Source organism: Bradyrhizobium sp. LMG 9283 (assembly GCF_045571415.1).
Classification (GTDB): Bacteria; Pseudomonadota; Alphaproteobacteria; order Rhizobiales; family Xanthobacteraceae; genus Bradyrhizobium.
This window is the reverse complement of the sequence record NZ_CP120691.1, coordinates 3528062-3585078: the sequence shown is the minus strand read 5'-3', so window position 1 is coordinate 3585078 and position 57017 is coordinate 3528062. Positions and strand designations below refer to the sequence as shown.

General features: G+C 64.5%; 53 protein-coding genes and 1 pseudogene (1 of these 54 cut by a window edge). 31 read left to right on the top strand and 23 right to left on the bottom strand.

The window, feature by feature from the left end:
• Positions 1-123: 123 nt before the first annotated feature.
• Complete coding sequence (locus P6U29_RS16675) at positions 124-294, bottom strand: hypothetical protein (protein WP_407118579.1); 171 nt, start codon at positions 292-294, stop codon at positions 124-126.
• A 273-nt stretch (positions 295-567) separates the two neighbouring features.
• Between P6U29_RS16675 and P6U29_RS16670 the strand changes: the two genes are divergently transcribed.
• From P6U29_RS16670 to P6U29_RS16650, 5 genes are all read left to right on the top strand, one after another.
• Positions 568-1485, top strand: a complete 918-nt coding sequence (locus tag P6U29_RS16670) for an ABC transporter permease subunit (protein WP_407118578.1) — start codon at positions 568-570, stop codon at positions 1483-1485.
• A gap of 12 nt (positions 1486-1497) precedes the next feature.
• Complete coding sequence (gene livM, locus P6U29_RS16665) at positions 1498-2817, top strand: high-affinity branched-chain amino acid ABC transporter permease LivM (RefSeq protein WP_407118577.1); 1320 nt, start codon at positions 1498-1500, stop codon at positions 2815-2817.
• The gene (locus P6U29_RS16660) at positions 2814-3647 is read left to right on the top strand and encodes an ABC transporter ATP-binding protein (RefSeq protein WP_407118576.1); all 834 of its coding nucleotides are present in this window, start codon (positions 2814-2816) and stop codon (positions 3645-3647) included. Before livM ends, P6U29_RS16660 begins: the two co-directional genes overlap by 4 nt.
• Positions 3644-4387 carry an ABC transporter ATP-binding protein gene (locus P6U29_RS16655; RefSeq protein ID WP_407118575.1) on the top strand — a complete coding sequence of 248 codons (744 nt, stop codon included), beginning with the start codon at positions 3644-3646 and terminating at the stop codon, positions 4385-4387. Before P6U29_RS16660 ends, P6U29_RS16655 begins: the two co-directional genes overlap by 4 nt.
• 151 nt (positions 4388-4538) lie before the next feature.
• Positions 4539-5657, top strand: coding sequence for a branched-chain amino acid ABC transporter substrate-binding protein (locus P6U29_RS16650; RefSeq protein WP_407118574.1), 1119 nt, complete (start codon positions 4539-4541; stop codon positions 5655-5657).
• A 77-nt stretch (positions 5658-5734) separates the two neighbouring features.
• On the opposite strand, the gene P6U29_RS16645 is transcribed toward P6U29_RS16650, so the two are convergent.
• A complete protein-coding gene (locus tag P6U29_RS16645; RefSeq protein WP_407118573.1) occupies positions 5735-6121 on the bottom strand; it encodes a response regulator in 387 nt (128 codons plus the stop codon).
• Positions 6122-6352: 231 nt separating this feature from the next.
• Here P6U29_RS16645 and P6U29_RS16640 point away from each other — a divergent pair, with 231 nt between their 5' ends.
• Complete coding sequence (locus tag P6U29_RS16640) at positions 6353-9175, top strand: PAS domain S-box protein (RefSeq protein ID WP_407118572.1); 2823 nt, start codon at positions 6353-6355, stop codon at positions 9173-9175.
• 58 nt (positions 9176-9233) lie between these two features.
• Positions 9234-10235, top strand: coding sequence for a P1 family peptidase (locus tag P6U29_RS16635; protein WP_407118571.1), 1002 nt, complete (start codon positions 9234-9236; stop codon positions 10233-10235).
• A 164-nt stretch (positions 10236-10399) separates the two neighbouring features.
• Here P6U29_RS16635 and P6U29_RS16630 read toward each other — a convergent pair whose 3' ends face one another.
• Positions 10400-11185, bottom strand: coding sequence for an EF-hand domain-containing protein (locus P6U29_RS16630; protein WP_407118570.1), 786 nt, complete (start codon positions 11183-11185; stop codon positions 10400-10402).
• Between the two features lie 253 nt (positions 11186-11438).
• On the opposite strand from P6U29_RS16630, the gene rpe reads away from it, so the two are divergent.
• The 4 genes from rpe (at position 11439) to P6U29_RS16610 (ending at position 12829) form a co-directional block, all read left to right on the top strand.
• On the top strand, positions 11439-12140 hold the full coding sequence (gene rpe, locus P6U29_RS16625; RefSeq protein WP_100231273.1) for a ribulose-phosphate 3-epimerase: 702 nt from the start codon (positions 11439-11441) through the stop codon (positions 12138-12140).
• 164 nt (positions 12141-12304) lie between these two features.
• On the top strand, positions 12305-12448 hold the full coding sequence (locus P6U29_RS16620; protein WP_407118569.1) for a hypothetical protein: 144 nt from the start codon (positions 12305-12307) through the stop codon (positions 12446-12448).
• A 4-nt stretch (positions 12449-12452) separates the two neighbouring features.
• Positions 12453-12632: a hypothetical protein gene (locus P6U29_RS16615; protein WP_407118568.1), complete on the top strand. Its 180-nt coding sequence runs from the start codon at positions 12453-12455 to the stop codon at positions 12630-12632.
• 23 nt (positions 12633-12655) lie between these two features.
• A complete protein-coding gene (locus P6U29_RS16610; RefSeq protein WP_407118567.1) occupies positions 12656-12829 on the top strand; it encodes a hypothetical protein in 174 nt (57 codons plus the stop codon).
• A gap of 25 nt (positions 12830-12854) precedes the next feature.
• Here the strand turns inward: P6U29_RS16610 and P6U29_RS16605 are convergent, their stop codons facing one another.
• The 5 genes from P6U29_RS16605 to P6U29_RS16585 all read right to left on the bottom strand — a co-directional run bounded on the left by P6U29_RS16605 (position 12855) and on the right by P6U29_RS16585 (position 17213).
• Positions 12855-14294, bottom strand: a complete 1440-nt coding sequence (locus P6U29_RS16605; protein ID WP_407118566.1) for a protein kinase domain-containing protein — start codon at positions 14292-14294, stop codon at positions 12855-12857.
• A gap of 6 nt (positions 14295-14300) precedes the next feature.
• The gene (locus tag P6U29_RS16600; protein ID WP_407118565.1) at positions 14301-15041 is read right to left on the bottom strand and encodes a metallophosphoesterase family protein; all 741 of its coding nucleotides are present in this window, start codon (positions 15039-15041) and stop codon (positions 14301-14303) included.
• Between the two features lie 117 nt (positions 15042-15158).
• The gene (locus P6U29_RS16595; RefSeq protein WP_407118564.1) at positions 15159-15764 is read right to left on the bottom strand and encodes a hypothetical protein; all 606 of its coding nucleotides are present in this window, start codon (positions 15762-15764) and stop codon (positions 15159-15161) included.
• A complete protein-coding gene (locus tag P6U29_RS16590; RefSeq protein WP_407118563.1) occupies positions 15757-16443 on the bottom strand; it encodes a hypothetical protein in 687 nt (228 codons plus the stop codon). Before P6U29_RS16590 ends, P6U29_RS16595 begins: the two co-directional genes overlap by 8 nt.
• Positions 16440-17213: a MotA/TolQ/ExbB proton channel family protein gene (locus P6U29_RS16585; RefSeq protein ID WP_407118562.1), complete on the bottom strand. Its 774-nt coding sequence runs from the start codon at positions 17211-17213 to the stop codon at positions 16440-16442. The genes P6U29_RS16590 and P6U29_RS16585 overlap by 4 nt, the downstream gene beginning before the upstream one ends.
• 200 nt (positions 17214-17413) lie before the next feature.
• Here P6U29_RS16585 and P6U29_RS16580 point away from each other — a divergent pair, with 200 nt between their 5' ends.
• Entirely contained in the window at positions 17414-18784 is a 1371-nt protein-coding gene (locus tag P6U29_RS16580; protein ID WP_407118561.1) for a sensor histidine kinase, read from the top strand.
• A 7-nt stretch (positions 18785-18791) separates the two neighbouring features.
• Entirely contained in the window at positions 18792-19445 is a 654-nt protein-coding gene (locus P6U29_RS16575; RefSeq protein ID WP_407118560.1) for a response regulator, read from the top strand.
• A 448-nt stretch (positions 19446-19893) separates the two neighbouring features.
• Here P6U29_RS16575 and P6U29_RS16570 read toward each other — a convergent pair whose 3' ends face one another.
• Positions 19894-20481, bottom strand: coding sequence for a TetR family transcriptional regulator (locus P6U29_RS16570; RefSeq protein WP_407118559.1), 588 nt, complete (start codon positions 20479-20481; stop codon positions 19894-19896).
• A gap of 594 nt (positions 20482-21075) precedes the next feature.
• Between P6U29_RS16570 and purB the strand changes: the two genes are divergently transcribed.
• Both purB and P6U29_RS16560 read left to right on the top strand, forming a co-directional pair.
• Entirely contained in the window at positions 21076-22383 is a 1308-nt protein-coding gene (gene purB / locus P6U29_RS16565) for an adenylosuccinate lyase (RefSeq protein ID WP_407118558.1), read from the top strand.
• Between the two features lie 124 nt (positions 22384-22507).
• Positions 22508-23680 carry a M20 aminoacylase family protein gene (locus P6U29_RS16560; RefSeq protein WP_407118557.1) on the top strand — a complete coding sequence of 391 codons (1173 nt, stop codon included), beginning with the start codon at positions 22508-22510 and terminating at the stop codon, positions 23678-23680.
• Between the two features lie 24 nt (positions 23681-23704).
• On the opposite strand, the gene P6U29_RS16555 is transcribed toward P6U29_RS16560, so the two are convergent.
• The 3 genes from P6U29_RS16555 to P6U29_RS16545 all read right to left on the bottom strand — a co-directional run bounded on the left by P6U29_RS16555 (position 23705) and on the right by P6U29_RS16545 (position 29469).
• Positions 23705-25525 carry a caspase family protein gene (locus P6U29_RS16555; protein ID WP_407118556.1) on the bottom strand — a complete coding sequence of 607 codons (1821 nt, stop codon included), beginning with the start codon at positions 25523-25525 and terminating at the stop codon, positions 23705-23707.
• Positions 25526-25548: 23 nt separating this feature from the next.
• Positions 25549-27357 (bottom strand): caspase domain-containing protein, encoded by a 1809-nt coding sequence (locus tag P6U29_RS16550; RefSeq protein WP_407118555.1) that lies wholly within the window; start codon positions 27355-27357, stop codon positions 25549-25551.
• Positions 27358-27561: 204 nt separating this feature from the next.
• Positions 27562-29469 (bottom strand): acyl-CoA synthetase, encoded by a 1908-nt coding sequence (locus tag P6U29_RS16545; RefSeq protein WP_407118554.1) that lies wholly within the window; start codon positions 29467-29469, stop codon positions 27562-27564.
• A gap of 228 nt (positions 29470-29697) precedes the next feature.
• Here P6U29_RS16545 and P6U29_RS16540 point away from each other — a divergent pair, with 228 nt between their 5' ends.
• The 8 genes from P6U29_RS16540 (at position 29698) to P6U29_RS16505 (ending at position 37057) form a co-directional block, all read left to right on the top strand.
• On the top strand, positions 29698-30780 hold the full coding sequence (locus P6U29_RS16540; protein WP_407118553.1) for a SecDF P1 head subdomain-containing protein: 1083 nt from the start codon (positions 29698-29700) through the stop codon (positions 30778-30780).
• Between the two features lie 252 nt (positions 30781-31032).
• Positions 31033-31839, top strand: a complete 807-nt coding sequence (locus P6U29_RS16535; protein WP_407118552.1) for a Crp/Fnr family transcriptional regulator — start codon at positions 31033-31035, stop codon at positions 31837-31839.
• 189 nt (positions 31840-32028) lie between these two features.
• Complete coding sequence (gene murI / locus P6U29_RS16530; RefSeq protein ID WP_407118551.1) at positions 32029-32826, top strand: glutamate racemase; 798 nt, start codon at positions 32029-32031, stop codon at positions 32824-32826.
• 61 nt (positions 32827-32887) lie between these two features.
• The gene (locus P6U29_RS16525) at positions 32888-33661 is read left to right on the top strand and encodes an HpcH/HpaI aldolase family protein (RefSeq protein ID WP_407118550.1); all 774 of its coding nucleotides are present in this window, start codon (positions 32888-32890) and stop codon (positions 33659-33661) included.
• 68 nt (positions 33662-33729) lie between these two features.
• Positions 33730-34113: a cupin domain-containing protein gene (locus P6U29_RS16520; RefSeq protein WP_407118549.1), complete on the top strand. Its 384-nt coding sequence runs from the start codon at positions 33730-33732 to the stop codon at positions 34111-34113.
• 109 nt (positions 34114-34222) lie between these two features.
• Positions 34223-34990 carry an acyltransferase gene (locus P6U29_RS16515; RefSeq protein ID WP_407118548.1) on the top strand — a complete coding sequence of 256 codons (768 nt, stop codon included), beginning with the start codon at positions 34223-34225 and terminating at the stop codon, positions 34988-34990.
• Positions 34991-35282: 292 nt separating this feature from the next.
• The gene (gene rpsD / locus P6U29_RS16510) at positions 35283-35900 is read left to right on the top strand and encodes a 30S ribosomal protein S4 (protein WP_027576344.1); all 618 of its coding nucleotides are present in this window, start codon (positions 35283-35285) and stop codon (positions 35898-35900) included.
• Between the two features lie 89 nt (positions 35901-35989).
• Complete coding sequence (locus P6U29_RS16505; protein ID WP_407118547.1) at positions 35990-37057, top strand: threonine aldolase family protein; 1068 nt, start codon at positions 35990-35992, stop codon at positions 37055-37057.
• Here P6U29_RS16505 and P6U29_RS16500 read toward each other — a convergent pair whose 3' ends face one another.
• From P6U29_RS16500 to grxD, 4 genes are read right to left on the bottom strand one after another with little or no spacing between them, the layout of a single operon-like run.
• Positions 37058-38338: a serine hydrolase domain-containing protein gene (locus P6U29_RS16500; RefSeq protein WP_407118546.1), complete on the bottom strand. Its 1281-nt coding sequence runs from the start codon at positions 38336-38338 to the stop codon at positions 37058-37060.
• A complete protein-coding gene (locus tag P6U29_RS16495) occupies positions 38319-39605 on the bottom strand; it encodes a serine hydrolase domain-containing protein (protein ID WP_407118545.1) in 1287 nt (428 codons plus the stop codon). The genes P6U29_RS16500 and P6U29_RS16495 overlap by 20 nt, the downstream gene beginning before the upstream one ends.
• A gap of 43 nt (positions 39606-39648) precedes the next feature.
• Positions 39649-40203 (bottom strand): O-acetyl-ADP-ribose deacetylase, encoded by a 555-nt coding sequence (locus P6U29_RS16490; protein WP_407118544.1) that lies wholly within the window; start codon positions 40201-40203, stop codon positions 39649-39651.
• Between the two features lie 3 nt (positions 40204-40206).
• Complete coding sequence (grxD, locus tag P6U29_RS16485) at positions 40207-40533, bottom strand: Grx4 family monothiol glutaredoxin (RefSeq protein WP_122402493.1); 327 nt, start codon at positions 40531-40533, stop codon at positions 40207-40209.
• Between the two features lie 238 nt (positions 40534-40771).
• Between grxD and egtB the strand changes: the two genes are divergently transcribed.
• Entirely contained in the window at positions 40772-42070 is a 1299-nt protein-coding gene (gene egtB / locus P6U29_RS16480; protein WP_407119344.1) for an ergothioneine biosynthesis protein EgtB, read from the top strand.
• A gap of 48 nt (positions 42071-42118) precedes the next feature.
• Positions 42119-43090, top strand: a complete 972-nt coding sequence (gene egtD, locus P6U29_RS16475; RefSeq protein WP_407118543.1) for an L-histidine N(alpha)-methyltransferase — start codon at positions 42119-42121, stop codon at positions 43088-43090.
• 13 nt (positions 43091-43103) lie between these two features.
• Here egtD and P6U29_RS16470 read toward each other — a convergent pair whose 3' ends face one another.
• Positions 43104-44297 carry a low temperature requirement protein A gene (locus P6U29_RS16470; RefSeq protein ID WP_407118542.1) on the bottom strand — a complete coding sequence of 398 codons (1194 nt, stop codon included), beginning with the start codon at positions 44295-44297 and terminating at the stop codon, positions 43104-43106.
• A 24-nt stretch (positions 44298-44321) separates the two neighbouring features.
• Positions 44322-44558 carry a BolA family protein gene (locus P6U29_RS16465; RefSeq protein WP_027525381.1) on the bottom strand — a complete coding sequence of 79 codons (237 nt, stop codon included), beginning with the start codon at positions 44556-44558 and terminating at the stop codon, positions 44322-44324.
• 183 nt (positions 44559-44741) lie between these two features.
• Between P6U29_RS16465 and P6U29_RS16460 the strand changes: the two genes are divergently transcribed.
• Positions 44742-45101, top strand: coding sequence for a DUF427 domain-containing protein (locus P6U29_RS16460; RefSeq protein WP_407118541.1), 360 nt, complete (start codon positions 44742-44744; stop codon positions 45099-45101).
• Between the two features lie 123 nt (positions 45102-45224).
• On the opposite strand, the gene P6U29_RS16455 is transcribed toward P6U29_RS16460, so the two are convergent.
• On the bottom strand, positions 45225-45398 hold the full coding sequence (locus tag P6U29_RS16455; protein ID WP_007612121.1) for a DUF1328 domain-containing protein: 174 nt from the start codon (positions 45396-45398) through the stop codon (positions 45225-45227).
• A 185-nt stretch (positions 45399-45583) separates the two neighbouring features.
• Here P6U29_RS16455 and P6U29_RS16450 point away from each other — a divergent pair, with 185 nt between their 5' ends.
• Positions 45584-46771: an acyltransferase family protein gene (locus P6U29_RS16450; RefSeq protein WP_407118540.1), complete on the top strand. Its 1188-nt coding sequence runs from the start codon at positions 45584-45586 to the stop codon at positions 46769-46771.
• Between the two features lie 113 nt (positions 46772-46884).
• Here P6U29_RS16450 and purL read toward each other — a convergent pair whose 3' ends face one another.
• Entirely contained in the window at positions 46885-49095 is a 2211-nt protein-coding gene (purL, locus tag P6U29_RS16445; protein WP_407118539.1) for a phosphoribosylformylglycinamidine synthase subunit PurL, read from the bottom strand.
• 184 nt (positions 49096-49279) lie between these two features.
• Between purL and P6U29_RS16440 the strand changes: the two genes are divergently transcribed.
• Together P6U29_RS16440 and P6U29_RS16435 are read left to right on the top strand one after the other, a co-directional pair.
• Positions 49280-49759: a PaaI family thioesterase gene (locus tag P6U29_RS16440; RefSeq protein ID WP_407118538.1), complete on the top strand. Its 480-nt coding sequence runs from the start codon at positions 49280-49282 to the stop codon at positions 49757-49759.
• A 75-nt stretch (positions 49760-49834) separates the two neighbouring features.
• Complete coding sequence (locus P6U29_RS16435; RefSeq protein WP_407118537.1) at positions 49835-50800, top strand: DMT family transporter; 966 nt, start codon at positions 49835-49837, stop codon at positions 50798-50800.
• A 26-nt stretch (positions 50801-50826) separates the two neighbouring features.
• Here the strand turns inward: P6U29_RS16435 and P6U29_RS16430 are convergent, their stop codons facing one another.
• Together P6U29_RS16430 and P6U29_RS16425 are read right to left on the bottom strand one after the other, a co-directional pair.
• Positions 50827-52182: an NAD(P)H-dependent oxidoreductase gene (locus P6U29_RS16430; protein WP_407118536.1), complete on the bottom strand. Its 1356-nt coding sequence runs from the start codon at positions 52180-52182 to the stop codon at positions 50827-50829.
• Between the two features lie 250 nt (positions 52183-52432).
• Positions 52433-53319, bottom strand: a pseudogene (locus tag P6U29_RS16425) (LysR substrate-binding domain-containing protein).
• A 277-nt stretch (positions 53320-53596) separates the two neighbouring features.
• Between P6U29_RS16425 and P6U29_RS16420 the strand changes: the two are divergent.
• Positions 53597-54619 carry a TRAP transporter substrate-binding protein gene (locus P6U29_RS16420; protein ID WP_407118535.1) on the top strand — a complete coding sequence of 341 codons (1023 nt, stop codon included), beginning with the start codon at positions 53597-53599 and terminating at the stop codon, positions 54617-54619.
• The gene (locus P6U29_RS16415; protein WP_407118534.1) at positions 54616-56469 is read left to right on the top strand and encodes a TRAP transporter large permease subunit; all 1854 of its coding nucleotides are present in this window, start codon (positions 54616-54618) and stop codon (positions 56467-56469) included. The genes P6U29_RS16420 and P6U29_RS16415 overlap by 4 nt, the downstream gene beginning before the upstream one ends.
• Before the next feature lie 59 nt (positions 56470-56528).
• Here P6U29_RS16415 and P6U29_RS16410 read toward each other — a convergent pair whose 3' ends face one another.
• Positions 56529-57017, bottom strand: the 3' portion of a protein-coding gene (locus P6U29_RS16410) for a TetR/AcrR family transcriptional regulator (RefSeq protein ID WP_407118533.1). Its footprint extends 105 nt past the window's final position; 489 of the gene's 594 nt are visible here — the last part of the coding sequence; its start codon lies off the right edge, out of view — the gene reads right to left on this strand; the stop codon is at positions 56529-56531.

Genomic DNA, 57017 nt, shown 5'->3' with positions numbered 1-57017 from the left:
CGGACACCACTCCAATCAAATCGCGCCAGTCACGGCGCTCCGCGCCGTGCCTGGCGCACAAGAAAAAGGCCCCGCTGTCGGCGGGGCCTTTGCGCCCTTTGGTTCTTCGGGCGCCCAAGATCGTTATTCCTGGCTGCGCTGGCCGCCCTGCTGCTGGCCGGGCCGGTCGCCCTGACGCATCGGGTCCTGCTGCTGCTGTCCGGGTTTCTGGCCGCCACCCTGCTGCTGTTGCGGGTTGCGCTGGCCGGGGTTCTGACTCTGCTGACCCGGATTCTGGTTCTGCTGCTTCGTCATTCGGGGAAACTCCCTTGTTGGACGTCAGAGAATGGTGATAACCGCCGATCGCGACTTTGGTTGCCCTGGGAACCCGGTTCCTCGCAGGTGCGGAACCCGGAAACGAAAAATGACCTCTGTACAAGACCTTCTGCCGAGACGTGAGCTGTTGCGGCGGCCAGTTCCCTCCTGTTACAAAACCAGCAGAACGCTCAAGGGCTTGCCGGGGCCCAAGAACTCTCTCTCTCTCGAAGAGCTCCCTTTGAGCCGCGTCAGGTTTGGTAACGGCAGCCTATGGATTATTTCGCCCAGCAGCTCATCAACGGCCTCGTGCTCGGCTCCATCTACGGCCTGATCGCGATCGGCTACACGATGGTCTACGGCATCGTCGGCATGATCAATTTCGCCCATGGCGACATCTTCATGATCGGCGGCTTCATTGCCCTGATCACCTTTCTGATCCTGGTTTCGCTCGGCCTCACCGCGATTCCCGTGATCCTGCTCGTCGTCCTGCTGGTGTCGATGGCGATCACGGCGCTCTATGGCTGGACCATCGAGCGCATCGCCTACCGGCCGCTGCGCCATTCCTTCCGCCTCGCCCCGATGCTGTCGGCGATCGGCATGTCCTTCGTGCTCACCAATTATTCGCAGGTGGCGCAAGGCGCCCGAGTCAAGCCGATCCCGCCCTTCATCACTGGCGGCTACACATTACATGAGAGCCCGGATGGCTTCGTGATCCAGCTCTCCAACATCCAGATCATGGTGGTCATCACCACCATCGTGCTGTTGGCGATCTTCACCTGGCTGGTGTCGCGCACCCGGCTCGGGCGCGACATGCGCGCCTGCGAGCAGGACCAGACCATGGCAGCGCTGCTCGGCGTCGACGTCGACCGCACCATCTCCATGACCTTCGTGATCGGCGCCGCCCTGGCTGCGGTCGCGGGCCTGATGTACCTGCTCTATTACGGCCTGGTCGACTTCTTCATGGGCTTCGTCGCCGGCATCAAGGCCTTCACCGCGGCCGTGCTCGGCGGCATCGGCTCGCTGCCGGGGGCCATGCTCGGCGGGCTCGCGATTGGTTTGATCGAGACGTTCTGGTCGGCCTATTTCTCGGTCGAATACAAGGACGTCGCGGCGTTCTCGATTCTGATCGTCGTGCTGATCTTCATGCCCACCGGCCTGCTCGGCCGTCCCGAAGTCGAAAAAGTCTGACGGACCGGCCGCGTGACAGCTCCCTCGACCAATACGGCCAAACCTGCAACCGGCATCGCCGCCCTTCTCAAAACCGCCTTCATCAACGCCCTCGTCGCGCTGGTGCTGTTCTCGCTGATGGTCGGCATCCGCACCGAGGCAGGTTCCTCCGCCCAGCTCACCTACTGGACGCGCTTCGGCGAACTCGCCTCTCTCGTCGCCGTGGTGTTCGGCGGCTCGGTCGTGATCGAGCTGCTGCGGCAATGGATCGGTCCGACCGGCGCCGAGAAGCTGGTGCCGCCAGCACTGCAGAGGGGCATGTCCTTGATCGGCCGCTATCTAACGCCGGCGCTCCTGATCTTCACGCTACTGGTGCCCGTGATCTTCTACGACCAGCGTTACATCCTCGATCTCGCGATCCTCGTGCTCACCTATGTGATGCTGGGCTGGGGCTTGAACGTCGTGGTCGGGCTCGCCGGCCTGCTCGATCTCGGCTATGTCGCCTTCTATGCGGTCGGCGCCTATTCCTACGGATTGCTCGCCACCAATTTCGGCTGGTCGTTCTGGATCTGCCTGCCGCTCGCCGGCATCCTCGCCGCGTTCTGGGGCGTGCTGCTCGGCTTCCCCGTGCTCCGCCTGCGCGGCGACTATCTCGCCATCGTGACGCTCGCCTTCGGCGAGATCATCCGCCTCGTCATCATCAACTGGCAGGAGCTGACCGGGGGCCCGAACGGCGTCTCCGGCATTCCCCGCCCCTCTTTCTTTGGCATCCCGCTCGACAACAGCGATGATGGGTTCGCCGCCAGGCTCGGCATCGAGTACTCGCCGACCCATCGCATCGTCTTCCTGTTCTATCTGATCCTGGCACTTGCGCTCCTCACCAACTGGGTGACGATCCGCCTGCGCCGCCTGCCGATCGGGCGGGCATGGGAGGCCTTGCGCGAGGACGAGGTCGCCTGCCGCGCGCTCGGCATCAACACCACGACCACGAAACTCACCGCGTTCGCGACCGGCGCCATGTTCGGCGGCTTCGCCGGTGCGTTCTTCGCCACCCGCCAGGGCTTCATCAGCCCGGAATCCTTCACCTTCCAGGAATCGGCGCTGGTGCTCGCGATCGTCGTGCTCGGCGGCATGGGCTCGCAGCTCGGCGTCGCGCTCGCCGCCCTCGCGATGATCGGCGGCTTCGAGCTGTTCCGCGGCCTCGAGACCTACCGCATGCTGGTGTTCGGCATGGCGATGGTGCTGATCATGATCTGGCGGCCGCGCGGCCTGATTGGCCACCGCGCGCCGACCGTGTATCTGACCAAGGCGAAGGCAATCTCCTCCGACCTCGTCAAGGAAGGGCACGGATGAGCGGCGACAAGATTCTCAGCGTCGACCGGCTGACCATGCGCTTCGGCGGCATCGTCGCCGTGCAGGACCTCTCCTTCGCCGCCGAGCGGAAGAAGATCACCGCCCTGATCGGGCCGAATGGCGCCGGCAAGACCACCGTCTTCAACTGCATCACCGGCTTCTATAGGCCGACCGGCGGCGCCATCCGCCTCACCCATGACGACGGCCGAGTCATCGCGCTGGAGCGCCTGAACGATTTCCGCATCGCCAAGCAGGCCAAGGTCGCGCGCACCTTCCAAAACATCCGCCTGTTTCCCGGCATGACCGCGCTGGAGAACCTGATGGTGGCGCAGCATAACGCCTTGATGCGCGCCTCCGGCTTCACCTTGCTCGGCCTCGTCGGCGCGCCCGCCTACCGCGACGCCGAAAAGCGCGCGATCGATCTCGCCACCGACTGGCTCAGGCGGGTCAACCTGCTCGACCGCGCCGACGACGCCGCCGGCAATTTCGCCTATGGCGACCAGCGCCGGCTGGAAATCGCGCGCGCAATGTGCACCGAGCCCGCCCTGCTGTGCCTGGACGAACCCGCGGCCGGGCTCAATGCGCGCGAGAGCGCGGCCCTGAGCGAGCTCCTGCTATCGATCCGGGACGAGCTCGGCACCTCGATCCTGCTGATCGAGCACGACATGTCGGTGGTGATGGAGATCTCCGACCACATCGTGGTGATGGACCATGGCGAGAAGATCGCGGAAGGCACGCCGCGCGAGGTCCGCGACGATCCCAAGGTGATCGCCGCCTATCTCGGCGCCGACGAGGACGAGGCCGTGGCCGTGATGGAGAGCGGGACGTGACACCGGCGCCCACTCCCCTGCTCGCGATCCGCGGTCTTCGCGCCGCCTACGGCAAGATCGAGGCGCTGAAGGGCGTCGACGTCGAGATCAACGCCGGCGAGATCGTAGCCCTGATCGGCGCCAACGGTGCCGGCAAGTCGACGCTGATGATGACGATCTTCGGCAAGCCGCGCGCCCGCGCCGGCCAGATCTTCTACGAAGGCCGCGACATCACCGACGTTCCCACCCACGAGATTGCGCATTTGCGCATCGCGCAATCGCCGGAAGGCCGCCGCATCTTCCCGCGCATGAGCGTTGCGGAGAACCTTCAGATGGGAGCGGACTCCACCGGATGCAGCGATGCCGAACGCGAGGCGATGCTGCAACGCGTGTTCACGCTGTTTCCGCGGCTGAAGGAACGCTATGCCCAGCGCGGTGGAACCCTGTCCGGCGGCGAGCAGCAGATGCTGGCAATCGGCCGCGCGCTGATGGGCCGCCCCCGCCTGCTCCTGCTCGACGAGCCCTCGCTCGGTCTGGCACCGCTGATCGCACGCCAAATTTTCGATGCGATCCGCACCCTGAACCGGCAGGACGGCCTGACGGTCCTGATCGTCGAGCAGAACGCCAACCATGCGCTCAAGCTCGCCCATCGCGGCTACGTGATGGTCAACGGCCTGATCACGCTGGCCGGTACCGGAGCCGAGTTGCTGCAGCGCCCCGAGATTCGCGCCGCCTATCTGGAAGGCGGCCGGCACGGCTGAGCCCGGCCATCTGCAACGCAATGTGGCGAGATATCTCGGCCAATGCTCGTATTTTGCCGGTGACTTCTCCCCGGATTCATTCAAGAATGGCGGCGGTTTGAACCGGGGCATTCCCGGCAACTTCCACAGGCGACCACCCGCGAGGTATCTCATGAAATCACTGAAGCTCATCGGTCTGGCATTCGGCGCATCGATCGCGCTGTCGAGCGCGGCATTCGCGCAGGATGTCACCGTCGCAGTCGCAGGCCCGATGACCGGCGGCGAGTCCGCCTTCGGCCGCCAGATGAAGAACGGCGCCGAGATGGCCGTGACCGATATCAATGCCGCCGGCGGCGTCAACGGCAAGAAGCTCGCGCTCTCCATCGAAGACGACGCTTGCGACCCGAAACAGGCGCGCTCGATCGCCGAAAAGATCGCCGGCGCGAAAATCCCGTTCGTGGCCGGGCACTATTGCTCGTCATCGTCGATCCCGGCCTCGGAAGCCTATGCCGACGGCAACGTGCTCCAGATCACGCCGGCCTCGACCAACCCGCTGTTCACCGAGCGCAAGCTCTGGAACGTGGCTCGCGTCTGCGGCCGTGACGATCAGCAGGGCCTGATCGCCGCGCAGTACATCGCCAAGAACTTCAAGGGCAAGAACATCGCCATCCTCAACGACAAGACCACCTACGGCAAGGGTCTTGCCGACGAGACCAAGAAGGCACTCAACAAGGCCGGCATCACCGAGAAGATGTACGAGTCCTACAACAAGGGCGACAAGGACTTCAACGCGATCGTCTCGCGCCTGAAGCGCGACAACATCGATCTCGTCTATGTCGGCGGCTATCATCAGGAGAGCGGCCTGATCCTCCGCCAGATGCGGGACCAGGGCCTCAAGACCGTGCTGATGGCCGGCGACGCACTCGCCGACAAGGAGTACGCCTCCATCACCGGCCCTGCCGGCGAGGGCACGCTGTTCACCTTCGGCCCCGACCCGCGCAACAAGCCGACCGCGAAGAAGATCGTCGAGGCTTTCAAGGCCAAGGGCATCGATCCCGAGGGCTACACGCTCTACACCTATGCAGCGATGCAGGTGTGGTCGCAGGCGGCCAAGAAGGCGGGCACCACCGACGCCAAGAAGGTCATGGCGGCGATGAAGGCCGGCAAGTGGGACACCGTGATCGGCCCGATCGAGTATGACGCCAAGGGCGACATCAAGCAGATCGACTACGTCGTCTACAAGTGGGATTCGAAGGGCGGCTACGCCGAGATCGCGGGCGGCGGCACCTAGCCGCTGGCCTTGACCTCAATCCCTCAATGATCAGCGCGCCCCGGCTTACCCCGGGGCGTTTCTTCTTGCGGCAGCAATCAGACCGCTGCGGGCAGCTCGCCGCCGGCCGCGGCCTGGGCCTTCCGCAATGCTTGCAGGAGATCGTTCGGCCGAAACGGCTTTTGCAGGCAGACCACGTTGGCGAGGAGGGGCGATTGGTCCATGAAATCGAGCGCCGTCATCCCGGACACCGCAATGACGGGGAGCGCCGGCGCGCGTTCGCGCAGGGTCGCAATGACGTCGACGCCGCTGGCGTCGCCGAGGAAGATGTCGACGATCACAGCGTCGAAGGAGCTTTCCGCGAAGGCCTTCAGTCCGGCTGCAGCGCTCTCAGCCTCCTCGACCTCGAAATGATTGACCCGAAGCACCATCGCGATCATCGTGCGGACGCCCTTCTGGTCGTCGATGATGAGGACGCGAGGCATTGGGAACAACTCCCGATATCGATCAAATCGCCCGATCCAGCCTGGAACCCGCCGCGGCGGAGGGGCATTATGGCACCGTCCAGTAAAGCGCGTCTTACCTGCTCTAATTCCGTGTTCCCACCGAAATTAAGTAAGCTGTAACCTTCGGTTGAGTCGTAACCGGTTCCTTCACGAGGCGCGCCCAGAACCCGCTATCATGAATGGACTGCCGGCCGAATGAGACTAGCGGAGATGCTCAAGACCCTGCTCAACACGGACGCGCGAGAGATGGACGTGCCTGCGACGATCGACCGAAGCACATTTCTTTCGACCCTGCCGGCCACTTCGGCCGACCGCACCGCAGCATTGACGATTGTCGGCGTCTCGTCCCTCTTGTTCGCAGCGGCCGCGCCCTTCGCCGGTACCCCGCTCCTGCCGGTCCCGGCCTTCGTCGCGAGTTATCAATCGGCGCTCGCGGTAAGCGACATCGTCACGGCGGTGCTGCTGCTGTCGCAATTTGCGGTCATGCGGACCCGCGCGCTGCTGTGGCTCGCGACTGGCTATCTCTTCACCGCCGCGGCGGCGCTGGTTCATGCTCTCACCTTCCCCGGACTGTTCGCACCGGCCGGACTCTTTGGCGCGGGCCGGCAGACCACGGTCTGGCTCTATATGATCTGGCACGCCGGCTTTCCGCTGTGCGTGATCGGTTATGCCTGGCTGAAGGACAAGGACGGTGGCCCGCGGATCCGCGGCGCGACAAGCAGTGCGATTTGCGCCAGCGCGCTCGTCGTCATCGCCGCGTTCGCCGTCTTCGCCTGGATCGTCACCGCACAGCACGATCTGCTGCCGGTCCTGCTGCGCGACGGTCACTACACCGCGACCATGATCGGGGTCGTGTCCTTCGTGTGGTCGCTGAGCTTCGCCGCGCTGGTCTCGCTCTGGTTCCGCAGGCCGCATACGGTCATCGACGTCTGGCTCATGGTGGTCATGTGCGCCTGGTTGTTCGATATCGCGCTGTCGGCGATCATCAACGTTGCCCGCTTCGATCTCGGCTTCTATGCCGGACGGCTCTACGGCCTCGCTGCAGCGACCTTCGTGCTCGCAGTGCTGCTTATCGAGAACGTCCGCCTTCAGGCGCATACAGCGGGCCTTGTCGGCAAGTTGCGCCAGCAATCGGCCTCGGATCGCGACTATTACGGCAAGCGCCTCGCGCTGTACGGCGCAGTGGTCGAGTCGTCCAACGACGCAATCATCACGAAGACGCTCGACGGCATCATCACCGGCTGGAACAACGCCGCCGAACGGCTGTTCGGTTATTCCGCGGCAGAAGCGCTTGGCCAGCCGATCGACATCATCGTGCCGCCGGATCGCAAGGACGAAGTCAGGAGCATCCTCAACCGGATCGCCGAGAACGAGTCGATCGCCCAGCACGAGACGATCCGCATCCGAAAGGACGGACGCCCGCTCGACGTGGTCCTGAATATCTCCCCGCTGCGCACAGATCAGGGCGAGATCATCGGCGCCTCCAAGATCGCCCATGACATCACCGAAGAGAAGCAGTCGAGAGAGAAGCTGCGTCGCGAGACCGAGGAACGCCACCGCATCTTCGAGACATCGCAGGACCTGATCCTGGTCACCGACGGCTACGGCAACTTCGTCCAGGTCAGCCCAAGCGTGAAGAACATCCTTGGCTACAACCCCGAGGACATGGTCGGACACGTCGCGACCGAATTCATCCATCCCGACGATCTCGAGAAGGCGCGGAACGAGATGCGCGCGGCCCGTCGTGGCGCGGTCAAGCGCAGTTTCGAGGCGCGCTACTACCACTACGATGGTCACGAGGTCACGCTGAACTGGATGGGCACCTGGTCGGAGCCGGTGAAGCGCCACTACTTCATCGGCCGTGATCTCACCGACAAGCAGGCCGCCGAGGCCCAGCTCCGGCAGGTCCAGAAGATGGATTCCATCGGCCAGTTGACCGGCGGCGTCGCCCACGACTTCAACAACGTGCTGACCGTCATCACGGGTACCATCGGCATTCTCAGCGACGCGGTCGCCGACCGGCCCGAGCTTGCCGCCATCACCAAGCTGATCGACGACGCGGCCGAGCGGGGCGCGCAACTGACCAGGCACCTGCTTGCCTTCGCGCGCAAGCAGCCGCTGCAGCCACGCGAGATCGACGTCAACGCACTGGTGCTCGAAGCCGCCAAGCTGCTGCATCCCACTCTCGGCGAGCAGATCACGATCATGCCCCAGCTCACTGAGGACGCCTGGCCGGCGCTGGTCGACCCGGGCCAGCTCTCCACCGCGATCCTCAATCTCGCATTGAACGCGCGCGATGCTATGCCCGACGGCGGCACCTTGGTGCTGGAGACGCGCAACATCTTCCTCGACGATGGCTATGCGAGCATGAATCCCGACGTGGTCGCCGGCAATTACGTGATGATCGCCGTCAGCGATACCGGCAGCGGAATTCCGCCGGACCTGATCGATCGGGTCTTCGATCCGTTCTTCACCACCAAGGAGGTCGGCAAGGGCACCGGCCTCGGCCTCAGCATGGTGTTCGGCTTCGTCAAGCAGTCGGGCGGCCACATCAAGATCTACAGCGAGGAAGGCCACGGTACGAGCGTGAAGATCTACCTGCCGCGCTCGACCGGAGTGCAGGAGACCGAGTTCGAAGCGCTCCAGAACGCACCGGTCACTGGGGGCAACGAAAAGATCCTGATCGTCGAGGATGACGCGCTGGTGCGGCAATACGTTGTGACGCAGGTCAAGAGCCTCGGCTATACCGCGCTCGAGGCCGCCAACGGCGCCGAGGCCTTGGCCATCATCGACAGCGACGAGACCATCGACCTGCTGTTCACCGACATCATTATGCCCGGCAACATGAACGGCCGGCAGCTTGCCGACGAAGCGGCCCGGCGCCGCCCCGACCTGAAGACGTTATTCACCTCGGGCTACACGGAAAACGCTATCGTCCATCACGGCCGGCTGGACTCCGGCGTGCTGCTATTGGCAAAGCCCTACCGCAAATCCGAGCTCGCCAAGATGCTGAGGACCGCGCTCGCCAGTTGAGCCTGGGGTATCGCTGCGCTATCGCAGATCGCGAATTGCTCTCAACGACGAGGTCGTCTTGAAGAACCTTCTCATCGATATCGCCGGCGTCCGGGTCGGCCATGCCGAAGACGCGAAAGTCGCTTCCGGCGCGACCGCAATCATCTTCGATTCTCCCGCGATCGCAGCGATCGACGTTCGCGGCGGCGGCCCCGGCACACGCGAGGATGCGCTGCTCGATCTCGCCAACACGGTCGACCGCGTCGACGCGATCGCGCTGTCGGGCGGCTCCGCCTTTGGCCTCGATACCGGCGGCGGCGTGCAGGCCTGGCTCGCCGAGCAGGGCCGCGGCTTTAGGGTTCGCGAAGCGTTGATCCCGATCGTGCCGGGGGCGATCCTGTTCGACCTGCTCAATGGGGGCGACAAGGCCTGGGGACGCTTCTCGCCCTATCGCGACCTCGGCTATGCCGCAGCGGCGGCCGCCACCAACGCGGACTTCGCGCTCGGCAGCGTCGGCGCCGGCTTCGGCGCCACCACCGCGACGTTCAAGGGCGGCCTCGGCTCGGCCTCGGCGGTGACGCCTGACGGCGTGAACGTCGCGGCGATCGTCGCCGTCAACGCGGTCGGCACCGTCACCGTCGGCGACGGGCCGTGGTTCTGGGCGGCGCCGTTCGAGGTGGACGGCGAATTCGGCGGACGCGGCCTGCCGGACAAGTTCACCGACGACATGCTGCGCATGCGCATCAAGGCCGGTCCCGCGGCGACCGCGCGCGAAAACACCACCATCGGCGCCGTCGTCACCGACGCGGTACTGACCAAGCCCCAGGCGAAGCGGCTGGCGATGATCGCGCATACCGGCTTCGCCCGCGCGATCTATCCTGTGCATGCGCCGACCGACGGTGACGTGCTGTTTGCCGCCGCCACGTGCGAAAAGCCGATCGAGCCGCTGGTTGGTCTCACCGAGCTCGGCACGATCGCCGCCAACGTGGTCGCACGCGCCATCGCGCGCGGCGTGTACAGCGCGACGGCCTTGCCGTTCGCGGGCGCTCAGGCGGCTTGGAAGGACCGGTTCGGGGCGTAAGAGGCGCGCTCTCTCGCAACACGTCGTGTGTCATCGCCCGGCGAAGACCGGGCGATCCAGTATTCCAGAGACAGGATTGATTGGACCGAGAGGCCGCGGCGTACTGGATGCCCCGGTCAAGCCGGGGGCATGACAGCGTTAGTTGTGGAGAGCGCGCGTGGTGCTTAGACGCTCATCGACATGGACGAACCGGCAGCTGCTGACGCGCCTTGCCCCTGCCCGCCTTGCCGCTGCATCAATTGCGCGAACAGATCGTAGGCCGAGTTACCGGAACTGCTGGAGGCGCCCGGCACCGTGGTCGACATCTTGAAACCGTCGGCATAGGTGACGGTGGTGGTCGTTGAGCCGTCGGCATTGGTCGTCGTGGTCGAGGTCGATCCGCCGCCGGATTGCGACGAGGACTCTGAACCATCGCCCGCTCCGCCGGCGCCTTGTGCGTGCTGATGGCCGTGACCGCCCCTCAGCGCCTTCGTCATCTCTCCGAGATTGATGCTGCCATCCGCATTCGCATCCATCTTCGAGAACACGTCGTCGGCCTGGGCGAGGTTGGTGCCGCCGGCCCCGAGTGCGTTCTCGAACTCGGACTTGGTGATCTTGCCGTCGCCGTCTGCGTCGACCTGCGAGAACAGATCCCTCAAAGCATCTTCGCGACTCTTCGGTGCCGCCGACGCTGCCCCCGTCGAGGCCGGGCTGGTCGCGCCGCTCGTGTCCGCCGACTGGCTCTGCGCAGCAAACAACGCGTTCATCGTCTCCGGCGATATCTGCGGATATTTGCCCGCATTGACCGACGAGGTCGACCCGCCCGTCGTGCTGCTACCGCTGTCAACCGCGAACGGATTGGGCGGCGCGCTCTGCGAAGATCCCGTCTTCTGCGTCGCCGACGATTTCGAGTTCGTCAGCGACTGGATCGCATCGAGCGCGCTCGATACCGCACCAAGGGCGAACAACATTGCACAACTCCAACCAGGCGGCATGCCGCGGCCAATGTTCTGTCAGGTCAGGTCAGCAAGCGACGTGCCATCGCGAAAAGCTCAATGAAATCCGCATTCACCACGCTCTGCAGGCCGCGGGAACATCGGCAATTCATGCCGCCGGCGGCAGAAATTTCCGCCCACAGGAAGCCCGCCCCTGCTGCATTGCCCGCCACGGAGGCCCATGTTAGGCGAGGCCATTCGTCGTCCGTCCGCCACGGGAAAACGCGCCATGACCCAAGCCTTCGCCCCCCGCCCCCTGGCCATCGCGCCCTCGATCCTGGCCTCGGACTTTTCGAAGCTCGGCGAGGAGGTCCGCGCGGTCGACGCCGCCGGCGCCGACTGGATCCATCTCGACGTGATGGACGGACATTTCGTTCCCAACATCTCCTATGGCCCTGATGTCATCAAGGCAATGCGCCCGCACACGAAGAAGATCTTCGACGCGCATCTGATGATCTCGCCCTGCGATCCCTATCTCGAGGCCTTCGCGAAAGCCGGCTGCGACCACATCACCGTGCATGCGGAGGCAGGTCCCCACCTGCACCGTTCGCTCCAGGCCATCCGCGCGCTCGGCAAGAAGGCCGGCGTCTCGCTCAATCCGGCAACGCCGATCAGCGCGCTCGAATATGTCCTCGACCTCGTCGACCTCGTGCTGGTGATGTCGGTCAATCCCGGCTTCGGCGGCCAGGCCTTCATCCCCTCCGCGATCGGCAAGATCCGCGACATCCGCGCGATGACGGCGGGCCGTCCGATCGACATCGAGGTCGACGGCGGCGTCGGCCCCGATGTTGCGGGCGCGCTCGCCGCGGCCGGCGCCAACGCCTTCGTCGCCGGCACTTCGGTATTCAGGGGCGGCACGCTGGAATCTTACAAGACCAACATCGCCGCGATCCGCAACGCAGCGCTGGGGGCCCGCGGCGAAGCGATTTGATCCGGATCAAGCGACACAGCGGATGCGGATGAATCCCGTGGCGTTTACGGGTGCTGCAGCGCGCAAAGCTTAAAATTGCAATCCTGATCCGTACTCATCCGGACTTCACTGATTCGCGCAAATCATCGCAAGTGACTCCTGCCTGCTTTTGACGGGAGCACATCATGACGACGACCCTGATTTGGACTGGCGTAGCGTTGTGGTTCGGATTCAATGCAGCGATTGCAGCTCGCAGCCTCTACGTGGCGCGACCGGTGAAGGCCGCATCCTCTGCCCGCATCATCCACCTTCATCGTCGCCGGAGGTGATGCCATGCAGCTCGCATTCGTGAAGCGTCAGTCGAAGCGCAGGTGCCGTATTCCACGGCGCCCGCATCCGAGCCTCGACTATTTCTTCGGCCGCCTCGAGCGCGCCGATGGCACACGGAACGATGATGTCGGGCTCGACAATTCGGATCTCGACCGTTCGTTTGCCTTGCAGCGCCGAAGCTGAGACTTCCTTTCCCGGATCGCTCCATGAAACCGCATTGCCCGAACTGTCTGAAGGAAATGACCAAGGCGTCCGCGTCGCACAACCTGTTCAATTGCGAGCCCTGCCGCGAGATCATCCAGTATTTTGGCAGCAGCGCGGATCACGGCGACCCCGGGCCGCAATTCTCCTGGCCGATCCGCCGCAAGCAAGCGGCCTGATCCAACCCGCAGGACGCCAGGCGGCCTAACCCGCCATTTCGCCGCCATCTGACCCGCCGGCGTCCCCAGCCATCCGCGGCGGCCGCACCACGGTGACGGTGCAGGTCGCCTCCGAGGCTATCTTGGCCGAGACGCTGCCGAGCAGCGTGCGCCTGAACGAGCTCTGCCGCGCGCCGATGATGACATGGTCGACCTGGTTCGCCTCGGCGAACTCCAGAATCGCGGTGGCGGGATCGGTGGCTTCCAGCACATGAACCGACAGCCGGCTCTCGTCCAGCTTGAGCGGCGTCGCCCAATGCCGGAGCGCGACCAGGCGGTCGATATGCTTGTTGGAGCCCTGCTCGTCGAGCGTCCGATCGATCGCGATGCGGTTCAGCTTGAGCACGTTGAGGCAGGCAAGCCGCGCCGAGGGCAGCGTGGCGAGAATGCGCTCGGTCGTCACGCGAAGTGCCTCGTTCAGCTCCGGTGTGCCTTCCACCGTATCGAGCGCCACGGCGAGGATCGGGCTCGACGCGATCTGCGCCGCGACATCCGATTTCGCACGCGGCTGCATGACGCCCTGATTAAAGCGGCGCCGCCACACGACGCCTAAGGGATCACGCTTCAGCCGCTCCGCGCGCGCGGTGAGCTTGACCTGGTCCGGATGGGCGAGGTCGAAGGCGAGTTGGGACGCCGTCGGGTAGCGCCACACCGGCTCGATCTCGAGACACCGCAGCACCACCTCCTGAAGCCAGGGCGGGTAATCCGCGCGAAACTTCCGCGGCGGATGCGGGTCGCGCCAGAGCCGGCGCCGCATCGCGCGCAACGTCTCCCCCTCACCGAACGGACGCTCGCCCGTGGTGAAGAAATAGAGCAGCACACCGAGCGAGAACAGGTCGCTGCGTGGATCGTCGCGCACCCCGAGCAGCCGCTCGGGCGCCATATAGGGCGCGGTGCCGTAAGGCAGGCGGAACTCCTCCTGCAACAGATCAGGCAGATGGTTATGATGCGAGAGGCCGTAGTCGATCAGCACAGCCTCGCCGCTGTCGCGGAACATGATGCTGCTCGGCTTGATGTCGTGATGGATCACGTTCTGCCGGTGCAGGTCCGCGAGCGCGGTCGCGATCTTCGCAACGAGCTGCCGCGCCTCGTCATACGGCAGCGGCAGGTCGGGCAGCCGCTTGTAGAGCGTGGTCCCGGAGATGCGCTCGATCACGACATAGGCCTGGTGGGCGAAATCGCCGGTGCCGAAACAGGTGGGCACATGCGGCCCTGCGAGCCGCGGCAGGATCATCATCTCCATCTCGAAAGAGACGATCGCGGCGGGGTCCTCGCCCTCCGACACCCGCGGGATTTTCATCAGCAAGGGCACGTCGATGCCGGGATGTGTAACGGTCCACAGCGTCGCCATGCCGCCGGCATGCACGCATTCGCCGATCGTGTAGCCGTCGATCACCGCGCCTGACCTGACCAGGGGTTTCGGCATCGACCTCTAGCGCCCCTGCGACAACCGATCGGCCAGCCAGTGCGGCAGGCCGTTCTGGCGGATCCGGTTCGCGGCCGTCTCGATATCATAGGGCGCGCGGCAATAGGTGATCTGGCACGACACCGTATCGAACAGCACGAAAGCCGCGGACGGATCGCCGTCGCGCGGCTGGCCGACCGAGCCGAGCACGGCCAGCCATTGCCGTCCGCGCAGCAGCGGCACCGAGACATCGGTCTTGGGCACGAGGCTGGTCATCTTCGCCGTCACCGACATCGAATATAGCGCCGGACGGTGGATGTGGCCGCAGAAGGTGACATGGGCGGGCGTCGATATCAGGCTCTTGGCCGCATCCGCCGTCGAGCGCACGTAATGCCAGCGCTGCGGGCTGGAGGCCTCCGAATGCACGAACAGGCGGTCGCCATCCTCTACCTGCATCGGCAATTCGGCCAGGAATCGCCGCTGCGCGGCGTCGAGCCGGCCGCGGGTCCATTCGATCGCGATCTGCGCCTCGGCGTTCATGGTCTCGGCCGAGGAATTGACCGCCTGGTCGTGATTGCCGCGCACAGCGACGGCGCCCTGCGCAACCAGCTCCATCGCGGTGTCCACCACCCATTCCGGATCGGCGCCATAGCCGACGAAATCGCCGAGCAGCACGAAGCGCTCTGCGCCCCTGGCGCGGGCAAGCTTCAGGCAGGCCTCGAACGCCTGCCTGTTGCCGTGGATATCCGAGAAGACAGCGAGAAGCACGCACCCTCCACCCTCAAATTCTTATTGGAGGCCGATGAGGCCAAATTGAGGGAGGTCAACAAGATGCGCCAGCACTGGGCCGTTTACCAGCGCCGCCCTGCGGTGATGGTGAAAGGCCTATTGCTCGTCCTTCGGCGGCATCCGGGGCGGCGGTAGTGGGGTGAACACCGCACCTTGCGCGCCGGCCGGCGGCGCATTGAACTCGCCGGTCGAGGAATCGCCGCCACTGGTCTCCAGGATGGTCTTGGGCGTCACATATTCCCGGACCATGTCGATCAGGCTGCCGTCGCCACCACCGAAATCCGCGGCCCGTCCGCCCTGGGGATGACCGGCTGCGATCTCGTTCTGCGCCGCATGGGTCTTATCGGCCAGCCTGTCGTCGTAGGGCACGCGGAAGGACCGCGGGATGCCGCTCGGGCGATTGTCCTCATCCAGCGCCTCCACCCATAGATAGATCGAGCCGGGATCGCCCTCCAGCGAATGCGGCTCGACGATGCGGGCCTGGAGCAGCTTGAACGCGGTGGGCATCCGGTCGGCGCTGGCCCAGCCGAGCAGCCCGCGCATCTCGGTGAAGCTGACGACATAGAAGGCGCTGGTCACGACCACCGCGACCGCCTTCAGCGACCAGTGCAGCCGCGCATAGACCAGCACGACCAGCAGCAGCGCGCCGATGACGGCGTAGGCGACCGACAGCGAAAGGATGACCGTCTGCAGGCTAGTCACGACGTACCCTCGCAGCGTTCCTGCTCACACCGGTCTTGGGATCGAGATCGCCGCCGTTGCGCCAGCTGCTGCGGAACGTCTCCAGCAGCGATTTCGGCCGCTGATCCACATTGATCACCTTGCCCTCCGCATCGATCCGGAACCGCACCGCGGTCTTCTCGTCGCCGGTGTGGTCGAGCGTGAACTTGTTGTCGAAGACCACCTGCGCGGTCGGATTGAGCTTCTGCACCTTCACATTGGCCGTGACGGGTTCGCCCGTGGTTGCCTGGAAATGCGAAACGTTGACGGTGTATTCGCCGGCGACGATGCCGCGCACGGTGACGATCTCCTCGCGAATCGGCGAGGCGATCTTCTTGCCGGCGACCATGATGAAGTCGTTGGCCCCGCCGCGGTCGTCGCGGTCGAGGGTGAGGAAGCCCGCCTCGCGGTGGCGATACCAGGCGATGTTGCCGGCGGGATCCTGCACGAACAGGTCGAGATCGTCGGGGTGATTGTCCGGCCAATCCAGCGTGATCATGAACTCCGCCTTGGAGTCGATCTTGCCGTCCTTGGCATCCGGGGAGACCGCGAGCAACGCGAGGAAGAACAGGAACGCGATCACCTGGAGCGCCTTGAACAGCATCACGCCCAGCGGATCGAACGATTCCTCTCGCGGATAGAGACCGAAATCATCCATCATGACCGCGCACCAGAACCCTTGCGCTCCAGCACCGGCGTCACATAGGTTTCGGTCAGCACCACCGCGTCCGAGAACACCCGCTGGGTCGCGGCGTCCAGCATATAGTACTGGATGCGGACCAGGATCGAGCCGACGAGGCCGGCGAGCGTCGTGTACATCGCGACCGCCATGCCGTCGCTCATCAAGCCCATCGAGGAACGCATCGCGACCTTGTCGGCGGCATCGAGCCCGGCGATCGGCGCCAGCATGATGATGAAGCCGATGATGGTGCCGAGCAGGCCGAGCTTCATCAGCGTATCCGAGACGAAGGCCCCGAACCCGTTGGAACCGCGCAGGCGGTCAGCCAGCGTCCGCAGCAGCAGGGTCTGATCGACCGGGCGATAGTCCTGGGCGGCGGCCTTGGTCACTAGGCTCTCGATGTGGTCGCGCACCATCCCGCGCGGCAGCCCCGCCGCGTTCGCATCGAGTGCCTTGCTGCCACCGGTCGCCGACAGCACCGCGCGGCAGCGCCGCGCGGCCGCCCCTTCCCGCGCGATCGCCCGCGTCCGCAGGAAACAGTGGCCGCAGGTGACGACATAGAGGCCCGCGATGACGCTTGAGATGTAGGTCCGGTCCGAGCTCAGCATCAGATGGATCAAGCCGAAGCGCCACAGCAGCACGACGGCGAAGATCGAGAGCCCGGTGAAAATCATCCAGAACAGCAGCGCGCTGCGCTCGGATGGGTCGGCGGCGGGCTGGCTCGGGATTGGTCCAATCGTCATCGAACTCATGCTGCACCGCTCCTCGCTCGCAACGATTGGCCTGTAACGATTCCTGCCCGATTAGATCAAAGATGCCGCGCCCGGTCCAAAGACCCATGCCCAATCCAGCTTGGGAAATTTGCCCGAACTGCAATCCCTGGCGTTCCCTGCAATTGGCAAGGCGCGGCGGCGTTGTTAGGCTGACCTTACCAAACGTCGGGGATGATCGCATGCGCCTCGTGCTTCAGCTTGTCGCCCGTCTGCTGCTCATCGTCCTGCTCTGCCTTGGAGCCGCAACCGTGTGGGCCACGTTCGATGCCTATCGCAGCGTCGATCGGGCGACTGCGGCCTCGGCGCAGCGCGTCGCGCAGGCGCTCCAGGCACTGTATTGGCGTGAGCTTTTGTTGCGTAGCAGCAGAGCGCGCGAGCATCTTCTGCCGGTTCCAGACTGGCGCACGCTGGAGACGATGAAGCTGATTTCGCCCGGCGTCTGCGTCGAGTTCCAGCCGGCCGCCGCATTCGAGAAGCCGCTCTGCGGCCAGAGCGAGGGGCTGGGCAAGGCACCGCCGCGCTGGTTCGCTGCCATTGTGCCCACCTTCCTCGGCAGCCACGCCGAGGTGGTACGGCCCGTCAGCCCCCGCGCCGCAGCCGCCGGGACGGTGGTGGCGACGCCGGACGGCGCGGCGGCCGTCTCGCTGGCCTGGGAGTACATCCTCAACGTGATCGACGTCGCGCTGTTGATGGCAGCGGCAATTGCGCTGCTGGCCTCGCTCGCGATCGCGCACGCACTTGCGCCGGCGCGTGCGATCGTCACCGCCTTGCAGCGCATGGCGCGCGGTCAATATCACACCAAGCTGCCGCGCTTCCGCTCGATGGAGCTGGCGATGATCGGCAGCGCCGTCGGCGAGCTCGGCGGCCGGCTGGAGGAAGCCACCGAACAGCGCGCCGCGCTGACGCGCCGCCTGATCGAGATCCGCGAGGACGAACGCCGCGCACTCGCCCGCGAGCTGCATGACGAGTTCGGGCAGAATCTCTCCGCCATCCTCGCCTTCGCCAACACAATCGAAACAGCGAGCACGAAGGACAACAACGACACCGGGATCGCGCAGGATGCGCGCATGATCTCGCAGGCCACCCATCATCTGATGGCATCGTTACGCGATGCACTGAAGCGGCTGCGCAATCCGCTGCCCGAAGAGCTCGGGCTCGAGGCCAGCCTCGTCAATCTCGTCGACAGCTGGCGCTCGCACAGCGCGGCGCGGCCGACGATCCAGCTCGATCTCAGGGGCGACCTCACTGACATCAGCGGTCCGGCTGCCACCACGGCCTATCGTGTCGCGCAGGAATGCCTGACCAACGCGCTGCGTCACAGTGCAGCGCGCGAGATCAGTCTGCGCATCGAACGGCGTGCCGGCGAGGACGGTGCGCTGCTGATCCGCGTCGAGGACGACGGCGGCGGCGATGCGGAGCGCGTCGCGCAATCGGCCGGCTTCGGCCTGACTGGCATCCGCGAGCGCGTCACGGCCGCCGGCGGATCGCTGTCGATCCTGCCCGCCCGCGGCGGCCTCAGCGTCGCCGCCACCATCCCGCTCGCTGCGTGAGGCGGGAATGAGCGAAGTTGCAGCAACAGGCATCTCCGTGCTGCTGGTCGACGACCACCCGATCGTGCGGCAAGGTTATCGGCGCGTGTTGGAGAGCCAGGGCGATCTACACGTCGTGGCGGAAGCCGACAACGCCGCCGAGGCCTACGGCGCGTTCAAGGCGCATGATCCTGATGTCGTCGTGCTCGATATCTCGATGCCCGGGGCGAGCGGGCTGGAGGCGATCCGCAACATCCGCGCGCGCAGCCCGCGAGCGCGGATTCTGGTCTTCACCATGCACAACGAGGCTGTACTGGTCAAGGCAGCCTTCGGCGCGGGCGCTAGCGGCTTCGTCACCAAGAGCAGCGAACCGTCGGCCGTGGTGCACGCCATCCGCAGCGTAGCGCGCGGCGAGCGCGCCATGAGCGACGATATCGCGCACATCCTCGCCGAGGACAGCCTGTCGCCGACTGGCTCGGCGCTGGACCAGTTGGGTGAGCGCGAGATCGAGATCCTGCGCCAGTTCGCCGGCGGCGCCACCACCGAGCAGATCGCGACGCATCTCAATCTCAGCGTCAAGACCGTGCAGAACTATCACTACCTGATCAAGTCGAAGACCGGCGCGCGCACGGATGCGCAGCTCGTGCGGCTCGCCGCGACCTGTGGGCTGACGAGGATCTAGCAGCAACGCTGCCGCACTGCCTTGTCGAAACCTCTCAATCTGCTGAACGACATTGGAACGGAGCCCATCCGGCTCCGGTTAGTACGGCAGTGAAGGAGTAAAGGGTCATGAGTAAGGGTCACCCCAAAGCCGTCGACCATCCCCCGATCATCACAGTAGGCGAGCTCATCGACGAACTTTGCCGCCTGCCGGACACAGCCGTCGTCCACTTCCGCTGCCCCATGCTCGATCAGGAGCTGACATTCTACCGCCTTCGAAAGCGGTCAAGGGACGCCGTCGAAATCGCAGTCAATGCATATCCGGATAGTGCGCCGGTCGTGCCATCGTCCGATCCTGCCTTCCACATGCGAAGACATTCGGTTTCCTCGCCCCCGCTTCGCGACGGCGCCGCTCTCCACAAGACGAGAGGTTGATTGGCCGCACCCGCGACTGAATGGGTCCTGCGGCCTTAGGCCGCCTTCAGCCCGCGAAGCAAAAGCGCCAGCGTCGCATCGACGCGCGCGGAGAGATCGGCATCCTTCCACTCATCGGCATGGGCCGGATGGTGGAAGCGGACGGTGGCATCGAAGATGGCTCGCGCGGTGGTCTTGACGTCCTCCACATCGAACACGCCCTGCTTGACGCCGTCGGTCAGGATCGCCGCGATCTGGTCGATCATGGTGTCCTTGTGGCACTTGACGGCCGCACAGGCCTCGCGCGCCAGCGTCAGATAGGTCTGGAACATCTCGGGGTCATCGAGCACGCGCGAACGCTTGGCGGCGAACAGCGTGCGCAGCCAGCGGTCGAGCCTGCCGGGCGCCGCGCCTTGCTCCTCGGCGATCGCGCGTAGCGGCGCGTCGATGCGGTCGAGCCAACGCTTGGCAACGGCCTCGCGCAGCGAGGCCTTGCTGGGGAAATGGCGATAGACGCTGCCGTGGCTCACATCGAGCGCACGGGCAACGTCGACCACGGTGGCCTTGGCAAGTCCGTAACGCCTGAGCACGTCCTCGGTGACCTCGAGGATCCGCTCCGGCGTCAAGATAACGGCTTCATTCATGCCAGCACCATGTTCCCGTTTGGGGCTCAGTTACCCGGCAGTAGGGCTGCTTCCGAAGCGCCCTGGCCGGTCGTTCGGAAAGCCTATGCCTTAATGAGGCAGTTTTGCAGCCTGCGCCGCGATCTGGCGCGCCACCAGCAAATTGAGCCAATGCCCAATCACGCCGGTGAAATTGAGGATTTCGGTCGTCATTGTCTTAAGTCTCCATTCGTCCACGGTCCCCGTTCTTCAATCCGCCCTCCGATCCGAGCTTGGTTCGGATGTCGGGCTCCCCGGGGCTATCGCGGGACGCCCAATCAGAGCGTCCGGGAACGGATATACACGTCTCGCTGACAGATTTCAATATCTGTCAGTCAATGATCCGTGATTGACCGCTGATTTCTGCGGTCCGGCCGGCCAAGCCGCGGGGGGCAACCGCCCCCAGCCGGCTTGGGCACTACTTGGGCATTAGCTGCCTGCTCGGTCCAATCATCCCCCGCTACCTTGCCTCCGCCGTTTGTTTCGCCCTCCCCGCTCTGCTAAATCACGGCGTAAAAAACATTTTGGCCGGCAAAGCCCCCTTGGGCCGCCTGCCTACCTTGCTGGAGCCGTCAGATGATCCCCCGCTACACCCGCCCGGAAATGGCCTCGATCTGGGAGCCGCAGACCCGGTTCAAGATCTGGTTCGAGATCGAGGCGCATGCGGCGGACGCGCTCGCCGAGCTCGGGACCATCCCCAAGGAGGCCGCCAAAACGGTCTGGGTCAAGGCCAAGGACGCCGTCTTCGACGTCGCCCGCATCGACGAGATCGAGCGCGAGACCAAGCACGACGTCATCGCCTTCCTGACCCACCTCGCCGAGATCGTCGGCCCCGAGGCGCGCTTCGTGCACCAGGGCATGACCTCCTCCGACGTGCTCGACACCTGCCTCAACGTCCAGCTCACCCGCGCCGCCGACCTGCTGCTTGCCGACCTCGACAAGGTGCTGGCCGCGCTGAAGAAGCGTGCCTTCGAGCACAAGATGACGCCGACCATCGGCCGCAGCCACGGCATCCATGCCGAGCCGGTGACCTTCGGCCTCAAGCTCGCTTATGCCTATGCCGAATTCACGCGCGCCAAGGAACGTCTGATTGCGGCGCGGAAAGAGGTCGCCACCTGCGCCATCTCCGGCGCGGTCGGCACGTTCGCGCAGATCGATCCCCGCGTCGAAGAGCATGTCGCCAAGTCCATGGGTCTCGTGCCCGAGCCGATCTCGACCCAGGTGATCCCGCGCGACCGTCACGCGATGTATTTCTCGACGCTCGGCGTGATCGCCTCCTCGATCGAGCGCATCGCGGTGGAGATTCGCCACATGCAGCGCACCGAGGTGCTGGAGGCCGAGGAGTTCTTCTCCGAGGGCCAGAAGGGCTCGTCCGCGATGCCGCACAAGCGCAACCCGGTGCTCTCCGAAAACCTCACCGGCCTCTCCCGCATGGTCCGCGCCTATGTGACGCCGGCGCTGGAGAACGTCGTGCTCTGGCACGAGCGCGACATTTCGCACTCCTCGGCCGAGCGCATGATGGGCCCGGACGCGACCGTGACGCTCGACTTCGCGCTGGTGCGCCTCGCCGGACTGATCGACAAGCTCTTGGTGTATCCCGCCAACATGCAGAAGAACCTCGACCGTCTCGGCGGCCTCGTGCATTCGCAGCGCGTGCTGCTGGCACTGACGCAGAAGGGCGCCAGCCGCGAGGACGCCTACAAGCTCGTGCAGCGCAACGCGATGCCGGTCTGGCGCGGCGAAGGCGACTTCCTCCAGCTCCTCAAGAAGGACACCGAGGTGAAGAAATATCTCACCGACGCCGAGATCGAGGAGCAGTTCGACCTCGGCTATCACCTCAAGCACGTCGATACGATCTTCAAGCGCGTGTTCGGCGAGAGCTGATATTTTTGTCATTCCGGGCACGCGAAGCGTGAACCCGGAATCTCGCGCTACAATCTCCGGATTCCGGGTCCGATGCTGCGCATCGTCCCGGAATGACAAAAGAACCCACAAAAGCGGATTCCCCATGCCTATCGTCAATCGCGTCGCCGCCCTCTCCGACGAAATGGCCGCCTGGCGCCATGACTTCCACGAGAACCCCGAGCTGCTCTACGAAGTCCACCGCACCGCCGGCATCGTCGCCGACAAGCTTCGCGAGTTCGGCTGCGACGAGGTGGTGACGGGCATCGGCCGCACCGGCGTGGTCGGCGTGATCCGCGGCCGCAAGTCCGCCTCCGGCAAGACGATCGGTTTGCGCGCCGACATGGACGCGCTGCCGATCATGGAGACCTCGGGAGTCCCCTACGCCTCGAAAGTCCCCGGCAAGATGCACGCCTGCGGCCATGACGGCCACACCGCCATGCTGCTCGGCGCTGCAAAGTACCTGACCGAGACGCGCAACTTCGATGGCACGGCCGTGATGATCTTCCAGCCCGCCGAGGAAGGCGGCGGCGGCGGCAAGGCCATGGTCGAGGACGGCCTGATGACGCGCTGGAACATCCAGGAGGTCTACGGCATGCACAACATGCCTAACCTGCCTGAGGGACATTTCGCCACCACGCCCGGCCCAATGCTCGCTTCCTCCGACAACATCCAGATCACCGTCCGCGGCAAGGGCGGACACGCCGGCGCCGGCCCGCACAAATCCGTCGACAGCGTGCTGATCGGCTCGCAGATCGTGGGTGCGCTGCAATCGATCGTCGCGCGCAATGTCGATCCACTGAAATCGGCCGTTATCTCGATCACCCAATTCCACTCCGGCACTGCCTTCAACATTATCCCAGAGGTCGCCGAGCTCGCCGGCACCGTGCGCACGCTCGACCCCGAGGTGCGCGATCTCGTCGAGCGCCGCATTGGCGAAGTCGCCGACAGCATCGCCCGCGCCTATGGCGGCTCGGCCGAAACGAAATACACGCGGATGTATCCGGTGACGATGAACCATGCGCGCGAGGCCGGCATCGCCGCCGATGTCGCCCGCGACATCGTCGGCACCGAGCGCGTCAATGACAAGCTCATTCCCATGATGGGCGCCGAGGATTTTTCGTTCATGCTGGAAGCCCGCCCCGGCGCGATGGTGCTGGTCGGCATGGGCGATGGCAACGAGTGCCACCACCCGGCCTACGTCTTCAACGACAACATCCTCGGCCACGGCGCCTCGTTCTGGGTGCGCATGATCGAGACACGGATGCCGGCGGGATAGCATCCCGCCCTGACGGCGCCCGCTTCAATTGCAGACCTCGGTCAAACCGCCGCCGTTTATGGCGACACTTGGCGACCGGCCAATCTTACAGCCGGGGCGAAGGGGCCGGCAGCCGGTCTGCGTGCAGACGATCTGACCGGACGAATTGGCTTGCGGAGCAGCCGGCGACGCCTCGCTCTTTTTCCGTTCCGAGTCTCGCCTTGCCGGTTCATCGCGCGTCGCGACGGGTTTCTTCTCCGGAATCCGTTCGCATTCGTTGTCGTCGCCGACACGGTAACCCGCACGGCACGTGATCTTCACGCATTGATCGCCATCGGCCTTGAAGCCGAAATTGCACACGAGCGGGCAGACCCGTCCGGGTTTTCCCTTCAGCGCATCGAGCGCATCGACACTCGCGAGCTTTGCGTCGAACTGGGTGCCAGCATATTTGTTGAACAGCGTCAGCGAGCGCTGCGCGGCGGAAGTCCAATCGCTCTCCGCAGACGATGTCAGGCAGCCGACGCGGCGCAATTCGCTCTGTACCGATTTGGAAAGCTCGGCCGTCGACAATGTGGATGTGGGCCCCGGCGAGAGCGCGGCCACTTTCTGGTTCTCGGCTTCGGGCAGCTGGCGATCGGCGGCCGGCTTTGCAGCCTGCTCCGCTTTCTCCGCCGCCTGCCTTGCAGCGAACTCGGCTTTGGCTTTCTCCGCCGCCTGCTTCTCGGCCAAGGCTTTCGCTGCGGCCGCCTCGGCCACCTTGCGCTGCTGCTCGGCGGCCTCGGCCCTCGCCTGCTCGATCTGCTTCTGCTTCTCCGCGATGATCCGCGCCTCTTCAGCGGCCTTGGCTGCCGCAGCCGCTCTGTCCTGCTCGGCCTTCTGGGCGCGCTCGGCAATCAACCTCGCCTTTTCCTGCTCGGCCGCCTTGGCTTTCTGCTCGGCTGAGGCACGCGTCTCTTCGGCGGAGATCTTATTCAACTGGCCTCTGGCGAGATTGGCGTAGAAACCATCAGGATATTGCGCCAGGAACGCTTCCCAACCGTCCCGGGTGCCGAGTTGGAGCGCAAGTTCATAGTCTCGCCTGAGCTCGGACTGTGGATTGGCTTGCGGGCCCGTCGCAACAGGTTTGGCAGGAACGAGCGGCACGTCATCGCCGCCCAGCGAGCCATACACGAAGGGTTCCTGCTTGTTGGCCGTGCTCTTCAGCACGTCATCGCGCACGAAGCCGAAGGCTTTGCGCAGGTCCAGCCCGGGCTTTGGCAAATGCTCTGCGAGAGCCGTGGCGAACGGGCTGTTTCGGGAGTCCCCGTCGGATGCGGTCGAGCCGGCCTTGGCCGCGAACGCGATCATCGTGTTCGGAGTGGTCGGCTCGACCTTGGCGAGGCCACGCCCGATCGCGCGCGAGGCCACCGTGCGCTTCATCGTCTTGGCGAACGGGTTGTCACGGCACGCGTCGAGGATGACGAGCCGAAGCTGCTTGGCAGGCTCGATGCTCACCAGCACGCGATCGATCGGCAATGCCTCGTCGTAAACGTCGGTGTCGGTCTCCAGGGCGGCGTCTGTCGGGATCAGATAGTTGGTGCCGTCCAGCTCCATGCCGTGGCCGGCGTAGTAGATGACCGCGACATCGGCATCCCGCGTCCTGGTGCCGAATTCGCGCAGCGCCTTGCGCATGTCGGGCGCGCTCAGGTCCTGCCTGATGTCGACCGTGTCGAAACCGGCTTTCTTCAGCATGCCACCGATCAAGCCGGCATCGTTCGCCGGATTGCCAAGCTTCGGCACGCTCTTGTAGGCGGAATTGCCGATCACGAGCGCGACCCGCCTCTCGGCCTGCGCCGGCGCGCAAGCGAACCAGATCGCAAAAAACATGGCAACAATGAGCCGATACCCACTCAATCGCAGACCTCTCTCATTCGACCTGCCATCACTGAGCTTGCATCAGCCATACCGGCGCGCTCTATTCTGCATCCCTTGCCCACCGGGCGGCAGCCAGCAGAATTGCAAAATATCTGCCCAGATGCCTGCGGCTTGGACGGCGTAGCCTCGGTTTGCTTCCGTTCCGTATCCCGCTTCCTCGAATCCTCGCGCGTCGCGACCGGCTTCTTTTCCTGGATCTTCTCGCACTCGTTGTCGTCGCCGACGCGATAGCCGGCACGGCAAGTGATCTTGACGCATTGATCGCCGTCGGCCTTGAAGCCGAAATTGCACACCAGCGGGCAGACCCGCCCCGGCTTCGCCTTGAGCGCATCGAGCGCGTCGACGCTGGCGAGCTTCACGTCGAACCGGGTGCCGGCATATTTGTTGAAGAGCGTCAGCGAACGCTGCGCGGCCGACGTCCACTCGCCTTCCGCAGCCGACGTGAGGCAGCCGACACGGCGCAATTCGCTCTGCACGGATTTCGTGAGGTCGGCCGCGGACAATGGCGATGTTGGCCCGGGCGACAGCGCCGCGACTTTTTGCTCGACTTCTGGGAGCTGCCGGTCGACCGCCGGCTTTGCAGTCTGTTCGGCCCTTTCCGCCGCCTGCTTTGCAGCGAGCTCGGCCTTTGCCTTCTCCATCGCCTGCTTCTCCGCGAGCGCCTTCGCAGCCGCCGCTTCTGCCGCCTTGCGCTCGCGTTCGGCCGCTTCAGCCTTCACCTGCTCGATCTCCTTTTTCTTCTCCGCCGCGATCCGTGCCTCTTCGGCCGCCTTGGCAGCCGCGGCCGCCTTCTCCTGCTCGGCCTTCTGGGCGCGCTCGGCGATCAGCCTCGCCTTTTCCTGCTCGGCTGCTTTGGCTTTTTGCTCGGCCGCAGCGCGCGTCTCTTCCGCGCCGATCTTGTTCAACTGACCCTTGGCAAGGTTGGCGTAGAAGCCGTCCGGATAGGCTGCCAGAAAGGCTTCCCAGCCGTCGCGCGTGGCGAGCTGGAGCGCGAGTTCATAGTCCCTGCGAATGGCGTCCTGCGGGTTTGCCTGCGGACCGGTCGCGGCCGGCTTGACCGCGACCAGGGGCACGTCATCGCCGCCGAGCGAACCATAGACATAGGGCTCCTGCTTGTAGCCCGTGCTCTTGAGCACGTCGTCGCGGACGAAGCCGAAGGCCTTGCGCAGGTCGAGGCCGGGCTTCGGCAGATGCTCGACCAGCGCGGCGGCGAACGGGCTGTTCCGGGAATCCCCGTCGGACGCTGTCGATCCGGCCTTGGCCGCAAAAGCGATCATGGTGTTAGGGCTGGTCGGTTCGACCTTGGCAAGGCCGCGCCCGATCGCGCGCGAGGCCAGCGTGCGCTTCATCGTCTTCGCGAACGGGTTGTCGCGGCAGGCATCCAGGATGATCAGGCGCAGCTGCTTGGCCGGCTCGACCGCGAACAGCGCACGCTCGACCGGGATGGTCTCGTCGAGCACGTCGCCGTCCGTCTCCAGCGTAGCGTCGATCGGAATGAGATAGTTGTTGCCGTCGAGCTCGATGCCGTGGCCGGCGTAATAGATCACCGCCATCTCTGCGCCGCGCGACCTGCCGGCAAATTCGCGCAGCATGCGTCGCATTTCGCTGGCGCTGAGATCCTGTCTGACGTCCACGGAATCGAAGCCGGCCTTCTTGAACATGCCGCCGACCAGGGTGGCATCGTTGACGGGATTGCCGAGCTTCGGCGCGCTCTTGTAGGCGGAATTGCCGATCACGAGGGCCACCCGCCGGTCGGCATGCGCCGATCCGCAGGTAAGGCCCATCGCAAATATCAACAAAGCAAATAGCCGAAACGGAATCACTTGCGTCCCCCCGGATGCAATTTCCTGAGACTATTCGCTAACGTCGCCGATTGCTATTTCTTCATATGTGATACTTGTCACATAAGCCGGTCTAACGGGGGTAAGGATAATGCGGCGAAGCGTCACCCTGCTTTTTCCAGGTGACGCCGCCGTCCGTCGAGGTCGCTACACCTGCACCACCTCGTGGCGCATCACGAACGGTGCAAGCAGCGCATGCACCTCGTTCGCGACCACGTCGCGCTGATCCGGTGGAAGGCCCGCAAGCGTCACGGTGGCGATCGAGCCGTGGCTGCCGTGCGGACCGACCTTCACCTTGCAATCGATGCCGCGCTCGACCAGCGGCGCCAGGACCTTGGTGAACACGCGCTCGGCCGCGTCCCAGCGCAGCTGCGGCTTGAACACCTTGCCGACGCCGGTCACCGGCATCGGATTGATCGGAATCACCTGCACTGGCACGGCGGCGCGCTCCGGCGTGCGCTCGCGCACCCACGCTTCGAGCTCGCCCGGCTCGACGCTCGCACCCGGCTTCAACTGCACGTAGCCCACCGGCAGCTCGCCGGCATAGGCGTCGGGCTGGCCGACCACGGCGGCGAAGCCGACGGCGGGATGTCTGAACATGATCTCCTCGATCGGCGCCGGATCGATGTTGTGACCGCCGCGGATCACGAGATCCTTGGCGCGGCCGGTGATCCAGAGATAGCCGTCGGCATCCAGGCGGCCGAGATCGCCGGAGTTGACCCAGACCTCGTCGACGAAGGCGCCTTTGTTGTGCTCGTCGTTGAGATAGCCGCCGAACACGCCGGGCCCGGCCATAACGACGACCCCGATCTCGTTCGGCTTGCAGTCGCGGATCAGGCGTCCCTCGGCGTCGAGCTGCACGATCCGCACGCGCGCGTACGGCATGGGAAGGCCGACCGAGCCGAGCCTGATCGGGCGGCCAGGATAAGCGAGCGTATGCACGCTCGAGGTCTCGGTCATGCCGTAGACTTCGATCACCGGCAGCTTCAATTTTTCCTGAATCGCCGAGCCCACGGCGACCGGAATCGCCGAGCCACCCCCTGCCGCATATTTCAGGCTTGAGATATCCGCATTGCCCGGCGGCACCGCGAGAGTCGCGGCAAGCACCGTCGGCACGCTCGACAGCGCTTCGGGCCTGAAGCGCTCGACGAGCTGCCAGATGTTCTTCACTGCATTCGGGTTGCGCCAGCCGCTCGGCGACAGCACAACCAGCGAGCCGCCGCTCGACAGCGTCAGCAGCACTTGCGTCAGCGAGCCTCCGACGTGGAACAGCGGCATGCCGAACAGCAGGTTTGCACCTGGCTTCGCCTTCAGCAGCAGATTGAGCGCCCAGGCCTGATAGACCTGATTGGCATGGGTGTGCCGCACCAGCTTCGGCGTGCCGGTGGTGCCGCCGGTGTGGAAATAGGCGGCGATGTCGCTGCCGTGGATCTGGCGTCCGCTGACGAGCCGGTCCGACGGCTGCTGCTTGATCAGATCACTGAAGGCAAAGATGCCTTTCGCCGGATCGCCGCCGCCGAATACTTGCACGACTGCTTTCAGATGCCTCAGCTGCGGACGGATCTGCTCGACCTTCTGCCAGATGTCGGTGCCCGGCATCGGTCCGAGCGCCACCAGGATTTTGGTGTTCGCGGCCTCCAGGATCTCGGCGATCTGGTGCGGCTCGAGCAGCGGATTGACGGGGTTGGCGATGCCGGCAGCCTCCGCGCCGAACAGAGTGACGAAGGCATCCGGCACCAGCGGCAGCATGAAGCTGATGACGTCGCCCTTCTCCGCACCGAGCGCGTGAAACATATTGGCCGCCTGCGTGACGCGCGCGATGAAATCGCGATACGTGACCACGACCGGCGTGTCGGCGGGATCAGCATTTTGCAAGAACTGGATCGCCGCGCCGTCGGGATTGCGCTCAGCACCAAGCCTGATGGCGTCATAGGTGCTCTCGGCCGCGACGCGGTCGGCATAGGGAACCTGCTCGAACGCCCGGACCTCCTCGTCCGTCAAAAGATCCGGATAGTCGTTGCCGATCAACCGATCGAGCGCGTGGATACCCGCCATGAAATTCCGTCCTCCCTCAGATGCATGTCCTCGCCACGTATCTTTTGACATTTTGGTTTGGCGAGGCCTCGGCCGATGACCGGCCGAGGCGGACCAGAATGATGGATGATTTGGCGTTCGTCCATTGCCTACCGGCTGTGGCGTTTGAACCTGTGCGACCAATCCAGGGACCAAGAACTAGGCACTGAATTCGTTCGCCAGCGCCCTGCCGCAAGACTTGAGGTCATGATGACGACGCCCCTGCGGAACCGCATCACTCGGCTGATCGCCGCGTTCGCGATGGTATCCGCAATCGCTCTGCCCTCTGCCACTCTCGGCGCCGACACCCAGCTCGATAAGGTACGCGTCAAGGTCGCGGCCTTCATCGCCGACAAGATGGAGAAGCTGGGTGGATCGCGCATCGTCTACAAAGTGGACGCCGACTCCTTGCGGGAGGCGGTCACGACGGACCTGCGCGACGACGTCTACAAGATCCTGCGCGAGGGCCGGATCGCGTTCTCCGGACTCGCGATCCACGACGGCGGCGTCGACGTGAAGATCGCGGGCGCCAAAGGCCGCGAACAGCTCACGCGCAAGCTCGCCTCGGCGGCGGAGGGGTTGCCCACGCACGCGCTCACTGTGACCGACGCCGGAGACGGGATGCTCAGGCTCGCACCCACCGATGCCGCATCCGCCGCGCGGCTCAGCGATCTCGTCGAAGATTCCATCGCCATGATTGAGCAGCGTCTCAAGGACGCCGGCGTCAAGCTTGCCAGCGTCCAGCCTGAGGGGACGGACCGCATCCGCATCTTCCTGCCCGGCGTGATGGAGCCCGAGCATGTCACCGCGATCTTCGCCAAAAAGGTCAAGATCGGCTTCCGCCTGATCGATCTCTCGATGTCCGCGGAGCAGGCGCAATCGGGCACGCCGCCGGCGGGCACGGAAGTCCTGCTCGGCTTCAAGGACAAGCTTCCTTATCTCGTCGCCAAGAACACCACGCTCGAGGGCGGCGACATCAGCTATGCCGGCCCGGGATTTACGAGCGACACAAAGGAGCCGATCGCCTCGTTCCGCTTCAACGGCCATGGCACGCGGCGCTTCGCCCATATCACTGCAGAGAACGTCGGAAAGCCCTTTGCCATCGTGCTCGACGACAAGGTGATCTCCGCTCCCGTGATCCGCGAGCCCATCACCGGCGGCTCCGGCCAGATCGCCGACAACTTCGCCCTGGAAGAGGCCAACAGCGTCGCCATACTGCTGCGGGCCGGCTCGCTGCCAGGACGCCTCGGCCTGGTCGAGCAGCAGGTCGTGCAACCCGCCACCAAGCCGTAAGCGACGCTCCCCCCGCCCCCGCCGCGTCGGTCGTCCGGGCCGGGTCTGCGACGCCGAAGCCCGCACGGCTGCCCGAATCACCGCCGCGCCGCGGCCGGACGCGCAACCAACGGGCAATTGCCGAAACGCCCGATCAGGCTAGAATCTGCCTCTTGCGGCATGACGGCCGGAAGCGTCATTCAAGCGGTCGTCATTCGATTTCGGCTATACGAGTGCCGACCAGGACTAAAAGCCTTATGTGGGGTTAGTACCATGCCGTCCGGCAGCGCAGACGTTTCGTCGATCCTCGACCGCATTCTCGACGCGGCCACGGATAACCTCAGGATCGCGAAAATCCTGGTCCAGATGGGCCTCGATCCCGACAACGTCACCTATGATGCGATCTTCAACCGCCTGCTGGAGATCTTCGTCCACAACATTACGCTGGCCAATCTGTTCGCCGCGGTCGGTGCCGGGTTCTTCGTCGCCACGCTCTTGATGCGGACGATGGTGCCGCTGCGCGTCGCCAACATGATCGGCTGCGCGTTGTTCGCCGTTTTCGGCGCGCTCTCCGCCAACGTCGCCACGTTCCTGCTCTATCTCTTGCTGCTTCCGATCAACGCCCTGCGCCTGCGCCAGATGCTGAAGCTGGTCAAGAAGGCGCGCCATGCGACCGAAGGCGACATGTCGATCGAATGGCTCAAGCCGTTCATGACCGAGCGCAAATATCGCCGCGGTGACATCCTCTTCAAGCTACGCGATCCCGCGCAGGAGATGTTCCTCACGGTCACCGGCAAGTTCCTGGTCAAGGAAATCAACGTCGAGATTGGGCCCGGAGCGCTGATGGGCGAGCTCGGCTTCCTCACGCCGGACAACCGGCGCACCGGAACGGTCGAATGCATCGAAGACGGTCAGGTGCTGACGATCACCTACGACAGGCTGCTCGAGATCTACTTCCAGGATCCGCAGTTCGGCTACTATTTCCTGGTGCTGACCAGCCAGCGCCTGCTGCAAAACATCGATCGCTTGCAGAAGCAGCTGGCAACGGAGCGCGCGGCCGCTGCGAATAAGATCGCGTGATCGCTGCGGCCCATGTGACGCCGTGTAGAAGACGGCGCGCGCTCATATCTTGCTCTCGTGCCCCGGACGCAGCGCAGCGCTTTTCGCGGTGCGCTGCGTCCGGGACACCAGACTTCGGCCCTCCTGCGGGGCTCGCCGCAAAATCGCCCTAAAAACCGAATGGTAACCATGGCGGGCTAGGGTAATGACGTGACCAATTCTCCGACCATCCTGGTGTTCGATTCCGGCCTTGGCGGGCTCACGGTACTGCGTGAGGTCGTGGCCGCGCGCCCGGATGCGCATTACGTCTACGTCGCCGACGATGCCTTCTTTCCCTATGGCCACCACGGCGAGGACGAGATCATCGCCCGCGTGGTGCCGCTGATGGGGGAATTGATCGGCACCCATGATCCAGACCTCATCGTCGTCGCCTGCAACACGGCGTCCACCCTGGTCTTGTCTCACTTGCGCACAGCCTATTCTCTGCCCTTCGTCGGCACGGTGCCGGCGATCAAGCCCGCCTGCGCGCGGTCCAAGACCCGCCGCGTCTCGGTGCTCGGCACCAAGGGCACAGTGAAGCGTGAATACACCAAGGCGCTGATCCGCGATTTCGCGCAAGGATGCGAAGTAACGCTGGTCGGCTCGCCCGAGCTCGCTTCGCTCGCCGAGGCCGCGCTTGGCGGCACCCCGATCAGCGACGGCGCCATCCTCGCCGAGCTCGCCCCCTGCTTCGTCGGCGATGCCGCAGACGCCGACGCGCGCACCGACACCGTGGTGCTCGCCTGCACGCATTACCCGCTGCTGCTCGACCGGCTGAAGAAGCTCGCACCCTGGCCGGTCGACTGGATCGATCCGGCGCCGGCCATCGCCCGCCGCGTCTCGGATCTGCTTGGCGCGGTAACCTGCGGCATCGCGCAGTCCGGCGCCGAGATGATTTTTACATCGAACCGCGTGCATGGCCTCAGCGCGACACTGACGCCGTTCTTCGGCGGGCGCGCGGTGGCCTGACCTTGCGCACCGGCGGCGCGCTGCTAGGCTCCGCCGTCGTCATCTCTGCGCAGGTCATCACATGTCGGTCCCCGCAAAGCCGCTCAATCGCCTTCGCCAGATGTGGAGCGAGGGCCGCCCCGCCTTCGGCGCGATCGCGACCATCCCGAGCGTGCAGATGGTGCAGATCATGGCGCGCTCGCTCGACTGGATCATCGTCGATCTCGAACATGGCCCGATCGGGTTGACCGAAGCACATGCGATGATCGCCGCGACCACGGGCACGCCATGCACGCCCTTGGTGCGGATCGCCGCGAACGAGCCATGGCTCGCGAAAGCCCCGATGGACATCGGCGCCTTCGGCATTAACTTCCCGATGATCACCAACCGCGTCGACGCCGAGAAGGCGGTACGCAGCGTGCGCTACCCGCCACGCGGCGACCGGCTCTGGGGCCCCTTCCACGCGCCGTTCCGCTGGGGCCAGTCGATGCCGGATTACATGGCCAGCGCCGACGACGAGATGATCTGCATGATCACCATCGAGCATGTTGACGCGGTCAACCGCATCGACGAGATCATGGCGACATCAGGCATCGACGTCGCCGTGATCGGCCCCGGCGATCTCGCCACCTCCATCAACAAGCGCGGCCAGATGGATGATCCGGAATTGCTGGAGCTGGTCGCGCGCGCCGAGGCCGGCATCCTCCGAAGCGGCGTGCCGATCGGTGGCGTGGCGCGCACCGCCGATCAGGCCAATGCCCTGATCGACCGCGGCTACCGCGCGATCGCGCTCGGCTTCGACTGGTCGCTGGTCCAGCGCGGCATCATGGCGTCGTTCGAGGGCATCAAGCGCTAAACGGCCGAGCACCGGCCTTGCCGGGAATCGCGGTGCTGCTAGGGTCCGCGGTTCAGGGAGGAGAAACCATGCTCAAAAAGACTTTGCTCGCGCTCGCTTTCACCGGTGTCGCCGTCGCGGCCTTCGCCCAGCAATCCGGCATCAAGCGCACCCCGCTTCAGAAAATCGACTTTCCGGACGGCTACACGACCGTGACCGCTATCGCCGAAGTGCCGGCCGGCGGCGCCGCCGGCCGCCATACTCATCCTGGGATCGAGACGGGTTATGTGCTGGAAGGTGAGCTCGACCTCCTCATTGACGGCCAGCCGGACAAGCGCCTGAAAGCCGGCGATTCCTATCAAATCCCGGCAGGCGCCGTGCACGACGCCAAGACTCATGGCGACAAGCCTTTGAAAGTACTTGGAGTTTACGTTGTCGACAAGACCAAGCCGCTGGCCTCGCCGGCGCCCTGATGCGGCGAACCGACCGGCCCCAAGCGGGTTGGTTCGTGCTAGAGCGAGCGAGCGGGCACCCCGCTCGCTGCACATATTTTGATCTTTTAATCCCTGGAACCGGAGACCAATGCGCGGGACGCCCAAGACCATTTCGCTGCGGCGCCGTCTGATCTGCGACCTCATGCATGCCTCGATGGGCGTGCCCTTCGTTTCGCTATCCCGTTCGCTCAATATCCGCCCTGTGCTGGAGGCCCGCGCGGGCGCAACGGCGCCCGCCGGGTGGGCCGCGATCTTCGTCAAGGCCTTCGCCCTGGTTGCACGGGACGAGCCGATCCTGCGCACCGTCTACGTCAAATGGCCCTGGCCGGCCCTTTACGAGCTACCGAAGAGCGTGGCGACGGTCGCGATCGCCAGGGCGGAGGATGGCGAGGAATGCGTGCTGCCTCAGCGAATAGCCGCTCCTGAGGCCCTTGCGCTGGCAGCAGTCGATGCGGAAATCCGGCGCGGCAAAACGGCCCCGGTTGAGGACGTCCCGATGTTCCGCAAGATCATGCGGGCTACCCGCCTGCCGCTGCCGCTACGGCGCCTGTCCTGGGCCATCGGCCTGAATTTCGGCCGCCAACGGGGCAACTGGTTCGGCAGCTTCGCGGTGAGCTCGGTGGCTGCCTATGGCGGTGGCGAGCTCCAACCCATCACGCCGGGCCCCTTTATCGTCAGCTATGGGCTCGTCGAGCCGGATCAGACGATCCATGTCGTGATCCGCTGGGACCACCGAGTCACCGACGCCGCCCCGATCGCGAGAGTCCTGACCCGGCTGGAACAGGTCCTGAACACTGAAATTGCTGCCGAATTGCGGGCAGCCGTCCCCAAGCCCGTCCGGGCGGTGAGGACGTAAGCACCGTCGTTCCGGGATGGTCCGAAGGACCAGACCCGGAACCTCGAGATTCTCAGGTGCGCAACTGCGCACCATAGTGTTCGGACCGCCCCGGAATGACGGTGTAAGAATTGACAGCCAGCCCCAAACTCCCCTAAAAGCCGCCTGCTCGCGGGCCGATTTCGGCCCGCGAAGCGTTTCGCGACCCGTGGTCAAATCCCTTAAGCTTTGGGGATCGGACCTGTCGGTGCCGGGATCATCCCGTCACACAGGAGGGCGCGTTTCCTCAAACCATGCAACCGAAGAGGACGCGATGACTAAGCGCAGTGAGGCGAAGTACAAGATCGATCGCCGTATGGGCCAGAACATCTGGGGCCGCCCGAAGAGCCCCGTGAACCGCCGCGAGTACGGCCCCGGCCAGCACGGCCAGCGCCGCAAGGGCAAGCTCTCCGACTTCGGTGTGCAGCTCCGCGCCAAGCAGAAGCTGAAGGGCTATTACGCCAACATCTCCGAGCGCCAGTTCCATGGCATCTATGTCGAGGCGAGCCGGCTCAAGGGTGACACCGGCGAGAACCTGATCGGCCTGCTCGAGCGCCGTCTCGACGCGGTCGTGTACCGCGCCAAGTTCGTCTCCACGATCTTCGCCGCCCGCCAATTCATCAACCACGGCCACGTCAAGGTGAACGGCCGCAAGGTCAACATCTCAAGCTATCAGCTCAAGGTCGGCGACGTGGTCGAGGTCAAGGAAGCCTCCAAGCAGCTCGCTCACGTGCTCGAAGCCAGCCAGCTCCCCGAGCGCGAGGTCCCCGACTATCTCGAAGTCGACCATGGCAAGATGACCGCGAAGTACACCCGCATCCCCGGCCTCTCCGACGTGCCGTTCCCGGTGCAGATGGAGCCCCATCTGGTCGTCGAATTCTATTCGCGCTAAGATCTGAATATCGAAAGGCCCCGGTTCGCCGGGGCCTTTTTGCTTAAGAGCCACACTTCAGTGGCCGCAATGCGCTTAGGAGCCGTCGCATGCTCTACACCCCTCCCCCGATCGATCCCAAGGCGCCGCCGGTGCGCATCAACCTGCTCTCGGACACGCAGACCAAGCCGACGGCGGGGATGCGCGAGGCGATGGCGCGTGCCGAGGTCGGTGACGAGCAGGTCGGCGACGATCCGACCGTGAACGCGCTGTGCGAGCGCGTGGCTGATCTGCTCGGCAAGGAAGCCGCGGTCTACATGCCCTCGGGCACCATGTGCAACGTCACCGCGACGCTGGTGCATTGCCGTCCTGGCGACGAGATCCTCGCCCATGAGACCGCGCACATCATCGCGCGCGAAGGCGGTGCCCATGCAGCGATCGGCGGCTTCCAGGTCACCCAGCTCAAGGGCCCCGATGGCCAGTTCACGCCGGAGACGCTTCGCAAGGCGCTGCACCCGCGCACGCGCTACCAGCCGCCACAGACGGTCGTCAGCGTCGAGCAGACCGCCAATATCGGCGGCGGCACGATCTGGAAGAAGGCGGTGCTGGACGAGATCGTCGCGATCGCGAAGCAGCACGGCCTCGTCACCCATATGGACGGTGCGCGCCTGCTCAACGCCACCGTGGCGAGCGGAATCTCGCCGCGCGACATGACCGCGGGATGGGATTCGGCCTGGATCGACTTCTCGAAGGGCCTCGGTGCGCCGATCGGCGGCGTGCTTGCGGGTTCGCGCGCCTTCATCGATGCGGTGTGGCAGTGGAAGCAACGCCTCGGCGGCTCGATGCGGCAGGCCGGCATCTGCGCGGCAGCCTGCCTCTACGCGCTCGATCATCACGTCGAGCGCCTGGCCGACGACCACGCCAATGCGCGGGCGCTCGCTCGCGGACTGTCGCAGATCGCAGGCATCGAGGTGCAGGAGCCCGAGACCAATCTCGTGTTCTTCAAGCCCGACGGCGCCGGCATTCCCGGCGACAAGATGGTCTCAGCTCTCCGCCAGCGCGGCGTGACGCTCGCGATGATGGACGGCCGCATCCGCGCCTGCACACATCTCGACGTCAGTGCGAGCCAGATCGAGGAGACGATCGGATACGTGCGCGAGATCGTGCGCGGGGCTTAATCACCGCCCCATCGCCCGATAGATCAGCGTCTTCAGCTCGAGTTGAATCCGCCCGCGCTGCGAGGGCGTCTGCACCATGAAGATCCCGAACAGATCGTCTTCGGGATCGATGAAGAAGAACGTGCCGCCGACGCCGTCCCAGCGATATTCGCCGAGCGGCCATGACGTACCCGGCGGCACCGAGGTGCGCACCGCAAAGCCGAGGCCGAAGCCGGAACTAGCACCCGGATAGTAATTGTGGTCGCGCGCGATCTTCGTCTCCGGACCGACGTGATCGGACGCCATCAGTGCGATGGTCTCGGGCTTGAGATAGCGCCGCCCCTCGTAGCTGCCGCCATTCAGCAGCATCTGGGCGAAGCGGACATAGTCGCCGACCGTGCCGACCATGCCGGCCCCGCCGGATTCCCATGTCACGGGCTTGCTGATGTCACGGACCTCAGTCGTCGCGCTGATCTTGCGGTCCTCCGGCATCGGCTCGGCGATACGTGCAAACTTGGCGGGATCGGCGACGTAGAATGCGGTCTCAGTCATGCCGAGCGGATCCAGCAGCCGCTCCTTCTCGAACTCGAGCAGCGTCTTGCCCGAGATCACCTCGACGACACGGCCGAGCACGTCGGTGGCAAATCCGTAATTCCACAGCGTGCCTGGCTGCTCGGCCAGCGGCAGCGTCGTGATCTTCGCGACGAAGTCGGCGTTGGAAAAATCGCCGTTGAAGAGATTGGCCGCAGCATAGAGCTCGCGCACCGGCCCACCGCCGGAGAAGCCGTAAGGCAGCCCCGCGGTATGACGCAAGAGATCCTTGATCGTGACCGGACGTTCCTGCGGCTCCAGCGTCAGCGAAACCTTGCCGTCCCCCGCTTTCTTCTCAATGCCCACCTTCATGCTGGCAAAGGTCGGAATGTATTTGGACACGGGATCGTCGAGTGCAAGCCTGCCCTCTTCGACCAGCATCATCGCCACGACTGATGTGATCGGCTTCGACATCGAATAGAGACGGAAGATCGTATCCGCGCTCATCGAGAATTCGGTCGCGATATCGCGAACGCCGAAATTCTCGTAGTAGACCGGCTTGCCGTGCTGTTGGAGCAGCAGGATGGCACCGGGAATCTTTCCGGTAGCGATCTCGTTCCGGATGTAATCGGAGACCTTTGCCAGGCCTTCAGGTGAGAATTTGCGCGCGGCGCCCTCGGAGCCCGCACGCGCACCGACCAGGCTGAGCAGAAGAACGAGCGCCGCGATGAACGCGCGGCGCCCGCGTATGTCAATTCTCCATGGCTTCATAAACCAACTGCTTCAATGTTCGCTGCACGCGCTGGCGCTCGGTCGGGGTCTGCTCCAGGAGGACGAAGAACATGTCCTGCTTGGGGTCGATCACGAAATAGCAGCCCGAGGCACCGTCCCACTTCAGCTCGCCGAGATTCCCGGGCGGCGGCGGTTTGGCGTTGCCCGGATCGGTTCGGACCGCGAGCCCGAGGCCGAAGCCAAAACCGTCGCCGGGGAAGTAGAAATAATCACGATCGACACCCGAGCCGGGGCCGACCTGATCGGTCACCATCAGCTTGAACGTCTCGGGCTTGAGAATGGTCTTGCCGTCGAGACTGCCGCCATTGAGCAGCATCTGCGCAAAGCGCTGATAATCCGCCATGGTTGTGACCATCCCGCCGCTGGCGAACTGGATCTTCTTGCTCACCGTCGGATCGTTGATCCGGCCGACCCGGAAATCGGCATCGTTCGGCAATGGCTGTGCCAGAAGCTTCTGCTTCTCTGGGTCCGCGACGAAAAAGCCGGTATCGACCATGCCGAGAGGATCGAGCAGCTTCTCGCGCATGATATCCATCAGCGGCTTGCCGGCGGCGACCTCCATCACACGCGCCAGCACGTCGGTGGAGTGGCCATATTGCCACAGCGCGCCCGGCTGGTTGTGCAACGGCAGCTTGGCGATGCGTTCGGCAAACTCGGCAAGATCGAAATCGCCTGCGTAGATGTTGGCCTCGCGATAGGCCTTGCGAACCAGGCTGTCACCGTAGAAGCCGTAGGTGATGCCCGAAGTGTGCGTCATCAGATCGCGCACGGTCATCGACCGCTTCGGCGGCACCAGCTCCAGCGACTTGGTGCCGTCCTCGGCCTTCTTCTCGACGCCGACCTTCACATTGGCGAAGGATGGGATGTATTTCGAGACGGGATCATCCAACTTGATCTTGCCGTCCTCGATCAATTGCATCGCGACCACTGCAGTGATCGCCTTGGTCATCGAGAACAGACGGAAGATCGTCTTGTCGGTGATCGGGGCCTCGCTGACCGCGTCCTGCACGCCGAAGACTTCGTGATAGACCGGCTTGCCATGCTGCTGGATCAGCACGTTTGCACCGGCGATCTTGCCGGTCACGACCTCGTTCTTGAAGAACTCGCTGATCCTCGCGAGCTTGTCCTGATTGAAATGCGCGCCGGCCGGAATCTCGTAGGTGCCCTCCGCCCGCGCCAGCGAGATCGCGGCAAGCGACATCAGCGCGCCGCAGGCGAGCGCACCCAGCCCAGACTGTGAAATCATACCCCCTCCCCCGAACATGGTCCGGCGGAGTGTACCGGCCAGTTCAATCGGCACAAGGGCCGCTGTGTCGCGCAAGCGCCTCGGCATGGAGCTTGGCGCTCGGTTCGGAGAAGCAGCAGAACACCACGCGAGCGACGGTTGGCGCCGAAGCGAGCCCTTCGATCGTCGTGCGCACGGCGATATCGGCCGCTCGGTCGGCAGGGAAGCGATAAATGCCAGTCGAAATCGCGGGGAATGCCACCGAGGTCAGCTTGTGCTTGCCGCACAGCTCCATCGATCGGCGATAACAGGAGGCGAGCAGATCGTCCTCGCCGAGCGTGCCGTCATTCCAGACCGGCCCAACGGTGTGGATCACATGTGCGGCCTTGAGTTGATAGCCCCTGGTGATCTTCGCATCACCCGTCTTGCAGCCGTGGAGCGTGCGACATTCGGCGACGAGCTCGGGCCCGGCCGCCCGATGGATTGCACCATCGACGCCGCCCCCGCCAAGGAGCGACGTGTTGGCGGCGTTGACGATAGCGTCAACGCCGAGTGTCGTGATGTCGGCAACGATGACCTCGAGCTCCGCACCGCCAATCCGGCGCGTCAGCAGGGTCACGTGTCAGGCCGCGACGGCGACGCCCTTCTCGGAGAAGAGTTGCTGCAACTCGCCGGCCTGGAACATCTCGCGGACGATGTCGCAACCGCCGATGAATTCGCCCTTCACGTAGAGCTGCGGGATGGTCGGCCAGTTCGAGTATTCCTTAATGCCATTGCGCAGCTCAGCGGATTCGAGGACGTTGAGGCCCTTATAGCCGACGCCGATATGGTCCAGGATCTGGACGACCTGGCCGGAGAAACCGCACTGCGGAAATTGCGGCGTACCCTTCATGAACAGAACCACGTCGTTCGACTTCACTTCATTGTCGATGAATTCCGCGATGCTCATTTCCGTGTCCTTCTGGGGCAGAGCCCTCACCAATTGCTTCGGGCCGGCTCAGCCGTTTTAACCCGATACCTGCCTATATATGTAGCCCAAACCGTTGTGCATCCAAAGTAAAATGGCGGCGACAGGCCCCTGGCGGCCATGCCGAGCCCAACAGGTCCATAGGCTGATGACATCAATATCATCGCCGAGGAGGACTTTCATAGCGTAACGGAGCCCCTATCTAGGACGAACCTTGGTTTTGGAACCGGGCAACGCCAACGACGTTCTCTTGTCCTGTCTGGAAAAAAACGTGACGAAACCAGCCTCCGCTACGGCCGTCCCCTCGCTTTCGTCACCGTCCTCCGACCCGGGCAACCTCGCCCAGCGGCTTAGGGACGCCTTTCTCGCCGTCCGCAACGAGACCGAGCGCCGGACCGCCCCGCTGTCCGCCGAGGACCAGCAGATCCAGTCCATGCCCGATGCCAGCCCGGCGAAATGGCACCGGGCCCATACCACCTGGTTCTGGGAGCAATTCCTGCTCGGCGAGCATGCTGTGGGGTACCGGCCCTTCCACCCCGATTTCGCGTTCCTGTTCAATTCCTATTACGTCAGCGCCGGCCCGCGACATGCCCGCAATCATCGCGGCGACATCACCCGTCCCAGCGCGGACGAGGTCGGCGCCTACCGGAGATATGTCGATGCTGCCGTCGTCAAGTTCTTCCGCGAAGCGAGCGCGGACAAGCTCCGGGCCTTGGCGCCTCTGGTCGAGGTCGGGCTCAACCACGAGCAGCAGCATCAAGAATTGATGTTCACCGACATCCTGCATGCCTTTTCGCAGAACCCGATCTACCCGTCCTATGACTCGGACTGGCGCTTCCCGGCCGCAACGCGCGGCGGCGATGACTGGCTGACACTCAACGAAGGCATCCACACCGTTGGCCATGTCGATGACGGCTTTCATTTCGACAACGAGAAGCCGGCGCACCGCGCTCTCGTCGGTCCGGTCAAGATCGCCCGCAATTTGGTCACCAATGCCGAGTGGCTCGCCTTCATGCAGGATGGTGGCTATCGGACCGCAACCCTCTGGCTGATGGACGGCTTTGCCGCGGCCAGCAAGGAAGACTGGCAGGCCCCGGGCTACTGGCGCGAGGTCGATGGTGCATGGCAGGTGATGACGCTCGCGGGCCTCAAGCCGGTCGATCCCGACGCGCCGGTCTGCCATGTCAGCTACTATGAGGCCGACGCGTTCGCGCGCTGGTCCGGCAAACATCTCCCGACCGAGATGGAATGGGAGGTCGCGGCCCGCGCTGGCCAGCTCAACGACGCCTTCGGCATCGTATGGCAATGGACCCGCAGTTCTTACTCACCCTACCCCGGCTACCGCGCCGTCGAAGGCGCGCTCGGCGAGTACAACGGCAAGTTCATGGTCAACCAGCTGGTGCTGCGCGGCTCCTCGCTTGCAACTCCGCAAGGCCACAGCCGTATCACCTATCGCAACTTCTTCTATCCGCACCACCGCTGGCAGTTCACCGGACTGCGGCTCGCCGATTACGACTAGAAATTCCGACGACAAATGCGCGCCGGACAGCGCGTTCAGGAGAGTATCATGAATGTGCACGCCAGCGCTTTGGCCGAAGCCCATCTTCCCGACGAGCAGACCACTGCCTTTGCGCGCGAGGCCATCGAGGACCTCTCGCAGCAGCCGAAAAAGCTGTCGCCGAAATATTTCTACGACGCGACGGGATCGGAATTGTTCGAGGCGATCACGCGCCTGCCGGAATACTATCCGACCCGCACCGAGCTTGCGATCCTGAAGGAGCGCGGGGGCGAACTCGCAAAGATCATTCCGGAGCACGCGGCACTGGTCGAGTTCGGCGCTGGCGCGACCACGAAGGTCCGCCTGCTGCTGGGTCAGTGCAAATTCGCAGCCTATGTGCCCGTCGACATCTCGGGCGACTTCCTGGCGGCGCAGGCGAACGGGCTGAAGCGGGATTTTCCCTCACTCGGCATCTATCCGGTGGCGGCCGACTTCACCGCGCCATTCGAGCTGCCCAAGCAGGTCGCGTCCATGCCGAAGGTCGGCTTCTTCCCCGGCTCCACCATCGGCAATTTCGAGCCGCAGGAAGCGCAGGCCTTCCTGAAGAGCGCCCGCGCAATTCTAGGCCGGGGCGCGCAGATGATCATCGGCGCCGATCTCGAGAAGGACGAGCGCGTGCTGCACGACGCCTACAACGATTCCGCCGGCGTCACCGCGCGCTTCAACCTCAATGTGCTGGTGCGCATCAACCGCGAGCTCGGCGGCAATTTCGACCTGTCCGCCTTCACCCATCGCGCGATCTACAACCGCGAGCGGCACCGCATCGAGATGCACCTGATCAGCAGGAAGAGCCAGACCGTGCGCCTGCTCGGCACCAGCTTCTCGTTCCGCCCCGGCGAGAGCATTCATACCGAGAACAGCTACAAATACAGCCTGGACCGCTTTGCGGCGCTGGCCCAAGGCGCGGGCTGGCGCGTTCGCGAAAGCTGGACGGATGCGGCGAAGATGTTCTCGGTGCACGCGCTGGAGGCGGCGGAGTAGCCGGCGCGGCGGCTCAATGCCCGTCCGCTTCCTCCGACGCCGACCCCAGCGACACCGACTCCCAGACTGCGACGACGATCATGATCACGGTCGTTGCGATCGACAGCCAGAGCGGCGACAGATCGGCGGCGAACCACCACAGCGCCAGCAGCAGGATGATGCCGATGCCGTGCGAGAGCTGCAGGAAGCCGCGGATCGCATGCTTGAACAGGATGGTGCCGACCAGGAACACCAGTGGGCCGCCTATCGTGCTTACGATGGTACGGATGTCGGAATGGCCGGTCGGATGCTTCAGCACCAGTTCGTCCGAGACCGCGGTCAGAATGATGCCGGCGACGATCGGCATGTGCAGATAGGTGTAGGCGAGCCGCGCCAGGCGGCCGGATTCGGCTGACTTGGATATCCGCTCAGAGCCGGCCTCCGCGCCCTTGTGGAAATAGATCCACCACATCGCGATGGCGCCGACCAGCGCCGAGACGAAGGCCAGGACGTTGCCCGCGGTCCACTCCAGTTCAGCGAAGGTCGCGCCGTTGACGACGATGGCTTCACCGAGCGCGATGATGACGAACAGCGCGCAGCGCTCGGCCATATGGCCGCCTTCGACGGCCCACGCCTCGACCGAGGAGAATCCAAGCCTCGGGACCCAGAAGCGTGCCGCCGGCGAGATGTATTCCCAGGTCACCGCCGCGATCCACAGCCATAGCCGGGTGTCGCCCTCGGACAGACCGCCTGCGATCCACAGCACCGCGGAGATCGACAGCCAGGTCAGGATGCGGATCGCGTTGTGCCGCACGGCCGTTCGATGCTGCGGCGTTGCGAACAGCCAGAACGCGGTACGTCCGACCTGCATGGTCGCATAGGCAATGGCAAACCATAGGCCACGCCCCTCGAACGCGGTCGGGATCGTGGTCGACAGCACGAGACCACCCAGCATCATCGCAAAGAGCAGGAGGCGGACCGGCGTCAGCTCGGGATTGAGCCAGTTGGTGACCCAGGCGGTGTAGACCCACACCCACCACACCGCGAGAAACAGCACCACGACATGCACCGCGCCAAGCGGCGTGAAATGGTGCAGCAACGTGTGCGAGATTTGCGTGACGGCAAAGACGAAGACGAGGTCGAAGAACAGCTCGACAAAGGTGACGCGGCTGTGCTGGTTCGGCACGATGACGCGAAACATCGCGCCGCGCGGGTTGTCCGCAGCCATCATCGTCCCCGTGGCGCGATCAGGTCAGCTGCCGGGTACGCCGGTTTGCAGCGCCAGCGCGTGCAGGACGCCGCCCATCTGGCCGCGCAGGGACTGGTAGACGATCTGATGCTGCTGGACGCGCGACTTGCCGCGGAAGGATTCCGAGATCACGGTCGCGGCATAGTGATCGCCGTCGCCGGCGAGGTCACGGATGGTCACCTCGGCATCGGGGATCGCTGCCTTGATCATCGCCTCGATATCGTGGGCGTCCATGGGCATTCGGGTCTTGCTCCTTCTGGTCTAAGTGTTCGAATCGCGGCCGGGGTCCCCTCGCCGGCAGGTTCAAACTTAGCGTGAACGGCCTTCTAGGTCACGCCTTCCGGCACTATATCCGTGATCCCATCAGGAAATAGGCACGACAAAGTGCCGCGCGTGGCAGATTGATCGAAAAGGCGTGAAATCATGAAGCTTCCAGGGCCCGACCACCCCATCACCATCACCCCGAACCCCCGGCGCGTCCGCGTGACGGCGGGCGACATCGTGATTGCCGAGACCAGCAAGGCGCTGACCCTGAAGGAGGCCAAATATCCGGCGGTGCAATATGTGCCGCGAGAGGACACCAACATGGCCCTGCTGGAGCGCACCGGCCGTGTCACCCACTGCCCGTACAAGGGCGACGCGAACTATTACAGCGTCAAGGCCGACGGCAAGACGCTGGACAACGCGATCTGGACCTACGAGACGCCCTTCCCCGCCATGACCGAGATTTCCGGCCATCTCGCCTTCTATCCGGACAAGGTGAAGATCGAGGAAGTGGGATAATTTCTGGGAGTTCGTCATGCCCGGGCTTGTCCTGGGCGTCCACATTCTTGATCATGCGCGGCGATGCGCGGATGGCCGGGACGAGCCCGGCCATGACAACGGAAAGACTTGGAGCAGCTCCGGCTACGCCCTGAAGATCGTGAGCCCCAATATCAGCAGCACCAGGAAGATCACGACGAAGACATAGAACAGGAAGCGGGCGATGTCGGCTGAGGCGGCCGAAATGCCGGTGAAGCCGAGCACGCCGGCCACGATCGAGACAAGTAGGAAGATCAGCGCCCATTTCAGGATGGTCATCGCCAGCTCCGAACTGCCGCTTTCCTGCGGCTCTCGCCTTTTTGGCGAACGCTAACTTCGCTGCGCGGAACTGGTTCCTGAAGTGGCGGGACCAAATCAGCCTTCAAAAGCACGGCTCAAACGGGCCTTGCTGAATCCGGTTCCCGGCGGCACAGTCCGGCCGGGACAGGGAGCGCGGGGCGGCCATGGTCACGATGTCACATTCAGCGACGATCGGCGCGGAGACGCACGCCGCGCCCACGAGCAAGGCGCGCAATCTGTCGCTCGACCGCGCCCGCACCTTCCTCACGCTCGTGGTGCTGCTGCATCATGCGGTGATCCCCTATACCCATTTCGGTCACACCGATCCGGCCTCCTGGGCCGGCTTCGACGTGATCGTGCTCGCCACCGACAGCTTCTTCATGGCGACGTTCTTCTTCCTGTCGGGCCTGTTCACCTGGCCCGGAATCGCGCGCAAGGCGCCATCGGTCTTTCTGCGCGACCGCCTGCTGCGCCTGGGACTGCCGTTCGCGATCGCGGCCTTCACCATTATCCCGCTCGCCTATTACGCGATCGCGCTACGGCACGAGCCCGGGCTGACCTTCCCTTCGTTCTGGTGGAAGACGGTGACGTCGGGCCCGTGGCCCAGCGGTCCGATCTGGTTCGTGTGGGTCCTGCTCGCGTTCGACCTGACCGCAAGCCTGCTCTACCGGGTCTCGGCGCATCTGATCGATCCGGTCAACCGCGTCTCGCTTCGCGGATTTGAACAGCCGGCCGCCTTCTGGCTGCTGCTGGCCACCGTCAGCTTCCTCGTCTACGTCCCGGCGCTGGTCTATTTCGGGCCTAACAAATGGTTCGAGTTTGGGCCGTTCTCGGTGCAAGCGAGCCGCGTCCTGCTCTACTTCGCCTATTTCTTCATCGGCGCCAGCGTCGGTGCCGCGAATTTCGATAGCGGCATCCTCGGTGCCGAGGGCCGGTTGCCGAAGAACCGCTGGCAGTGGGTGATCGTCACGCTGATCCCCTACTGCCTGCTGTGGGGCATGATCTACATCAAGCGCCAGATTCTCGGCAATCCAGATCCGCTGCCGCACTGGTACCATGTGTTCTACGGCACGTTCTTCGTCCTGTTCTCGGCCTCGATCCTGCTCGCGATCCTCGCCTTCTTCCTGCATGAGAAATCGCCGGGGCCGAACCTGCTCGACCGCATGCAGGCGGATGCCTATGGCATGTTCCTGGTGCATTACCCGATCGCACTGTGGATCCAGTACGCGCTGTACGACTATGCGCTGTCGGCCATCGTGAAGGCCGCGATCGGCTTCGTGCTCACGGTGATCTTGAGCTGGGGCCTGACGGCGGCCTTGCGGAAGATTCCCGGAGCGTCACACGTATTGTGAGGCGCGAGTCTGTAGCCCGGATGAGCGAAGCGATATCCGGGAAACAGTGCCAGCAAAGACCCGGATGTCGCTTCGCTCATCCGGGCTACGGGTCTGAGCTTGCGGAAGCCGCCTCAGGCCGCCTTCCCGCCCATATACTCCGGCAGCCAACGCTCGAATGATTTGCGCAACGCGTCGATCGCAACCGGCGCCTCACCGGCGATCGCAATCGCATCGCCGCCGGTGGTGCCGATCCGCACGCAGGGCACCTCGCAGCCGCGCATTTTTGCGAGCACGCGGCCGGCTTCGGTTTCCGGCACGGTGACAAGATAGCGCGCCTGGTCCTCGCCGAACCAATAGGCCTGCGAGACCAGCGCCGTGGGCGCCGCCAAGAGCTTTGCACCGATGCCGCTCGCCATCGCCATCTCGGCGAGCGCGATCAGGAGACCGCCGTCGGAGAGGTCGTGCACGGCGGTCGCGGTGCCCGCATGGATCATGCCACGCACGCAATCGCCGTTGCGCTTTTCGGCGGCGAGATCGACCGGCGGCGGCGCGCCCTCCTCGCGGCCGCAGATGTCGCGCAGGTAAACCGACTGGCCGAGCCAGCCATGGGTCTCGCCGACCAGCAGGATCGCCTCGCCCTCGGCCTTGAAGGCCAGCGAAGCGGATTTGGTGAAATCGTCGAGCAGACCGACGCCGCCGATCGAGGGCGTCGGCAGGATCGCGCGGCCGTTGGTCTCGTTGTAGAGCGAGACGTTGCCGGACACGACCGGGAAGTCGAGCGTGCGGCAGGCTTCCGAGATGCCCTTCAAGCAGCCGACGAACTGGCCCATGATCTCGGGCCTTTCAGGATTGCCAAAGTTGAGATTGTCGGTGATCGCGAGCGGCTTGCCGCCGACCGCAGTGATGTTGCGCCAGGCTTCCGCAACCGCCTGCTTGCCGCCCTCGAACGGATCGGCCTCGCAATAGCGCGGCGTGACGTCGACGGTCAGCGCCAGGCCCTTCGGCCCGTCCTGCACGCGCACCACGGCGGCATCGCCGCCGGGGCGCTGCATGGTGTTGCCGAGGATGACGTGGTCGTACTGCTCCCAGACCCAGCGCTTGGAGCACATGTCAGGCGTGCCGATCAGCTTCTCCAGTGCAGCACCGAGTGCCATCGGCGCCGGCACGTCGCGGGCATGCACGATCGGCAGCGCGGCGGAGGGGACATGCGGCCGGTCATAGACCGGCGCCTCGTCACCGAGCTCCTTGATCGGCAGATCGGCCATGACGTCACCGCCGTGTTTGACCACGAAGCGCTTGCTCGGCGTGGTGTAGCCGACCACGGCGAAATCGAGGCCCCACTTCGTGAAGATAGCCTCGGCTTCCTTTTCCTTCTCGGGCTTGAGCACCATGAGCATGCGCTCCTGGCTCTCCGAGAGCATCATCTCGTAGGCGCTCATGCCGGTCTCGCGGGTCGGCACCGCATCGAGATCGAGGTCGACGCCGAGATCGCCCTTGGCGCCCATCTCCACAGCCGAGCAGGTCAGGCCGGCCGCGCCCATGTCCTGGATCGCGATGACGCAGCCCTTTTCCATGATTTCCAGGCACGCTTCGAGCAGCAGCTTCTCGGCGAAGGGATCGCCGACCTGCACGGTCGGGCGCTTCTCCTCGGACTTGTCGTCGAACTCGGCCGACGCCATCGACGCGCCATGGATGCCGTCGCGGCCGGTCTTGGAGCCCAAATAGACGATCGGCATGTTCACGCCCGAGGCGGCCGCATAGAAGATCTTGTCGGCGTCGGCGAGGCCGACAGCCATGGCATTGACGAGGATGTTGCCGTCGTAGCGGGTGTGGAAGCGCACTTGGCCACCCACCGTCGGCACGCCGAAGGAATTGCCGTAGCCGCCGACGCCGGCGACGACGCCGGAGACGAGATGTCGGGTCTTCGGGTGCTCGGGCGCGCCGAAGCTGAGCGCATTGAGGCAGGCAATGGGACGCGCGCCCATGGTGAAGACGTCGCGCAGAATGCCGCCGACGCCGGTGGTCGCGCCCTGATACGGCTCGATATAGCTCGGGTGGTTGTGGCTCTCCATCTTGAAGACCACGGCCTGGCCATCGCCGATGTCGATCACGCCGGCGTTCTCGCCAGGGCCCTGGATCACCCAGGGCGCCTTGGTCGGCAGGCCGCGCAAATGGATGCGCGAGGACTTGTACGAGCAGTGCTCGTTCCACATCGCCGAGAAGATGCCAAGCTCGGTGAAGGTCGGCTCCCGCCCGATCAGCTTCAGGATGCGCTCGTACTCGTCGGGCTTGAGCCCGTGGGCGGCAACCAGTTCGGGGGTGATCTTGGGTTCATTCTTCATGGATTCGGGGCTTTCGGCGGCGGTTGGCCGTTCTTAGGAACATCGGGGGCTCACGAAAAGCCCTTTATGGCGCATTTTCCCGCTGTCCCACGTTTTGCGCCGGGGGCCCCGCGGGAACAGGAATTGCACGGCGCGAACGGATCGGATTTAAGGGCTAAAGACCCGCAATTGAAGGCCTATTTCCTTGCACGAATTGACCAAAGCGCCCCCGCCCCGCCGCCCCGACCTCCATGTCGCGACAGAGGGGGAATTCAAGGGCTGGCGGACCTGGATTCGCGACAGTTTTGAGTCCCATGTCGGTCCCTTCTGGCACCGGATCGAGGAGGACGGCAGCGTCCGCTGTGCCTTCCGAGTCGAGAAGAAGCACCTCAATGGCTCCGGCAACGTCCATGGCGGCTGCTACATGGCCTTTGCGGACTATTCCCTGTTTGCGATCGCCACCCACGTCCTGGATGGACGGGCCGTGACGACCAATTTTGCCTGCGAATTCCTCGACGCGGCCCGGGAGGGCGAGCTGGTCGAATGCACCGGCGAGGTGAGCCGGGCCGGCGGTTCGCTGATTTTTCTGCGTGGCAGGATGATGTCCGGCGACAGGCAGCTGTTCACCTTTTCCGGCACGATCAAGCGGGTGAAGCGGAAGGCGCAGCCTCAGCCAAACGCATAGCTCGGCGCCTTCCCTTTTCGCGTCCCCTCGCCCACAGTCGGGCCAAGCGCTGGTGCGCCGGGGAGCAGAAGCAAGGTGCCGCAGAGCACATCCGAGGCGGGCCGCATGACGGCGTCCGCATCAGCGCCATTGCCGTCGATCGCCGCCACCGGCGCGCGCAACTGGCGCGACTATGCACTGCTGCTCGCGCTGGCCTGCTGCTGGAGCTCGACCTATCCGCTGGCCAAGCTGGCGCTGGATACGATCCCACCCATCACCTTCATCTCGGCACGCTCGCTGATCGCGGCCGCCTTCCTGTTCGCTATCCTGTGGATGCGCGGGGTCAGGATCCCGACCGACGCGAAGGCCTGGAAGCTGTTCGCGACCCAGCAACTGATCAACTCGACCTTCCCGTTCCTGATCATCACCTGGTCGCAGCAATATGTGCCGGCCTCGAATACGGTGGTACTGGCCTCGACGACGCCGATCTTCGCGTTCCTGATCACCTCCCTGATCACGCGGCACGAGCCGGCGACGCTGCTGAAGCTCGCAGGCGCGATCCTCGGCCTCGCCGGCACGATTCTCATCGTCGGCCTCGATGCGCTACGCGGGCTCAGTAGCGAGATCATCGCGGAGATCGCAATCCTGCTCGCCACCATCTCCTTTGCCTGCGCGACCATCTTCGGCCTTAGACTATCCGAGTACGACCCGATGGTGGTTGCGGCCGGCTCGCTGCTGTTCGGCGGCCTCGTGCTGCTGCCGCCTTCGCTGATCATCGACCAGCCCTGGACGCTGCATCCGACGCCGACGGCGATCGTCGCCACCATCGTCATGGGCATCGTCTCCAGCGCGCTGGGCCTGATGCTGTTCTACGTCTGCCTCGCCCGACTCGGCACGCTGACCACCAACGCGCAAGGCTATTTGCGCATCCCGATCGGCGTCGGCCTCTCCGTGCTGCTGCTCGGCGAGAGCGTGCCGTCGAACCTCGCGCTCGGCCTGCTGCTGGTCATGGCCGGCGTTGCGGCCATGACGGTGCCGGCGGAGCGGCTGAAGCTGCGCTAACTTCAAACGCTCTTTGCGAGCGCCGATCAGGCGGCCATATTCGGCTGCCGGAAGGCCGCTTCCATCTCGCGGCGCACCCGCACGGCAAGACTATTGGGATCGTACTCCACATCCTCCCATTTCAGGCGCTGACCTGGTTCGATATCGGTCTTGAGTTTGACACGGTGGGCGAGGCCGAGCGGCAGGTAGCCCTGCTTCAGCGAAGCGTCAGCAGGGGTCTGCTTGCCCCAGACGCAGAAGCCGCCCTCGCCGTCGAGCATCTCGCCGGCCTTCAACTTGCGCTTGGCGGTTGCGACCACGTCCGAGTTGAACATGATCGGTGCGCCGGTCGGTTCCTTGCGCAGCGCCGCGGAGGCGACGGAGATGCCGAGCTCTAGCCCGATCATGTGGATCGGCCGGTACAGCGAGGCATATTTGCCGGTCTTGTCCGGCAGCATGCTGTATTCGCGGAAGCATTCCTCGGAATAGGCGCTGTCGGTCTCGAACACGACATAGGTCCCCATCACGAGGCTCTGCGGAACGTCGGAGCCGTCACGATAGACTGAGGACGTGACCTCGGTGACGCCCGACTTCTCCAGCATGCCGCCATCCGATTTTGGCTTGCAGATCTCGGCGTGCTCGAACCGCGTCGCCGGCGGAAACGACAGGCCCTCGCTCTGCGCATGCAGCCCGGTCGCATTGCACACCGCCGTCATCTCGATCCCGGACTTGGTGCCGTCGACGAAGGAGTTGAACATCTTCGGGTTGATCGAGTTGCGATCCCTGATCTTCATATACTTGTCGAGGATGTCCCAGACCGTGTCCGGCGTCGACTGGTGATAGGTCGGGTGGTAGCGCGTGCCCTTGCCGGCGGCGACGACCTTGAAGCCGGCCGCGCGCGCCCAGTCGACGTGATCGGCGATCAGGGCCGGCTGGTCACCCCAGGCGAGTGAATAGACGACCCCGGCCTGCTTCGCCTTGCGCGCCAGAATGGGCCCTGCGACCGCGTCTGCCTCGACATTGACCATCACGATGTGCTTGCCGTTCTCGATCGCCTTCATCGCGAAGCGGATGCCGGCACCGGGATCGCCGGTGGCTTCGATGATCACCTCGATCGCCGGATGAGTGATCAGCGCGTCGGCATTGTCGGTAACGACGGTGCGGCCGTGCTTGAGCGCGTCATCGATCGAGGATGCCGCATATTGCTCTTCCGGCCAGCAACCGAGCTTGAGCTGCGCGCGGGCCCGATCGGTGTTCAGGTCTGCGACGCCGACGAGATGCATGCCGTCAGTCTGCCGCACCTGCGACAGGAACATCAGGCCGAATTTTCCGGCCCCGATCAAGCCGATGGTAACAGGCTTTCCGGCCGCCTTGCGCTCCAGCAGCATGCGATGGAGATTCATCTGGATTTCCTTGAAATGTTTCCTCGGGTGACGGCGTTGTTGCAGCCATGCGGCCGCGCCCGCCTTGTACGGAAACGTTAGGCAGCAGCGAATCCGGGGGCAATTCAGATTATCTGCCGCGACGATGTAGGCGCGCTAAACAATCGATACGACCTAAAGCGCGATGAGGATGAATCATCATCGCGCTCTAGCTCTTTGTTTGCGCTTGATCTTTCTCGGAAAACCGCTTCACGCTTTTCCGCATCATGCGCTAGCGCGCGCACCAGGCATCGCGTTCCGCGCGCAACCAGTCGAGGAAAGTGCGAGTCTTGCGGTGGCGCAGATGGCCGTGCGGACAGACGATCCACTGCGTGGTCAGCGCGACCTCAGGCGGATTCTTCACCGGGCAAACCAGGCGGCCGTCGCGCAATTCGCGCCAAGCCAGCAGCTCGCTCTCGAGGCCAATGCCGAGGCCATCGACCGCAGCGTCGATCGCCATGTGACTGCGGTCGAACAGCACGCGCTTCCAGCGTTCCGCAGGCTCGATGCCGGCCTCCGTGAACCAGCGCGGCCATTGCATCTGCGATTTCACCGAATGGATCAGCCGGTGCTTGAGCAGGTCTTTTGCTGTGAGGCTCCCCGCCGCAAAGGACGAAGGCGCACATAGCGGAAGGAACCGCTCCTTGCCGAGGCTTTCCACGAACAAACCGGGCCAGCTGCCCTCGCCATGGCGGATCTCGATGTCGACATTCTCCTTGCGGAAATCGGTCGGCTCATTGGTGCCGTCGAGCCGCAATTCGATGTCCGGATTGGCATCCACGAAGCTTGCCAGCCGCGGCAGTAGCCATTTGCTCGATACGCTCGGTGCGGCGCGCACCGTCAATGTGGTGGCGGAGCGGACGCCGGGACATGCTGCGTGACGTCGGTGACGTGCTCGATCTCGCGACTGATCATCTCGAAATAGCGCTCACCCGCCTCGGTCAGCGTGATGTTGCGCCCGACCCGCGAGGTCAGCGCGGTGCCGAGATGCAGCTCCAGCGCCTGGATCTGCTGGCTGACGGCCGAGGGTGTCACCCGCAATTCGTCCGCCGCACGGGAAATGCTGCCCGCGCGCGCCACCGCGTGGAAGACGATGATGGCGCGGAACGGGATCTGCATCGGAGAACCTTTTAGGCCAGCTAAAGTGACGGCGAATATAATTCAATTGTCGCCCTTGGCCAGCGATCTAGGCTTCCTCTCAAGCAACCCGCGACAGACGGGTTCTGATCGAGGAAACAGGACGGCGCGGAGCGCCGGTTCGCCCGGGAGGAAGGACGCAAGGCCAGTCCTTTTCACCCAAGAAACGATTTTGACGACACCGCCGCAGGGCTTGCGCGCGGCAACGAACACGTGCGCCGACAAGGCGCGGCACAACAGCATCATGGGAGGACGAACGATGTCGGGTCAGCGCCACACCATCTCGCGCCGCAATTTCATGGCTGCTGTCGCAGCCGTACCTCTGGTCGCCGTCCGCACGAGGCCCGCACAAGCGGCCGAGTTCGAATACAAGCTCGCCACCGGCCAGTCGCTGACGCAGCCGATCAACACCCGCCTCGACCAGGCTGCAAAGCGGATCAGGGAAGCGAGCGGCGGCCGGCTGGAGATCAAGTTCTTTCCGGCCTCGCAGCTCGGCTCGGACACCGATCTCTTGACCCAGATCCGCAGCGGCGGCGTCGATTTCCTCAATATCGCCGGCTCCGTGCTGTCGACGGTGGCGCCGGTCGCCGGTATCGCCAATGTCGGCTTCGCGTTCTCGGATTACGGCCAGGTTTGGAATGCAATGGACGGCGACCTCGGCAAGCTGATCGCATCCCAGATCGAGAAGACCGGCGCGCTGGTCATGGCCAAGCCAGCCGACAACACGTTCCGGCAGATTTCGTCGTTCACAAAACCGATCAAGACACCGGCCGATCTCGCCGGCTACCGCATCCGCGTGCCGGTGTCGCCGATCTTCACCTCACTGTTCAAGTCGCTCGGCGCCAACCCGACCTCGATCAACTTCAACGAATTGTACACGGCACTCCAGACCCATCTCGTCGACGGGCAGGAGAACGGCCTCGTCACCATCGAGGCCGGCAAGATCTACGAGGTGCAGAAATACATCTCGGAGACCAACCACATCTGGGATCCGTTCTTCATCCTTGGCAACCGCCGCTCCGTGAAGGCGCTTCCCGACGAGTTGCAGGCGATCGTGCGACGTGAATTCGACCAGGCCGCGCTGGAGCAGCGCGCCGATACCGCAAAGCTCAATCTGACGCTGAGGGACCAGCTGACGGCCAAGGGCATCACCTTCGAGGCCTCCGACAAGGAGGCGTTTCGAAAGGAGCTGTCGGCGGCCGGCTTCTACAAGGAATGGCGCGGCAAGTTCGGCGAGGACAATTGGAAGACTCTGGAGGCCGCGGCCGGAGCACTGGCATGAGCGCTGTGATCGGCATGGAGGAAACGGCAACGCTAGGTAAGGCAGAGCCGTTGCGCGGACGCTGGCTGGAGCAGTCGCTGCGCTGGCTGGTGGAGATTCCGGCGGCGATCGCCATCGCCGCCGAGGTCATCATCCTGTTCGCCGGCATCGTCGCGCGCGGCGTTTTCCACCGGCCGCTCATCTGGTCGGACGAGCTCGCCTCCATCCTGTTCCTTTGGCTGGCGATGCTCGGCAGCGCGATCGCCGTGCAGCGCTCGGCGCATATGCGCCTGACCTTCTTCACCTCGTATCTGTCGCCGCGCGCGGAGGCATGGGCCTCGACCCTCGCGGCCGGCGGTGTTGCGCTGTTCCTCGCGATCATCCTGCATCCGGCGCTGGACTATGTGGAGGATCAGGCGTTCGTGGAGACGCCCGCGCTCGGCTGGTCCGGCGTGGTCCGCGCCGCGGCGATTCCGGTCGGCTGCGTCATCGCGCTGGCCAGCATCTGCCTCACCCTCGTCAAGCGGTCGGCGAAGGACCTGCTTGGTGTAGCTGTCTTATTCGCCGCCATTGCGGGCGCGCTCTATCTCGCAGGCCCATCGCTGAAATCGCTCGGCAACTGGAACCTGCTGATCTTCTTCGTGGGCCTGCTCGGTTGTGCCGTGATGGCTGGCGTGCCGATCGCATTCTCCTTTTGCCTGGCGACCGTCGCCTTCCTGCTGACCACGACACGGACGCCGCTCCTGGTCGTCGTGGGACGGATCGACGAGGGCATGAGCTCGCTGATCCTGCTTGCGGTGCCGCTGTTCGTGCTGCTCGGACAACTGGTCGAGCAGACCGGCATGGCGCGCATCATGGTCGCCTTCCTCGCCTCAGTGCTCGGCCATGTCCGCGGCGGGCTGTCCTATGTGATGCTCGGCGCCATGCTGCTGGTATCCGGCATCTCCGGCTCCAAGACCGCCGACATGGCGGCGATCGCGCCGGTGCTGTTTCCCGAAATGCGCAAGCGCGGCATGAAGGATGGCGAATTGGTTTCGCTGTTGGCTGCCTCGGGCGCGATGAGCGAGACCATTCCACCGTCGATCGTGCTGATTGCGATCGCCTCCGTCACCGGCGTATCGATCGCAGCGCTGTTCACCGCCGGCATCCTGCCGGGAATCGTGCTGGCCATCGTACTTGCCTTCGTCGCGCGCTACCGGGCCGGCACTGAAGAGAACGCCGCGGTCAAGGTCCCGCGCGCGCCCATGTCGGTAGTCGCAAGGACGTTGTGGGCGGCATTGCCGGCGCTCGCTCTCCCCTTCCTGATCCGCAGCGCGGTGGTCGAAAGCGTCGCGACCGCGACTGAAGTCTCGACCATCGGCATCGCCTATTGCCTCGTGCTAGGCCTGATCATCTATCGCGGAAGCCTGAGATGGAAGAACGTGCTGCCGATGCTGGTGCAGACCGCCTCGTTGTCCGGCTCGATCCTGTTCATCGTTGGCGCCGCGAGCGCGATGGCCTGGGCGCTGGCGCAATCCGGCTTCTCGCATGATCTGGCCGCGCGCATGGCCGGCGTACCCGGCGGCGCTTACGGTTTCCTGCTGATCTCGGTGGTGGCCTTCATCGTGCTCGGCAGCGTGCTCGAGGGCATCCCAGCCATCGTGCTGTTCGGCCCGCTGCTTTTTCCGGTGGCTGCGCAGTTCGGTATTCACGAGGTGCACTATGCGATGGTCGTTATCCTCGCCATGGGCCTCGGCCTGTTCGCGCCACCGTTCGGCCTCTGCTACTACGCCGCCTGCGTCATCGGCGGTGTGCCGCCGGATGCCGGCATACGTAGGATCTGGATCTATCTCGCCCGACATGGCTGCTACGACATGGCTGCTACGACATGACCCCATCCATCGCGGCTCCCACGCTGAAGGCAGCTCTGGAGTGCATGAACATCACACGGTCACGCCTCGCGTAGCAATCCACTCGCCAGCTCTCGAAACGCGTCAACGGCCTTGTTCAGCACGCTCTTGGGATCGTCGGCTGCCGCGACCCACAAGGCGGCGCTGAGCGCAGCCCCGTTCAGCAACCGTCCCGCCGCTTCGACGTCGACCGGCTTCACGATTCCTTTCTCGATCAGCGCGTGGATCGTTCGCATGGTGATGTCGAGACAGGCGTTCTCGCTAGGCCATTTCGAGGGATCGCCGAGCACGGCAGGTCCATCCAGAAGCATGATGCGCTGGATCTCGGGGTCGAGCGCCATTTCGATATAGGCGCTTCCCTCCGCGAGCAGGCCCAGCCACAGGCTGGGTGCTTGCTCTCGGGCGATGCGAAGCCGCTCCGCCATTTCACCGTCGATCTGCTCGACGACGGCCCAGAGCAGCCCCTTCTTGTCTTCGAAGTTGTGATACAGCGCGCCCCGCGTCAGACCGACGGCGGCAGTGAGCTCGTC

Bases quoted from the DNA above. Each gene is read 5' to 3' on its own strand.
- P6U29_RS16455 (WP_007612121.1), bottom strand. From the start codon at position 45,398: ATGACCATCCTGAAATGGGCGCTGATCTTCCTACTTGTCTCGATCGTG.
- P6U29_RS16610 (WP_407118567.1), top strand. From the start codon at position 12,656: ATGAAACCGCATTGCCCGAACTGTCTGAAGGAAATGACCAAGGCGTCC.
- P6U29_RS16495 (WP_407118545.1), bottom strand. From the start codon at position 39,605: ATGATTTCACAGTCTGGGCTGGGTGCGCTCGCCTGCGGCGCGCTGATG.
- P6U29_RS16640 (WP_407118572.1), top strand. From the start codon at position 6,353: ATGCTCAAGACCCTGCTCAACACGGACGCGCGAGAGATGGACGTGCCT.
- P6U29_RS16605 (WP_407118566.1), bottom strand. From the start codon at position 14,294: ATGCCGAAACCCCTGGTCAGGTCAGGCGCGGTGATCGACGGCTACACG.
- purL (WP_407118539.1), bottom strand. From the start codon at position 49,095: ATGAAGAATGAACCCAAGATCACCCCCGAACTGGTTGCCGCCCACGGG.
- P6U29_RS16650 (WP_407118574.1), top strand. From the start codon at position 4,539: ATGAAATCACTGAAGCTCATCGGTCTGGCATTCGGCGCATCGATCGCG.
- P6U29_RS16570 (WP_407118559.1), bottom strand. From the start codon at position 20,481: ATGAATGAAGCCGTTATCTTGACGCCGGAGCGGATCCTCGAGGTCACC.
- P6U29_RS16505 (WP_407118547.1), top strand. From the start codon at position 35,990: ATGCTCTACACCCCTCCCCCGATCGATCCCAAGGCGCCGCCGGTGCGC.
- P6U29_RS16590 (WP_407118563.1), bottom strand. From the start codon at position 16,443: ATGATGGATGATTTCGGTCTCTATCCGCGAGAGGAATCGTTCGATCCG.
- P6U29_RS16620 (WP_407118569.1), top strand. From the start codon at position 12,305: ATGACGACGACCCTGATTTGGACTGGCGTAGCGTTGTGGTTCGGATTC.
- P6U29_RS16550 (WP_407118555.1), bottom strand. From the start codon at position 27,357: ATGGGCCTTACCTGCGGATCGGCGCATGCCGACCGGCGGGTGGCCCTC.
- P6U29_RS16585 (WP_407118562.1), bottom strand. From the start codon at position 17,213: ATGAGTTCGATGACGATTGGACCAATCCCGAGCCAGCCCGCCGCCGAC.
- P6U29_RS16460 (WP_407118541.1), top strand. From the start codon at position 44,742: ATGAAGCTTCCAGGGCCCGACCACCCCATCACCATCACCCCGAACCCC.
- P6U29_RS16520 (WP_407118549.1), top strand. From the start codon at position 33,730: ATGCTCAAAAAGACTTTGCTCGCGCTCGCTTTCACCGGTGTCGCCGTC.
- P6U29_RS16670 (WP_407118578.1), top strand. From the start codon at position 568: ATGGATTATTTCGCCCAGCAGCTCATCAACGGCCTCGTGCTCGGCTCC.
- P6U29_RS16545 (WP_407118554.1), bottom strand. From the start codon at position 29,469: ATGGCGGGTATCCACGCGCTCGATCGGTTGATCGGCAACGACTATCCG.
- egtD (WP_407118543.1), top strand. From the start codon at position 42,119: ATGAATGTGCACGCCAGCGCTTTGGCCGAAGCCCATCTTCCCGACGAG.
- rpe (WP_100231273.1), top strand. From the start codon at position 11,439: ATGACCCAAGCCTTCGCCCCCCGCCCCCTGGCCATCGCGCCCTCGATC.
- rpsD (WP_027576344.1), top strand. From the start codon at position 35,283: ATGACTAAGCGCAGTGAGGCGAAGTACAAGATCGATCGCCGTATGGGC.
- P6U29_RS16420 (WP_407118535.1), top strand. From the start codon at position 53,597: ATGTCGGGTCAGCGCCACACCATCTCGCGCCGCAATTTCATGGCTGCT.
- P6U29_RS16500 (WP_407118546.1), bottom strand. From the start codon at position 38,338: ATGAAGCCATGGAGAATTGACATACGCGGGCGCCGCGCGTTCATCGCG.
- P6U29_RS16630 (WP_407118570.1), bottom strand. From the start codon at position 11,185: ATGTTGTTCGCCCTTGGTGCGGTATCGAGCGCGCTCGATGCGATCCAG.
- P6U29_RS16525 (WP_407118550.1), top strand. From the start codon at position 32,888: ATGTCGGTCCCCGCAAAGCCGCTCAATCGCCTTCGCCAGATGTGGAGC.
- P6U29_RS16560 (WP_407118557.1), top strand. From the start codon at position 22,508: ATGCCTATCGTCAATCGCGTCGCCGCCCTCTCCGACGAAATGGCCGCC.
- P6U29_RS16430 (WP_407118536.1), bottom strand. From the start codon at position 52,182: ATGAATCTCCATCGCATGCTGCTGGAGCGCAAGGCGGCCGGAAAGCCT.
- P6U29_RS16535 (WP_407118552.1), top strand. From the start codon at position 31,033: ATGCCGTCCGGCAGCGCAGACGTTTCGTCGATCCTCGACCGCATTCTC.
- P6U29_RS16645 (WP_407118573.1), bottom strand. From the start codon at position 6,121: ATGCCTCGCGTCCTCATCATCGACGACCAGAAGGGCGTCCGCACGATG.
- P6U29_RS16540 (WP_407118553.1), top strand. From the start codon at position 29,698: ATGACGACGCCCCTGCGGAACCGCATCACTCGGCTGATCGCCGCGTTC.
- P6U29_RS16660 (WP_407118576.1), top strand. From the start codon at position 2,814: ATGAGCGGCGACAAGATTCTCAGCGTCGACCGGCTGACCATGCGCTTC.
- P6U29_RS16450 (WP_407118540.1), top strand. From the start codon at position 45,584: ATGGTCACGATGTCACATTCAGCGACGATCGGCGCGGAGACGCACGCC.
- P6U29_RS16415 (WP_407118534.1), top strand. From the start codon at position 54,616: ATGAGCGCTGTGATCGGCATGGAGGAAACGGCAACGCTAGGTAAGGCA.
- P6U29_RS16675 (WP_407118579.1), bottom strand. From the start codon at position 294: ATGACGAAGCAGCAGAACCAGAATCCGGGTCAGCAGAGTCAGAACCCC.
- P6U29_RS16555 (WP_407118556.1), bottom strand. From the start codon at position 25,525: ATGTTTTTTGCGATCTGGTTCGCTTGCGCGCCGGCGCAGGCCGAGAGG.
- purB (WP_407118558.1), top strand. From the start codon at position 21,076: ATGATCCCCCGCTACACCCGCCCGGAAATGGCCTCGATCTGGGAGCCG.
- grxD (WP_122402493.1), bottom strand. From the start codon at position 40,533: ATGAGCATCGCGGAATTCATCGACAATGAAGTGAAGTCGAACGACGTG.
- P6U29_RS16615 (WP_407118568.1), top strand. From the start codon at position 12,453: ATGCAGCTCGCATTCGTGAAGCGTCAGTCGAAGCGCAGGTGCCGTATT.
- P6U29_RS16465 (WP_027525381.1), bottom strand. From the start codon at position 44,558: ATGCCCATGGACGCCCACGATATCGAGGCGATGATCAAGGCAGCGATC.
- P6U29_RS16470 (WP_407118542.1), bottom strand. From the start codon at position 44,297: ATGGCTGCGGACAACCCGCGCGGCGCGATGTTTCGCGTCATCGTGCCG.
- P6U29_RS16575 (WP_407118560.1), top strand. From the start codon at position 18,792: ATGAGCGAAGTTGCAGCAACAGGCATCTCCGTGCTGCTGGTCGACGAC.
- P6U29_RS16515 (WP_407118548.1), top strand. From the start codon at position 34,223: ATGCGCGGGACGCCCAAGACCATTTCGCTGCGGCGCCGTCTGATCTGC.
- P6U29_RS16580 (WP_407118561.1), top strand. From the start codon at position 17,414: ATGCGCCTCGTGCTTCAGCTTGTCGCCCGTCTGCTGCTCATCGTCCTG.